Source organism: Pseudomonas sp. PA-5-4B, assembly GCF_021606215.1.
GTDB lineage: Bacteria > Pseudomonadota > Gammaproteobacteria > Pseudomonadales > Pseudomonadaceae > Aquipseudomonas > Aquipseudomonas edaphica.
Window position 1 is genome coordinate 1 of the sequence record NZ_WKDB01000023.1, and the last position, 57671, is coordinate 57671.

At 60.3% G+C, this 57671-nt stretch carries 50 protein-coding genes (1 of these 50 running past the window's edge); 20 read left to right on the forward strand and 30 right to left on the reverse strand.

Annotation, left to right across the window (positions count from 1 at the left end; all coding sequences use genetic code 11):
* Positions 1–251 precede the first annotated feature (251 nt).
* Positions 252–485 (forward strand): hypothetical protein, encoded by a 234-nt coding sequence (locus GIW28_RS13390; RefSeq protein WP_017138173.1) that lies wholly within the window; start codon positions 252–254, stop codon positions 483–485.
* A 167-nt stretch (positions 486–652) separates the two neighbouring features.
* The gene (locus tag GIW28_RS13395; protein WP_026013782.1) at positions 653–1435 is read left to right on the forward strand and encodes a transporter substrate-binding domain-containing protein; all 783 of its coding nucleotides are present in this window, start codon (positions 653–655) and stop codon (positions 1433–1435) included.
* Between the two features lie 185 nt (positions 1436–1620).
* Here GIW28_RS13395 and GIW28_RS13400 read toward each other — a convergent pair whose 3' ends face one another.
* The 5 genes from GIW28_RS13400 to GIW28_RS13420 all read right to left on the reverse strand — a co-directional run bounded on the left by GIW28_RS13400 (position 1621) and on the right by GIW28_RS13420 (position 6155).
* Entirely contained in the window at positions 1621–2364 is a 744-nt protein-coding gene (locus tag GIW28_RS13400) for a YkgJ family cysteine cluster protein (protein WP_017138171.1), read from the reverse strand.
* A gap of 108 nt (positions 2365–2472) precedes the next feature.
* Positions 2473–2955: a GNAT family N-acetyltransferase gene (locus GIW28_RS13405; protein ID WP_017138170.1), complete on the reverse strand. Its 483-nt coding sequence runs from the start codon at positions 2953–2955 to the stop codon at positions 2473–2475.
* A 3-nt stretch (positions 2956–2958) separates the two neighbouring features.
* Positions 2959–3861: a chemotaxis protein CheV gene (locus tag GIW28_RS13410; protein ID WP_017138169.1), complete on the reverse strand. Its 903-nt coding sequence runs from the start codon at positions 3859–3861 to the stop codon at positions 2959–2961.
* A gap of 208 nt (positions 3862–4069) precedes the next feature.
* Positions 4070–5044 (reverse strand): 2-hydroxyacid dehydrogenase, encoded by a 975-nt coding sequence (locus GIW28_RS13415; protein WP_017138168.1) that lies wholly within the window; start codon positions 5042–5044, stop codon positions 4070–4072.
* 142 nt (positions 5045–5186) lie between these two features.
* Positions 5187–6155 carry a LysR family transcriptional regulator gene (locus tag GIW28_RS13420; RefSeq protein WP_017138167.1) on the reverse strand — a complete coding sequence of 323 codons (969 nt, stop codon included), beginning with the start codon at positions 6153–6155 and terminating at the stop codon, positions 5187–5189.
* A gap of 182 nt (positions 6156–6337) precedes the next feature.
* On the opposite strand from GIW28_RS13420, the gene GIW28_RS13425 reads away from it, so the two are divergent.
* Genes GIW28_RS13425 through GIW28_RS13440 form a run of 4 tightly spaced genes read left to right on the forward strand, consistent with a single transcriptional unit; the run spans position 6338 to position 11098 of the window.
* Entirely contained in the window at positions 6338–7849 is a 1512-nt protein-coding gene (locus tag GIW28_RS13425) for an efflux transporter outer membrane subunit (RefSeq protein WP_236447537.1), read from the forward strand.
* Between the two features lie 10 nt (positions 7850–7859).
* On the forward strand, positions 7860–10037 hold the full coding sequence (locus GIW28_RS13430) for an FUSC family protein (protein ID WP_017138165.1): 2178 nt from the start codon (positions 7860–7862) through the stop codon (positions 10035–10037).
* Positions 10027–10227 (forward strand): DUF1656 domain-containing protein, encoded by a 201-nt coding sequence (locus GIW28_RS13435; RefSeq protein ID WP_017138164.1) that lies wholly within the window; start codon positions 10027–10029, stop codon positions 10225–10227. Before GIW28_RS13430 ends, GIW28_RS13435 begins: the two co-directional genes overlap by 11 nt.
* Positions 10228–10237: 10 nt before the next feature.
* Positions 10238–11098, forward strand: a complete 861-nt coding sequence (locus GIW28_RS13440) for an efflux RND transporter periplasmic adaptor subunit (protein WP_017138163.1) — start codon at positions 10238–10240, stop codon at positions 11096–11098.
* 103 nt (positions 11099–11201) lie between these two features.
* Here GIW28_RS13440 and GIW28_RS13445 read toward each other — a convergent pair whose 3' ends face one another.
* The gene (locus GIW28_RS13445; RefSeq protein WP_017138162.1) at positions 11202–11603 is read right to left on the reverse strand and encodes a nuclear transport factor 2 family protein; all 402 of its coding nucleotides are present in this window, start codon (positions 11601–11603) and stop codon (positions 11202–11204) included.
* Positions 11596–12789, reverse strand: a complete 1194-nt coding sequence (locus GIW28_RS13450; RefSeq protein WP_017138161.1) for an MFS transporter — start codon at positions 12787–12789, stop codon at positions 11596–11598. The genes GIW28_RS13445 and GIW28_RS13450 overlap by 8 nt, the downstream gene beginning before the upstream one ends.
* Before the next feature lie 111 nt (positions 12790–12900).
* On the opposite strand from GIW28_RS13450, the gene GIW28_RS13455 reads away from it, so the two are divergent.
* On the forward strand, positions 12901–13758 hold the full coding sequence (locus tag GIW28_RS13455; RefSeq protein ID WP_099548417.1) for a LysR family transcriptional regulator: 858 nt from the start codon (positions 12901–12903) through the stop codon (positions 13756–13758).
* Here GIW28_RS13455 and GIW28_RS13460 read toward each other — a convergent pair.
* Both GIW28_RS13460 and GIW28_RS13465 read right to left on the reverse strand, forming a co-directional pair.
* Complete coding sequence (locus tag GIW28_RS13460; protein WP_236447536.1) at positions 13755–14567, reverse strand: SDR family oxidoreductase; 813 nt, start codon at positions 14565–14567, stop codon at positions 13755–13757. The genes GIW28_RS13455 and GIW28_RS13460 overlap by 4 nt on opposite strands.
* A 14-nt stretch (positions 14568–14581) precedes the next feature.
* Positions 14582–15046 (reverse strand): multidrug transporter, encoded by a 465-nt coding sequence (locus GIW28_RS13465; protein WP_069786112.1) that lies wholly within the window; start codon positions 15044–15046, stop codon positions 14582–14584.
* A 360-nt stretch (positions 15047–15406) separates the two neighbouring features.
* Here GIW28_RS13465 and GIW28_RS13470 point away from each other — a divergent pair, with 360 nt between their 5' ends.
* Entirely contained in the window at positions 15407–18781 is a 3375-nt protein-coding gene (locus GIW28_RS13470; RefSeq protein ID WP_236447539.1) for a hypothetical protein, read from the forward strand.
* An 85-nt stretch (positions 18782–18866) separates the two neighbouring features.
* On the opposite strand, the gene GIW28_RS13475 is transcribed toward GIW28_RS13470, so the two are convergent.
* The 14 genes from GIW28_RS13475 to yaaA form a co-directional block, all read right to left on the reverse strand.
* Complete coding sequence (locus tag GIW28_RS13475; protein ID WP_017138156.1) at positions 18867–19142, reverse strand: DUF3077 domain-containing protein; 276 nt, start codon at positions 19140–19142, stop codon at positions 18867–18869.
* A 319-nt stretch (positions 19143–19461) separates the two neighbouring features.
* Positions 19462–20913: a mannose-1-phosphate guanylyltransferase/mannose-6-phosphate isomerase gene (locus GIW28_RS13480; RefSeq protein ID WP_017138155.1), complete on the reverse strand. Its 1452-nt coding sequence runs from the start codon at positions 20911–20913 to the stop codon at positions 19462–19464.
* 187 nt (positions 20914–21100) lie between these two features.
* Entirely contained in the window at positions 21101–21757 is a 657-nt protein-coding gene (locus GIW28_RS13485) for an alginate O-acetyltransferase AlgF (RefSeq protein WP_017135222.1), read from the reverse strand.
* Positions 21758–21773: 16 nt separating this feature from the next.
* Entirely contained in the window at positions 21774–22946 is a 1173-nt protein-coding gene (locus GIW28_RS13490; protein WP_138452514.1) for an alginate O-acetyltransferase, read from the reverse strand.
* Between the two features lie 11 nt (positions 22947–22957).
* Positions 22958–24490 carry an MBOAT family O-acyltransferase gene (locus GIW28_RS13495; protein WP_170036295.1) on the reverse strand — a complete coding sequence of 511 codons (1533 nt, stop codon included), beginning with the start codon at positions 24488–24490 and terminating at the stop codon, positions 22958–22960.
* A gap of 100 nt (positions 24491–24590) precedes the next feature.
* Positions 24591–25700 carry a mannuronate-specific alginate lyase gene (locus tag GIW28_RS13500; RefSeq protein WP_056858951.1) on the reverse strand — a complete coding sequence of 370 codons (1110 nt, stop codon included), beginning with the start codon at positions 25698–25700 and terminating at the stop codon, positions 24591–24593.
* Between the two features lie 8 nt (positions 25701–25708).
* Complete coding sequence (locus GIW28_RS13505) at positions 25709–27157, reverse strand: alginate O-acetyltransferase (RefSeq protein ID WP_177033745.1); 1449 nt, start codon at positions 27155–27157, stop codon at positions 25709–25711.
* Between the two features lie 11 nt (positions 27158–27168).
* On the reverse strand, positions 27169–28737 hold the full coding sequence (gene algG / locus GIW28_RS13510) for a mannuronan 5-epimerase AlgG (RefSeq protein WP_236447606.1): 1569 nt from the start codon (positions 28735–28737) through the stop codon (positions 27169–27171).
* Positions 28737–30224 carry an alginate export family protein gene (locus GIW28_RS13515; RefSeq protein ID WP_236447605.1) on the reverse strand — a complete coding sequence of 496 codons (1488 nt, stop codon included), beginning with the start codon at positions 30222–30224 and terminating at the stop codon, positions 28737–28739. The genes algG and GIW28_RS13515 overlap by 1 nt, the downstream gene beginning before the upstream one ends.
* Positions 30221–31744, reverse strand: a complete 1524-nt coding sequence (gene algK, locus GIW28_RS13520) for an alginate biosynthesis TPR repeat lipoprotein AlgK (protein WP_236447604.1) — start codon at positions 31742–31744, stop codon at positions 30221–30223. Before algK ends, GIW28_RS13515 begins: the two co-directional genes overlap by 4 nt.
* A gap of 9 nt (positions 31745–31753) precedes the next feature.
* Positions 31754–32920 carry an alginate biosynthesis protein Alg44 gene (locus GIW28_RS13525; RefSeq protein WP_236447603.1) on the reverse strand — a complete coding sequence of 389 codons (1167 nt, stop codon included), beginning with the start codon at positions 32918–32920 and terminating at the stop codon, positions 31754–31756.
* Positions 32921–32956: 36 nt separating this feature from the next.
* Positions 32957–34438 (reverse strand): mannuronan synthase, encoded by a 1482-nt coding sequence (alg8, locus tag GIW28_RS13530; protein ID WP_032865428.1) that lies wholly within the window; start codon positions 34436–34438, stop codon positions 32957–32959.
* An 83-nt stretch (positions 34439–34521) separates the two neighbouring features.
* Positions 34522–35838 carry a nucleotide sugar dehydrogenase gene (locus GIW28_RS13535; protein ID WP_236458959.1) on the reverse strand — a complete coding sequence of 439 codons (1317 nt, stop codon included), beginning with the start codon at positions 35836–35838 and terminating at the stop codon, positions 34522–34524.
* 878 nt (positions 35839–36716) lie between these two features.
* Positions 36717–37496, reverse strand: coding sequence for a peroxide stress protein YaaA (gene yaaA / locus GIW28_RS13540; RefSeq protein WP_099548424.1), 780 nt, complete (start codon positions 37494–37496; stop codon positions 36717–36719).
* A gap of 120 nt (positions 37497–37616) precedes the next feature.
* Between yaaA and GIW28_RS13545 the strand changes: the two genes are divergently transcribed.
* From GIW28_RS13545 to moaE, 6 genes are all read left to right on the forward strand, one after another.
* Positions 37617–38741, forward strand: coding sequence for a polysaccharide deacetylase family protein (locus GIW28_RS13545; protein WP_099548425.1), 1125 nt, complete (start codon positions 37617–37619; stop codon positions 38739–38741).
* 339 nt (positions 38742–39080) lie between these two features.
* The gene (locus GIW28_RS13550) at positions 39081–40475 is read left to right on the forward strand and encodes a PhoH family protein (protein WP_012722339.1); all 1395 of its coding nucleotides are present in this window, start codon (positions 39081–39083) and stop codon (positions 40473–40475) included.
* 309 nt (positions 40476–40784) lie between these two features.
* Entirely contained in the window at positions 40785–44519 is a 3735-nt protein-coding gene (locus tag GIW28_RS13555) for an autotransporter domain-containing protein (RefSeq protein WP_099548427.1), read from the forward strand.
* Between the two features lie 115 nt (positions 44520–44634).
* Positions 44635–45108, forward strand: coding sequence for a cyclic pyranopterin monophosphate synthase MoaC (gene moaC, locus GIW28_RS13560; protein ID WP_017135207.1), 474 nt, complete (start codon positions 44635–44637; stop codon positions 45106–45108).
* Positions 45105–45347, forward strand: a complete 243-nt coding sequence (gene moaD, locus GIW28_RS13565; protein WP_017135206.1) for a molybdopterin converting factor subunit 1 — start codon at positions 45105–45107, stop codon at positions 45345–45347. Before moaC ends, moaD begins: the two co-directional genes overlap by 4 nt.
* Positions 45348–45349: 2 nt before the next feature.
* The gene (gene moaE, locus GIW28_RS13570; RefSeq protein WP_099548430.1) at positions 45350–45799 is read left to right on the forward strand and encodes a molybdopterin synthase catalytic subunit MoaE; all 450 of its coding nucleotides are present in this window, start codon (positions 45350–45352) and stop codon (positions 45797–45799) included.
* Between the two features lie 170 nt (positions 45800–45969).
* On the opposite strand, the gene rhlB is transcribed toward moaE, so the two are convergent.
* Complete coding sequence (gene rhlB, locus GIW28_RS13575; RefSeq protein ID WP_026013543.1) at positions 45970–47439, reverse strand: ATP-dependent RNA helicase RhlB; 1470 nt, start codon at positions 47437–47439, stop codon at positions 45970–45972.
* Between the two features lie 96 nt (positions 47440–47535).
* A complete protein-coding gene (locus tag GIW28_RS13580; RefSeq protein ID WP_017135203.1) occupies positions 47536–48192 on the reverse strand; it encodes an alpha/beta hydrolase in 657 nt (218 codons plus the stop codon).
* A gap of 345 nt (positions 48193–48537) precedes the next feature.
* On the opposite strand from GIW28_RS13580, the gene GIW28_RS13585 reads away from it, so the two are divergent.
* From GIW28_RS13585 to GIW28_RS13600, 4 genes are all read left to right on the forward strand, one after another.
* Entirely contained in the window at positions 48538–49569 is a 1032-nt protein-coding gene (locus tag GIW28_RS13585) for an amino acid ABC transporter substrate-binding protein (protein WP_017135202.1), read from the forward strand.
* 72 nt (positions 49570–49641) lie between these two features.
* On the forward strand, positions 49642–50823 hold the full coding sequence (locus GIW28_RS13590) for an amino acid ABC transporter permease (RefSeq protein WP_017135201.1): 1182 nt from the start codon (positions 49642–49644) through the stop codon (positions 50821–50823).
* Positions 50824–50833: 10 nt separating this feature from the next.
* Positions 50834–51931 (forward strand): amino acid ABC transporter permease, encoded by a 1098-nt coding sequence (locus GIW28_RS13595; RefSeq protein WP_017135200.1) that lies wholly within the window; start codon positions 50834–50836, stop codon positions 51929–51931.
* An 11-nt stretch (positions 51932–51942) separates the two neighbouring features.
* Positions 51943–52707, forward strand: a complete 765-nt coding sequence (locus GIW28_RS13600; RefSeq protein WP_003171943.1) for an amino acid ABC transporter ATP-binding protein — start codon at positions 51943–51945, stop codon at positions 52705–52707.
* Positions 52708–52926: 219 nt separating this feature from the next.
* Here GIW28_RS13600 and GIW28_RS13605 read toward each other — a convergent pair whose 3' ends face one another.
* Both GIW28_RS13605 and GIW28_RS13610 read right to left on the reverse strand, forming a co-directional pair.
* Positions 52927–53415 (reverse strand): type II toxin-antitoxin system MqsA family antitoxin, encoded by a 489-nt coding sequence (locus tag GIW28_RS13605; protein WP_099548434.1) that lies wholly within the window; start codon positions 53413–53415, stop codon positions 52927–52929.
* Positions 53412–53723 carry a type II toxin-antitoxin system MqsR family toxin gene (locus GIW28_RS13610; RefSeq protein ID WP_099548437.1) on the reverse strand — a complete coding sequence of 104 codons (312 nt, stop codon included), beginning with the start codon at positions 53721–53723 and terminating at the stop codon, positions 53412–53414. The genes GIW28_RS13605 and GIW28_RS13610 overlap by 4 nt, the downstream gene beginning before the upstream one ends.
* 159 nt (positions 53724–53882) lie before the next feature.
* On the opposite strand from GIW28_RS13610, the gene GIW28_RS13615 reads away from it, so the two are divergent.
* Entirely contained in the window at positions 53883–54542 is a 660-nt protein-coding gene (locus GIW28_RS13615; RefSeq protein WP_017135197.1) for a FadR/GntR family transcriptional regulator, read from the forward strand.
* Complete coding sequence (locus GIW28_RS13620) at positions 54532–55797, forward strand: CynX/NimT family MFS transporter (protein WP_017135196.1); 1266 nt, start codon at positions 54532–54534, stop codon at positions 55795–55797. Before GIW28_RS13615 ends, GIW28_RS13620 begins: the two co-directional genes overlap by 11 nt.
* Here GIW28_RS13620 and GIW28_RS13625 read toward each other — a convergent pair.
* The 3 genes in view from GIW28_RS13625 to GIW28_RS13635 are tightly spaced (at most 36 nt apart) and all read right to left on the reverse strand, a layout consistent with a single transcriptional unit that may run on beyond the window.
* Entirely contained in the window at positions 55794–56438 is a 645-nt protein-coding gene (locus GIW28_RS13625) for a DUF1120 domain-containing protein (protein ID WP_236446491.1), read from the reverse strand. The two genes, GIW28_RS13620 and GIW28_RS13625, sit on opposite strands and share 4 nt — an antisense overlap.
* Positions 56439–56474: 36 nt before the next feature.
* Positions 56475–57614, reverse strand: a complete 1140-nt coding sequence (locus tag GIW28_RS13630; RefSeq protein WP_236446477.1) for a DUF1120 domain-containing protein — start codon at positions 57612–57614, stop codon at positions 56475–56477.
* 11 nt (positions 57615–57625) lie between these two features.
* Positions 57626–57671 carry the 3' end of a fimbria/pilus outer membrane usher protein gene (locus GIW28_RS13635; protein WP_236446479.1) on the reverse strand. Its footprint extends 2408 nt past the window's final position, so only the last 46 of its 2454 coding nucleotides appear in the window; its start codon lies off the right edge, out of view; it ends in the stop codon at positions 57626–57628.

The following is a 57671-nucleotide window of genomic DNA, read 5'->3' on the forward strand; positions in this document are numbered from 1 at the left end:
GACACGAGGAGAGCTATGTAACTCAGCGAGACAGTGGGGGTCCAGATATAGGAAGTGCTGAAAGAAGAACTGAAAAGGTCAGAGAAGAGTGAATGGTAGTGTTTTTTTTTTCCAAGAAAAAGACGGCATACGAGTTTAATCTCGTTGTCTCGTGGGCTGGGAGATGTTTAAAAGAGACGGCAGGTATACTGCGCGCCAGCGTGGCCCGCAAGCCGGCCACCGCCTCATCTTCTGCACGCCCCGGAGCTTCCATGACTTCCCCGACACAACCCCCTGTTGACGCGGCCGACCTCGTCGATCCGGCCGACGCTCAAAGCGTTGAAAAAGCCGAGATCCCGGCGTTCAAGTTTCCGTTCAAGCCGGGTGAACTGGCTGGGGCCAAAAACGCCGCCCAGCCTTGGTACAAGAATGGCGCCAAGAACGGCCACACCAAGTCGCCAGGCATGGCGCCGCCGGGCACTCGCCGCTCGATGGGTAAACGCTGAGAATAGAACGACCAGCGTTTTATCAGGTGCGGACTACAACACCTGCTGATATTTCCGATTGAAGACCCGCGACCGTTTCTAGAAAGCTTGCACAGCCTTGATTCCATCCCGACCGTTCAGATCGGGCGGGTGGCCAAGGCTGGTCTTTCTGGAAAAGGATGTTTCCCGTGGCTCTGATACCCCTGTGTGCAGCACTTGCCCTTTTGCTGTCGATCGACGCCGTGGCCGACGATGATCAACCCCGGCGCGAAATCCGCTTCGCTGTTGCCGCGCAGTTTCCGCCCTTTCAGAGTCGTAGCCCGCAAGGTCAATTGGTGGGCTTGAACATCGACTTGGGCAACGCCTTGTGTACACAGTTGAATGTGCGCTGCACCTGGGTCGACCAGGTGTTTGTCGAAGACTTCCCGGCCCTCGAAGCCCGGCAGTTCGATGCGATCATGGGCATTGCCGCCACCTCGGGGCGGCGGCGGTGGGTGGGGTTCACCGATAATCTCTACCCTTTTACCACGCGTTTGGTGGCCCGTAAGGCGTCCGGCCTGTTACCCGACACACGCTCGCTCAAGGGTAAGCGTGTCGGTGTGCTGCTGGGCAGCAATCGCGAAGCCTTTGCGCGGTCGCAGTGGGCACCGGCGGGCGTCATCATCAAAAGTTTCTGGCTCAATGACGAACTGGCCCGCAGTCTGGTAGCCGGCAAGATTGATGCGACGCTGCAAGGCACTGTGGAAATTCGCAGTGCACTGCTCGACACCCCGGTTGGCCAGGATTTCGACTTCATGGGGCCGCCCTTGTCCGGTGAACTCTTAGGCAATGGCATTGCCATTGCTGTGCGCAAGTTTGACTCCACTTTGCGCAACGACCTCAATCACGCGCTTGAGCAACTGATGCACAACGGTGAATACCAGCGGATTCTGGCGCCTTATCACTTGGATGAGCCGCCCTCCACTCAATGATGGCCAATTAATTGCGGCACGTGAGCAGGCCCCGTGTTTTGCAAGCCATGGCCAACAGGCGGGCCTACCCGTTCAACTGTGGGAGCTGGCTTGCCTGCGATGGCATCACTTCGGTGTACCTGGTGTGCCGAGTTGCCCGCATCGCAGGCAAGCCAGCTCCCACATCCACACTGGCCGCATCGAGCCTAAGCCGCCCTCAACGAGATAAACGCATAGTTGGCCGGCACCTCAGTGGCAATCTGCGCCCCCGCATCCAGCACCTGTTCGGCGATGTCCATGCCGGAGACGTGAAACACCCACTCATTAGCCACCGATGGTTGCTCAATCGCCAACTCAATCGCCTGCGCAAAGGCAGCCATATCCGGCAAATACGCGGTAAACCCATCGCCCTTGAGCGCCGTGGTACGAATACCCAGCAAGGCGCACACGGCCTCCTTGGTCTGCACATCGTCACGGTCGGCCTGGCGTGAGCGGCGGATCAGCTCAGCCAGTTCTGCATCCATCAACTCACCGCCGACGATCAGCGCCGGCCCCTGTTCCCAGGATTCTGGCGGGCAATCCTTGGCGGCGGGGTTCAATGGGATATGCGGGTTGATTTCCATCGGGTAGATGCGACACACCAGTGGGCGACGCTCATAGATGCCACAACGGTTGTCTTCGTCAAGATTGCGGCAACGCCCGGCGTTGTAGGCGGCAAAGGTGATTGCCACAAACGCCTCGGTATTGCCGCTCGGCACTACCACTGAACGGCGTTCGGCATGCTCGCGTTGTTGCACCGGCAAGCCCAGGCCGGTGCCAAGAAAGCCCTCCACCAGCACGATGACGTTACCGCCGTCAGCCGCCCAACTGCGGGCTTCTTCGAGGGTCAGGGGAACGTGATGGTCGCTGCAGCATTTGCCGCAACCCACGCAGGAAAAGTGAGTATTCATGGAGGATCTGTCACCAGGCAAGGTCAGAGGGCACTCTTGAACGGTGACGGGTTTTTGCCTCTATTCACTGTTCAGGCTCAGTGGAAGCAAGTTATGCGCCAGTGCCGGTCAGTCCTCGGGTACCTGGTCGCGCAGCACAAACACCATGCCGGCACTTTCATACAACTGTCGGGCGCGTTGGTTGGTTTCCAGCACCTTCAGGTCCACACAGGGCTCGCCGCGTTGCTTGAACACGTGGAAGGTATGCAGCAACAAGGCACGCCCCAGCCCCTGGCCTTGGGCGCACGGATGGACCGAGAGGTTCTTGATAAACGCGCTGGTCCAGCACTGGGCCACGCCAAGAATGCCGTCTGCGTTACTGGCCACCAGGCATAGCGTGGGGTCGAACTCGGCGTCGGTGACGAACTGCCGGCGCCATTCTGCCAGGCTGGGGACACGGCCGCCGCCCTGTTCCTGGGTCATGCGCAATACGGCATGGATGGCCGGGGCCAGCTCATCGCGGTAATGATCCAGCCGGGTATTGGCCGGCCACTGCGGTGCTGGCAGGCTGGTAGTAAGGTCGCGGCGCAGCAGTTGGAAATACTCCGCCACCGCTTACAGGCCTTTTTGCGCCACAGTTTGCGCGGCAACCACCAGGCATTTGGTCAGCTCGGGCGACGAGAACTTGGTGAGCACCGCATCGGCACCGGCCAGGCGGGCCTTCTCGCTGTTCATCGCGCTGTCCAGGGAGGTGTGCAGCAGCACGTAAAGCTCCTGGAAGTCCGGGGTTTCGCGCAGGGTGCGGGTGAGGGCGTAACCGTCCATTTCGGACATCTCGATGTCCGACACCACCACGTTGATCTGCTCGACCGTGCCTTGCAGCTCCAGCAGCACATCAATGGCTTCCTTGGCACTGCGCGCGGTGTGGCACGTCAGGCCGAGGTTGCGCAGGGTGTGTACCGATTGCTGCAGAGCCACCTGGCTGTCGTCCACCACCAGGATTCGCGCGTTGCCGAGCACTTCGGCTTCTTCCATGGTCAAGTCGGTCGGCGCCGCTTCAACGGGGGCCGGGGCAATGCCGTGGATGACCTTTTCGATATCCAGCACCTGCACCAGGCCGCCTTCGACCTGAGTCACGCCGGTGATAAACGAGCGATTGCCGCCGGAGCCATAGGGCGGCGGGCGGATGTCGGTGGTCAGGCAATGCACAATCTTGCTCACCGCCTGCACATGCAGGCCCTGCTTGGAACGGCTGACATCGGTGACGATCAGGCAGCCGCCGTTCGGGTCTTGCAGCGGCATCTCACCGAGGGCGCGGCTCAGGTCGATCACCGACAGCGAGGCACCGCGCAGGGTGGCGATGCCTTTGACGTGCGGGTGCGACTCCGGCAGCTTGGTCAGCGGTGGGCAGGGGATGATTTCACTGACTTTGAGCAGGTTGATGGCCATCAGCTTGCCGCTGCGCAAGGTAAAGAGCAGAAGCGAGAGTGAATCTGCGCGGGCTTTGGTGGTGGACATAAAAACCTTCTGTGGATCAGGGATGACGATCTATGGAAGGTTATCGACTCGGGGGAGCCAGGCTTTAACCGGATTTTGTGTCGGGCTGGGCTTGTGTGGGAGCTGGCTTGCCTGCGATGCAGGCACCTCGGTCTACCAGTTGCACTGAGGTGATGCCATCGCAGGCAAGCCAGCTCCCACACAAAACCCATCCCATATGAGATCGGCGTCAGCCCTTCCAGACCTGCGGGTTCACCAGATCCTGCGGACGTTGCCCCAGCAAGGCGCTGCGCAGGTTGTCCAGGGCGCGATTGGCCATGGCTTCACGAGTTTCATGCGTAGCCGAGCCGATATGCGGCAGGGTCACCGCATTGCTCAGTTGGAACAGCGGCGATTCGGCCAGCGGCTCTTGCTCATACACATCCAGCCCGGCGCCACGGATTTTCTGGGTTTGCAGCGCCTCAATCAGCGCCGGTTCATCCACCACCGGCCCACGGGAAATATTGATCAGGATCGCACTGGACTTCATCAGCCCCAATTCGCGGGTGCTGATCAAGTGGCGGGTCTTGTCGCTCAACGGCACCACCAGGCAGACAAAATCCGCCTCGGCCAGCAACTGGTCCAGGCTGCGCAACTGCGCGCCCAGCTCCTGCTCCAGCTGGGTCTTGCGGCTGTTGCCGCTGTACAGAATCGGCATATTGAAGCCCAGGCGCCCACGCCGGGCCACGGCTGCGCCGATATTGCCCATGCCCACTATGCCGAGGGTCTTGCCGTGTACATCGCAGCCAAACAGTGGCGCGCCAACACTGGCTTTCCACTGGCCGGCCTTGGTCCAGGCATCCAGTTCGGCCACGCGGCGCGCACTGCTCATCAGCAGGGCGAAGGCCAGGTCGGCGGTGCTTTCGGTGAGTACGTCCGGGGTGTTGGTGAGCATGATCCCGCGCTCGTTGAAGTACGGCACGTCGTAGTTGTCGTAACCCACCGACACGCTGGACACCACTTCCAGCTTGCTCGCGCCTTCCAGCTGCGCACGCCCCAGCTTGCGGCCTACGCCAATCAGGCCATGGGCGTGGGGCAGGGCTTCATTGAATTGAGCATTGATGTCACCCAGCTTGGGGTTTGGCGCGATGACCTCGAAGTCCTGTTGCAGGCGTTCGATCATTTGCGGGGTGACACGGCTGAAGGCGAGGACAGTCTTTTTCATTGCAGAACTCCGCTCAAAATGTGGGAGCTGGCTTGCCTGCGATGCTGGCGCCTCGGTGTATCAGCAGTACCGAGGCGATGCTATCGCAGGCAAGCCAGCTCCCACAGTAAATGGATGGTGTTTGTGGGTCCGTATTCCAAAATCAGTTCGCCAGGCGTGTGCCGCCCAGGCTGCCACTCAACTCATACGCCACCAACTCCGCCTGATGCGCCGCCAGAATCTCCGGCAACGACCCTCTCAGGTATTCCACCCAGGTCTTGATCTTCGCATCCAGGTACTGGCGCGAGGGGTAGATGGCATACAGGTTCAGCTCCTGCGAGCGGTAGTTGGGCATCACCCGCACCAGCGTGCCGTTACGCAAACCCTCAATAGCCGCATACACCGGAAGCAGGCCGACGCCCATGCCGCTGGTGATCGCGGTTTTCATCGCATCAGCCGAGTTGACCAGGAACGGCGAAGTGTTGATCGCCACGCTTTCCTGGCCTTCGGGGCCGTTGAAGGTCCATTTGTCCAGCTGGATCACCGGGCTGACCAGGCGCAGGCAGGCGTGGTTGAGCAAATCCTGGGGCCGCTGTGCGCAACCTTTGGCCTTGACGTAATCCGGCGAGGCACACGCGATGCTGTAGGTGATGCCCAGGCGCTGGGACACAAAACCCGAATCCGGCAGTTCACTGGCCAACACGATGGACACGTCGTAACCCTCGTCGAGCAGGTCCGGCACGCGGTTGGCCAGGGTCAGGTCGAAGGTCACGTCGGGGTGGGTGCGACGGTAACGGGCAATTGCGTCAATCACGAAATGCTGGCCGATGCCGGTCATGGTATGCACTTTCAGCTGCCCGGCGGGGCGTGCGTGGGCGTCGCTGGCTTCGGCCTCGGCTTCCTCGACATAAGCCAGGATCTGCTCACAACGCAGCAAATAGCGCTTGCCGGCCTCGGTCAGCGCGATGCGGCGAGTGGTGCGGTTGAGCAAGCGGGTTTGCAGATGGGCCTCAAGGTTGGAGACCGCGCGCGAAACGTTGGCGGTGGTGGTGTCCAGTTGCACGGCGGCGGCGGTGAAGCTGCCGGCCTCGGCCACGCAACTGAAGGCGCGCATATTTTGCAAAGTGTCCATGGAGTGTTCTCAAGGGAGATAGCAAATTGTGACAGAAAGTTACGCCGTCCAGTGATCCCTACCAACGGATTATCGCCTGAACGGTAACAAAGATTCACAGGAATGCCAGCTTATCGTTCCCCATGGCGCCCCCTAGAATTGCGCCACCTTCCCCGCCTCACCACCTCAGGAATTCGTTCGCCGTGCCGCGTCGCATCAGCAGAGAGCTGAAGGCTCTCAGTGTTTTGGCCTTATCGTTAGCAATCAGCGGCTGCATCGGAACCGGAGGAATCGCCCCCCAAGGCCAAGCCTTCAACGCCAATACCCTGGCCACCGACGCCGCCATCCAGAGCGCCGCGCAGGACGCCCACTGGCCCACCACACAATGGTGGCAAGCCTATGGCGACATGCAACTCAACCGCTGGGTCGACCTCGCCACGCAAAACAGCCCGAACATGGCCATGGCCGCCGCGCGGGTGCGGGAAGCGCGGGCCATGGCCGGGATCGCCGAGTCGGCTGAGTCGTTGCAGATCAACAGTGACACCACGCTCAAACGCCACAATTGGCCGAAAGATCAGTTCTACGGGCCGGGCGAATTGAGCGGTGCCAATACCTGGGACAACACCGCGTCCCTGGGCTTGAGCTACGCCCTCGACCTGTGGGGCCGCGAAAGCAATGCCAGCGAACGCGCCGTCGACCTGGCGCATATGAGCGCTGCCGAAGCACGCCAGGCCCAGCTCGAATTGCAGAACAATGTGGTGCGCGCCTATATCCAGCTGTCGTTGCACTTCGCCAACCGCGATATCGTCGCCGCCACCCTGGCCCAGCAACAGCAGATCCTCGACCTGGCCAATAAGCGCCTGAATGCCGGCATCGGCACGCATTTCGATGTGAGCCAGGCCGAAACGCCCTTGCCCGAAACCCATCGCCAGCTCGACGCACTGGACGAAGAAATCGCCCTGAGCCGCAACCAGCTCGCGGCATTGGCCGGTAAAGGCCCAGGCGCAGGCGCGCAACTGCAACGCCCGAGTTTGTCCTTGGCCGCGCCGCTGAAGCTGCCCTCAAGCCTGCCCGCGCAATTGCTCGGCCAACGCCCGGACGTGGTTGCCAGCCGCTGGCAGGTCGCCGCCCAGGCGCGCGGCATCGATGTGGCACACGCCGGTTTCTACCCCAACGTCGATCTGGTTGGCAGCCTCGGCTATATGGCCACCGGCGGCACGATGCTGGGGTTTCTCAGCGGGCAGAAATTCAACTACACCGTCGGCCCGGCGATCAGCCTGCCGATCTTCGACGGCGGCCGTTTGCGTGGGCAGTTGGGCGAAGCCAGCGCCGGGTATGACATCGCCGTGGCCAAGTACAACCAGACGCTGGTCAACGCGCTCAAGGGCATCAGCGACCAGTTGATCCGCCGCGAATCCATGGACAAGCAAGCCACCTTTGCCGCGCAGTCGGTGGCCTCGGCGCAGAAAACCTACGACATCGCCATGATCGCCTACCAGCGCGGCCTCACCGATTACCTCAATGTGCTCAACGCTCAGACCTTGTTGTTTCGCCAGCAACAGATCGAACAACAGGTGCAGGCCGCGCGCCTGAGTGCCCATGCCGAACTGGTCACGGCCCTGGGTGGCGGGCTCGGCGCCGGTAACGACGTACCACCGGACGCCAAGACACTGCCGAGCAAAACCCCGGCGGCGCTCGCCGTGTTTGATCACTGAGTAAATTGTAATGACTCCCTTGCCTGCACCGCTGCGCTGGTTGCACTCCCTTGAGTGGCGCCGTGGTTTTTTCGACTGGGCCCGCAGCGACGGCGTGACCTGGGTGTATATCTTCAAGGTGCTGATCGCTGCGTTCCTGACGTTGTGGCTGGCCATGCGCCTGGAGTTGCCGCAACCGCGCACGGCGATGATCACCGTATTTATCGTGATGCAACCGCAGAGCGGCCAGGTGTTTGCCAAGAGTTTCTATCGCTTCCTCGGCACCTTGGCGGGCTCGGCGGTGATGGTCTTGTTGATTGCCTTGTTTGCGCAGAACACCGAATTGTTCCTGGGCGCGTTGGCGATCTGGGTGGGCATCTGCACCGCTGGCGCCACGCGTAATCGCAACTTTCGCGCCTACGGCTTTGTACTGGCCGGCTATACGGCGGCGATGGTTGGTTTGCCGGCGCTGGCAAACCCGGACGGCGCGTTTATGGCGGCGGTATGGCGCGTGCTGGAAATTTCCCTGGGGATTTTATGCTCCACCGTGGTCAGCGCCGCGATCCTGCCGCAAACCTCCAGCGCGGCGATGCGCAACGCCCTGTACCAGCGCTTTGGTGTGTTCGCGCTGTTCGTCACCGACGGCCTGCGTGGGCGCAGCCAGCGCGAAGGTTTCGAGGCCAGCAACGTGCGTTTTATCGCCGAAGCCGTGGGCCTGGAAGGGCTGCGCAGCGTCACCGTGTTTGAAGACCCGCACATGCGTCGGCGCAATGGTCGACTCAGCCGCCTCAACAGCGAATTCATGAGCATCACCACGCGCTTCAACGCCCTGCACCAGTTGCTCGAACGGTTACGTGCGCACGCGGCTGATCATGTGGTGGCTGCGATCAAGCCCGGCCTGCAAGGCCTTGCCGAAGTGCTCGACGGCTTCTCCGGTCGGGCGCTCACCAGCCCCGACGCCGCACGGCTGGTCAACCAACTCAGCGCCTACAAAGACGAGCTTCCCGCCACGGTGCGTGCCCTGCGTGCAAGCTTTCAGGAAGCCAACCCAAGCGAAGCTGAACAGCTGGATTTTCATACCGCCTACGAGCTGCTTTATCGCTTTGTCGATGACTTGCACAACTACGCGCTGACCCACGCTTCCCTGGCCGACCACAGCCATGAGCGCGAGCAGTGGAACGAGACCTTTATCCCCAAGACCAACTGGCTGGCCTGCGCGGCTTCGGGTATTCGTGCGTCGTTCATCCTTATTGTGCTCGGCAGCTACTGGGTGGCCACCGCCTGGCCCAGCGGCGCAACCATGACGCTGATTGCCGCCGCCACCGTCGGCCTGTCCGCCGCCACGCCCAACCCCAAGCGCATGGCCTTTCAAATGGCCTGCGGCACCTTGATCGGCGCACTGGTTGGCTTTGTCGAAATGTTCTTCGTGTTCCCCTGGATCGACGGCTTCCCGCTGCTGTGCCTGATGCTCGCGCCGGTGATCATCTTCGGCTCGTTCCTGGCCTCACGCCCGCAATACGCCGGGGTAGGCGTGGGCCTGTTGATCTTTTTCAGCACCGGTTCGGTGCCGGACAACCTCACGGTCTACAACCCCTACACCTTTATCAACGACTACATCGCCATGATCATCGGCATGCTGGTGTGCGCGGCGGCGGGGGCGATCATTCTGCCGCCCAACAGCCGTTGGTTGTGGCGCCGTTTGGAGCAGGACCTGCGCGAGCAGGTGGTGTATGCGATCAGCGGCAAGCTCAAGGGCCTGGCCTCGAGTTTTGAAAGCCGCACCCGCGATTTGCTGCACCAAGCCTACGGCCTCGCCGTTGGCCAGCCGCAGGTGCAGCGTGATTTGTTGCGCTGGATGTTCGTGGTGCTGGAAGTCGGCCATGCGATCATCGAACTGCGCAAGGAACAGGCGATTTTGCCGGTGCACCCGGCGTATGCCCAATCCCAGCCGTGGCGCCAGGCGATCCGCGTGATGGGGCGCTCGCTGGTGCGGCTGTTTTTGCAACCGAGCGCGAACAATCTGGAGCGTGGACTGGTGGCTGTCGACCATGCGATCAGCCGTGTGCAGGCCACCGACGAACCCTTCGCCCCGCATTTTGATACCTCGGCGCTGCGCCGGGTGAAAAGCTACCTGCACTTTATCCGCACCTCGCTGCTAGACCCGCAATCGCCATTGGCTGCTCTCAAAGGAGCCCCGCATGCCCCGTGAAATCGCCTTCCATGGCCTGTACATGCCGACCATGACCCTGTTGTTTTTTATCGCCGCAGGGTTGGCCTGGGCGTTGGACCGCTTCCTGGCCGGGTTCGACCTCTACCGTTTTTTCTGGCACCCGGCGCTGCTGCGCCTGAGCCTGTTCGTTTGCTTGTTCGGCGCGCTCGCGCTGACCGTCTACCGTTGAGAATGCCCCGATGAAAAAGTTTTTCAGCCTGCTCGCGACCTTGCTGGTATTGGCATTGGCGATCTGGATTGGCCGCACTTTGTGGGTGCACTACATGCAAACGCCGTGGACCCGCGATGGCCGCGTGCGCGCCGACATCATCAATGTGGCGGCCGACGTTACGGGCGAAGTGGTGGATGTACCGGTGCGTGACAACCAGTTGGTGAAGAAGGGCGACCTGCTGATGCAGATCGACCCCGAGCACTACCGCATTGCCGTCAAACAGGCGCAGTCGCTGGTGGCTTCGCGCAAAGCTACCTGGGAGATGCGCAAGGTCAACGCCCACCGCCGTGCCGACCTCGACGCGCTGGTGATCTCCAGGGAAAACCGCGACGACGCCAGCAACATCGCCGACTCGGCGTTGGCCGATTACCAGCATGCGTTGGCGCAACTGGAAGCCGCTGAACTTAACTTGAAACGTACGCAGGTGGTGGCGGCAGTGGACGGTTATGTCACCAACCTCAATGTGCATCGCGGCGACTACGCGCGCATTGGCGAGGCAAAAATGGCCGTGGTGGACATGAACTCGTTCTGGGTCTACGGCTTCTTCGAAGAGACCAAGCTGCCCCATGTGAAGGTGGGCGACAAAGCCGATATGCAACTGATGAGCGGCGAGACGCTCAAGGGCCACGTGGAAAGCATCTCGCGGGGTATCTATGACCGCGACAACCCCGAGAGCCGTGAGCTGATCGCCGATGTGAACCCGACCTTCAACTGGGTGCGCCTGGCCCAGCGGGTGCCGGTGCGGATACACATTGATGAAGTGCCCGACGGCGTGCTGCTGGCGGCGGGGATCACCTGCACGGTGATCGTCAACCCAACGCAACATTAAACTGTGGGAGCTGGCTTGCCTGCGATAGCGCACTGTCAGTTGACCTGTTTTCAGCTGACCCACCGCCATCGCAGGCAAGCCAGCTCCCACAGTTTTGGCTGTGTTATGCCTTGATGAAGGTTTCATGCAGATGGCGCCACAGCAGCGCGCCGCTGGCCTGTTTTTCGAATACCACGGTGGCGCGGCGGTCAGTCTGGGTGCCGCTGTCATCAATCTGGTGTTCGCGGTAAGTCACCGTGGCACCGCGCGCGTGCCGGTCGATCCCGGCCATTTCGCTCAAGGTGATCTTCAACCCCGGGCGCATACCGCCCAGGCGCGTGAACAACGCTTTAACCCCGGCTGTATTCACTCTCGTGCCGGTGGCGGGTGCGACCATGCTGAAATCGGGTGAAAAGCGCGCAAGCAAGGTTTCCAGGGTGCCTTCAGGCGCAACCCCGGCAAACCATTGCTCGATCTCGACGTGGGTCTGGATCACTTCTTCAAAAAAATCGTTGTAATCAATCATGGCTGGGCTCGCTGGCAGGGTGAAGCAGCGTGCGGACTCTGGATGTATCCAGGCGCAACACGGCAAAAAGGGGCAGCAGTGTCAGGGCTGCGGCTATCGTGAAGGTTATGACGAAGGAATCCAAGGCCGACAACAACGCACTGAGGGCGGCAGCGCCGAGGCAGAAGCTGACTTGTCGATTGATGTTCCACAGCGCACTGGCGTGGCCCATGCGCTCGGCGGGTATGTCGAGAAACGCCAAGGTCTGCGCCGTGCTGCTGCACAGGCTGCCGCCCAGGCCCATCAACGCGTAGGCTAGAATAATTACGGCCGGTTCGGGTTTTGTCAGCAGCAGGATGCCGATGCATTGCAGGGCCATGCCCGCCAGCAGCAAGGGTTTTGGGCCGTAGCGGTTGAAGCGTTTTTTGCTCAGGAAAATCGCCAGTGCCGACGCCAGCGCCCACGGCAACATCAGCGCGCCGGTGTGTGTCGCGTCGTAGCCCAGGCCTCGCAGGTAGAGAATAGCGATCAGGCTGGTGCCGATAAATATGCCGGGGATGAACAGATAGACCAACATCGCCACGCGCAGCATCGGGCTGCGGATCTGTTTGAAAATACTGCCCACATCCAGGGCCGGGCGCACTGTTACAGGTGCATCAGGTTTTATCCACAGCAGTGCCAGCAGCAACGTGAGCAACGCCAGCGGCAGGTTGGCGTAGAAGATCCAGCGCCATGACACACTGTCGACGATCAGCCCGCCCAAAGCCGGCGACAATGCCGGTACCAGCAGCGCCACCGACATCACGCTGGCTGTCAATTGGCTGCGTTCTGCCGCTGGATAGTGCCGGTAAGCCATGGCTTGGCCCACGGGGATCAGCAAGCCACCGCCCAAACCTTGCAGCGCCCGCCAGCCAATCAGCGTTTCGATGGAACCCGCCTGGCCAACCATCACCGAGGCGCCCGCGAACAACAGCAGGCTCGCCGCGATCAGCGTTCGTTCGCCCATGATCGCCGCCAGCCACACACTCAACGGAATGATCACGGTCAGCCCGAGTACGTAGGCGTTGCTGATCCACGCCAATTGCGTGACCGAGGCGTGCAGTTCGCGGGCGATGTCCGGGTAGGCAACGGTGGCGACAAACATGTTCACCAGGTCCAGGGCAAAGCCGAGTAAAAAGATCCAGGCGACTTTCGAGCGGTAGGTCATAAACGCGATCCTGCGAGTGAAGCGGGCAGGGTAGGTCGCAAGCAGCGTTTGGGATACGGTGATTTGACTGTTAGTTTGTCAAAAATATTTTGACAAAGGAGCGCGAGGCCAATGGTCAGCCTGGACCGATTCGACACCTTCAAAGCCGTGGTCGAGGCCGGCTCGCTCACCGCCGCCGCCGATCGGCTGGGCCAGACCCGCGCCGTGGTCAGCTTCAACCTCAAGCGCCTTGAGGCAGAACTGGGCGTGACCCTGTTAACTCGCAGCACCCGCCAGTTGGCACTGACGGATGCCGGTGAGCGCTTTTACCTGCGTTGCACGCGCATGCTGGAAGAAGCTCGGTTGGCGGTGGAAGAAGCCCGCTCCGAACATGCCCAGCTCAAAGGCACCTTACGCATCACCACCACGGTGGAATACGCGTTGGCAGTCGTTGCTCCTGCGGTGGAGGCTTTTCGGCGCCTGCACCCGGACTTGAACATTCACTTATCCACATCCTCCACCCATGCCGATTTGATCTCCGAACGCTTTGACGTGGCGATTCGGTTGGGGCGACTGCTCGACTCCAATCACCGGGCGGTGCAGCTGTCGACCTTTGAGGTGTTTGCTGTCGCCGCGCCTGAGTTTGCCCTGGTGCAAACCCTGGATGCGTTGGAGCGCGTGCCCAAGTTAGGCCATGGCCGTTTGACGGAACTGAGCCTGACCGACCCGGCCGGCGGCGAGCATCAATACCGTTCCGGCCCTGCGGCACTGGTGGCCGACAGTGCGTCTGTGCTCCAGGCTTTTGCCGTGCGTGGGCATGGTGTGGCGGTGCTGCCGCAATGGCTGGTGCAGGGTGATCTGGACGCGGGGCGGTTGGTGCGCTTGCTGGCGGACCATCGCTTCGCGCCGCAAGGGATTTACGCCATGTACCCGGATACACGGCATTTGCCGCTGAAGGTGCGGGCGTTTATTGATTTTATGAAGGGCTAGAGTGAGCCAGAGAGTCCGAACCGCTTCTTCAGGACTTTCTCCAGCAACCCTTTTGGCAACAACGCCGCCATCAACGGCAACGCTCGGCTGCCATTGCCCGCACGTAACATTCGTGGCGGTTTTGGGCGTTGCACAGCCTTAAGCACTTGAGCTGCAAATTGCTCGGCCGAAGTCGGGTTGCCCTGCGAGGCCTGGGAGCGCGCACGAATACCTTCGCGTAACTGCCACCAGGGCGAATGTTCGTTGATCAGCAGCTCGGCCTGGGCGCCGGCGTTTTTCGCGAAACTTGTGTCGATGGCTCCTGGCTGCACTTCCATCACCCGAATAGCAAACGGCGCCAGTTCCATACGCAATGCATCGCTCAAGGCATGCACCGCGGCTTTCGATGCGCAGTACGCACCCGCAAACGGCGTGACCAGCACACCCGAAACGCTGCCGATATTCACCACCAGCCCTTTGCTGCGCCGCAGCGCGGGAAACAGTGCCTGGGTGACGCCGACGATGGAAAACACATTGGTCTCGAACTGGCGCTGCATGGCTTTGGTGCCGCCGTCGAGCAGCGGGCCCATGGCGCCGTAGCCGGCGTTGTTGATCAACACGTCCAGTTCGCCGAGCTGTTCGGCCAGGCGCTGCAAGGCCGCGCTGTCGTTGACGTCCAGTAGCACGGCATTGAAGCCGGCAGCAGCGAGGGCGGCGACGTCCGCTTCGCGGCGGGCGCTGGCCCACACGTCGAAGCCGGCGGATTTGAAGGCGTCAGCCAGGGCGCGGCCAATGCCACTGGAACAACCGGTGATGAGTACGTTGGGCATGGATCAATCCTTTGTCAGTCCGAGAAACTGCCTTGCAGGTGCTCGGCGCGAAATTCCAGGGTTTGCGGGCGGTAGCCGGGGCGCAGCGGCGGCGTCGGTAAACAGTCGTCCCAGGTGGCGCCGGCCTGTAATTCGCCGGGGCCGCGGTAGCGCGGCGCAGCATAAACGTTATCGGCCAGGTTCACCGTGTCCCCCGGCGCATACGCTGCGAGGCGCCAGCGCAATTCAGTGAGCGGCACGTCGTTGCCGTTGATCAGCACCAGTTTCAACGGTCGGTCGGCTGGACATTCCTGTGGCGCGTAGCTGATGCGCAGTTCCAGGCGTGCCAGTTGCGACGCTTCGCGGCTGTCCAGCCACACCACCCAGATGGCGACAAAACCCAGGCCGACGGCGGCGGCCAGCGATACCGGCAAGGCTTTGGCGGGGTAGCGCAGCAGCAGGATCAGCCAGGTGATGATCAGTAGAACGCCGAAGAACATGATGATGACCTCGCGAAGGGATAGACCATCGTACCTGTGGCTGGGCCGGGTTGACTATCTACGGGCAGAGACAGGGTCTGTGCGCTGCATTGAACACATGATCAAACAAGTTTTTTTAGCGGTTTTTATACGAATCGACACTCAGGAAGTACCGAAGCCTGTCGGAACAGAGCGCCTCGACAGGTCCTACTTCAAGTCCATTTATGTGAGAAAGAGTCGATGATTTACCGCCCCCTCAGTCCAGGCAATCAGCAACCGTTTTTGGCTATAACGCCATCCTCTTCATTACCGGTTGAACCACCTCCTGCGGCGGTGGGCAATGAACCGTTGCAAGCGCCTTCGGCTCCCCAAACGCCCAGGGTGCCTAGGTTGCGCAGAGCCATACTGGAAAACGCTCCGGCCCGCGACACCTCTAAGCCTTCGGCGCTGACGCTCAGTCAGCGCCAAGAATTGGCAGGGAATATTCATACCAATTATTGCCTGACGGTGGCGTTGGAAGAGATCCAGGCGGCCATCGCCGAGGATCCGAGTCTGGATGTTGCAGCGTTGCTCGAAGTGAAGAAATTTTCCGCTCATCACGTTTCTACTTTTGGGCGCGCCTATAAAATCGCGCCGGGCGAGGATGTGCCGCTGGCGTGGTTCCTGCGGGAAAATCAATGGCTGGTCCCCAAGGATCTCGGGCAACTGGCCAACCTCATCGCCGTGTGCAAGGAGCCGTTGCCTGAGCCGGTTGAGCACGGCAATTACTGGGGGTTGTTATCCCAGCCCGCCACATTGGACAGTGGTCAGCGCACCCGGCTAAGCGAAATGGCGGCCGCCGAAATGGCCACGCTGTCGCCTGGCAAAGGCATCTTCGCTGCTTTTTTTGAGACGCATGGGGTTTCGCTTCAAGGCATGAGCGCCGCGCAGCTGCTTGAAAGCATACTGGGCAGTGCTCAGATCAGAAACTTGGGCCAAACGCTGGAAATGGCCCTCAACAGTGACGCGTCACTGACCAGCAAAGATGCAAGTTGGGCGTTGGCTGCAATGGTGCTGGAGCTGGATCCGCAGGCCGGCAGCAAGCGTGGCGTCGTGGCCGGGTATGACCTTTACCAGCCAGCCAATCGAGATGTCCATCCTTCGGTGGTCGTCTCGCGCCTGGAGAAACATCTGGTGGACCAGGGCAAGGTGCCTGTCGAGCTGGCACCGGCCGCCGCGCGCTTATTGCTTGCAGGCGCTGACCCTGCCTTCATTGCCGAAGATATGCCCAGCAACCTGGTGGTTAAGTCTGCGGCCTTTGCCAAGCTGTCGGCGGTTGTGCAGGCGCAAGAGTTTTGGACGCCGGGCATTGCGACATACACCGATTTTCAAACGTTCATGAGGCTGGCCAATCACAGTCCTGTCTCGGAGGCCGAGGGGGTTGTCGAGGCCAAGGCTCAGTCCAATGCGTTGATTCAGTGGGGCGTTGCCCAGGATGAAATGGCAGGTAAGGACGATGAAGACTATACGTCGCAAGACGTGGTCGGGTTACGCGACGCCTTCAATGAGGAACTCTCCTCATTGAAAAAAGCCCATGAGCAGATAAGCGCTGCCATGCCCACCCGCGAGAACATCGCAGTTGAAAACCTGAAAGAGGCCTATGGGGCCGATCACTCATTTGATGTGCGTAATATCAGCATTGCCAACATCGATGCCAGTGAAAGCCAGTACCACTCGTTACTGGATATCTACATGTCAGGAAAGATGGACCGTATCCCAAGAGGGCAGCGGTACGATTTTCAGTTAGGTAACCGTTTCACCCGGGTCAAGCCGCTTCCTGATGTCAACCAGGCATTCGACAGCCAGTTCGATAGCTACTTCAACAACTTGAAGGAGGGCGTGACAACCACCTCCAGACACCAACTATTGCAGCTGTCTGCGCAAGACAGACACACCATCGCGTCGGGTAAGGTCGAGTTTTTTTCTCTACGCAAAGCCGGTGTTGCGCAGGCTGAGGAGACGGAGAGCCCGGAACAGGCACAAGCGGCCAAGGCGCGTTACGGACTGTTGATGCGGGTGCTGACCAAAGTCGACAAAAACGGCAGTGACCGGGACGTTAAAAACCTGCGCCATGTGTACTACGAAGTGTTCCCCCTGCAAGGCGTCATCCGCCGTCGCGACGACCTGCCCCGGTATCTGCCTAACCCCCCTCCACGAGTGGCCAACGCTCAAACCTACGCCACGACTCAGGCTAAAGGGGTCAGTGTTCCGGTCGATTATGAGGCCTATGAAAACGGCACCCCGCCACAGGCCGGCAAGGTTTCGACGGGGCTGTTGACTCAGCAGCTCAACGCGCCTTATTTGCCTGAGCCCAGGCAAGGGCAGGACGCCAGTTCCGCGGTTTCCGTGAATGCTCGGTTCGACACGATCGCCAAGGTGATCGCCGACCACCTGTTACATGATCGCGATGCCATAAAGGCAGGCGCCAAAGGCGTGACCGAGGTGGAAAAGGAAGAGGCCGGCATCAAGGCCGCGCATGATTTTGTGACCGGATTGATTCCGTTTAAAAATGCCATCGAAAACGCAGTCAAGGGCAATACCGGCGCGGCCATCAAGGACTTTGCGCTGGATATCTTTGGTTTCATCCTGCCATTCGGCAAAGGGCTGGGGCAGGCGAGCAAAGCGTTGGGCAAGTTGAGTGAAAAGCTCGGAACACGGGCGTTCAAGGTGTCCGATACGGTTTTGCGCTCAGTTGCCAGTGGCTTGAACCCCACCGACGGTCTGGGAGACCTGGCAGTGGGGCTGGCAAGGGGCGGGAAGACAGTGTTGAAAAGTAGTTTCGGGGAGCTGAAGCAAATATTGCAGGAGCAGTCTGTCAATGTTGGCGTGTCTGGGAAGGTAGCGAACACGGTATCCGACATCGCCGGCACCGGTCGCCAACTGCCCGACTACAGTGCTCACTCACTGCCTGATAGCCTGCTTGAGGGCCGGAATATAAAAGGGGATGGCACTTACCAAGTCGGTGATCAGCACTATGTTCGTTTCACCGATGGCACAGCCACCAGCCGAGTATTTGAAATCAGCCGGAACTATAAAGTTGCGGGCGGCCAGGTTCGGGTTATTGATCCTGTCACCCAGAAAACGGTGATGTTCCTCCAGCCAACAGGCACCGGCGAATGGCGACTGAACAGCCTGCTGGGAGGCGTCAAGCCCGAAACACTGCAACGCATGAATGGGATCAGGCCTGCGCCGCAAAAACGTCCTGCCGGGCAAGGCAGCTCTGGTTCAGCCGCAGGCGTGGGGGGGGCCGGCAGTCAACCGGCCTTTAAACGACCCAAGTTGCCTGAAGTTTTCCAGGGTGAAAAGGCGCTGATGGATCCGCCCGTCAAAGGCGAGAACCGTTTCTACCATTACACCGGGGCAAAGTCTCATGCCGCAATCAACAGCGATTGGCATTTGCAGTCCTCGGTGCTTAACGTGGATGGCAAGCCGTTACCGCGTGGGAAAGGCAGGCATTACTTTACGGATCTGGCGCCTGATGATGCGGCAACCAAAGAGATCTCCACGACTATTTTTGGGCGCCGGCGACATGGCAACCAATTGGACAAGATGACGCATTACTACGAGGTCAATACCTCGGGGCTGGCGGTCATGAAAACCGATAACCCACATATTTTTTATGTGGAGACGACATACGCCCTGCCCTTGAAGTACAGCGTCGAAGGTGAGCCGGTGAGTCGAATCATTACCCACGGGCAAACGCCATTCACTGCGTAGCCTCTACGGCCCCTCCCGCATTTAACCGCGTCCCTGCTTTGAAATACGGCCAACGGCGGGAGGGGGCTTGCTCCCGATGAATTGCTTACTGAGCAGAAGAATCCGCCTGCAAGCCTTCGATGGAAGCCTCAACCAATGCCAAACCGGTTTCGGCTAATTGCAGGCTGGCCCAGTTCAGGTAGCTCTGGTGTTCGGTGCATAAGTCTTGAGCTGCCAAGGTGAGCACGCGCGCGGTGCCTAAAACATAGCTGGCATGTTCCAGTGCATGTTCGATGGGAATGCCGGGTTGTACGCAAAAAAGAGGTTCTTCACTGCGGTCGCTGGGGCCGAAGGGGGTGGGGCGGGTGGTTTGTTTGGACATGGTGGATCTCCTGATGAAAATGGGATCCTATGAGTTCGCGAGGCCGTCAAACCTCATCACGAATGAGTCGTGACAGGCGCGAGGATAGGCAGGATGGGGGCAAGGGTCAATGCTGGCGGGATGCTTTCGGACGCCATCGCAGGCAAGCCAGCTCCCACATTCGACTGCATTCCAAGAGCATACCCGGTCCAACTGTGGGAGCTGGCTTGCCTGCGATGAGGCCCTTACGGTCACTGCAAAACCCAAGAAAAAGCCCCCACCCAGCCCACTGCGGATAGGGGACGCAACGGGCTGGATGAGGGCTTCTTGTACGACCGTGTTACTGCGCGATAGTTTTCACCGAAACGCCACGTTCAACCGGCGTCGAGCGACCGTAGATATCTTCAAAGCGCTCGATATCGTCTTCGCCCAGGTAGCTGCCCGATTGCACTTCGATGATCTCCAACGGGATCTTGCCCGGGTTACGCAGGCGGTGCACCGAGGCGATCGGGATGTAGGTGGACTGGTTCTCGCAGAGCAGGAACACGTTGTCGTCACAGGTGACTTCGGCCGTGCCGCTGACCACGATCCAGTGTTCGGCGCGGTGGTGGTGCATCTGCAGCGACAGGCACGCGCCCGGCTTGACCGAGATGTGCTTGACCTGGAAGCGCCCGCCCATGTCCACCGAGTCGTAGGAACCCCACGGGCGGTAGACTTCGCAGTGGTTCTGGGTTTCGCTGCGGCCCTGGTCGTTGAGGGTGGAGACCATCTGCTTGACGCCCTGGACCTTGTCCTTGTGGGCAATCATCATCGCGTCCTTGGTTTCCACCACCACGATATTGTCCAGGCCGATCACCGACACCAGCTTGCCGTTGCCGTGGATCATGCAGTTGCGGCTGTCCTGGATGACCACGTCGCCTTTGCTGACGTTGCCATTGACGTCTTTGTCATTGACCGCCCACAACGAGGCCCAGCAACCCACGTCGCTCCAGCCGGCACTCAACGGCACCACGCAGGCGCGTTGGGTTTTTTCCATCACGGCGTAGTCGATGGAGTTGTCCGGGCAGCAGGCGAAGGTAGATTCGTCGAAGGTCACGGTGTCGGCATCCTGCTCGCTGCGCTCCAGGGTCAGCACGCAGGTGTCGTAGATGTCCGGGTCGTGTTTTTTCAGCTCTTCAAGAAAACGGCTGGCGCGGAACAGGAACATGCCGCTGTTCCAGAAGTAGCCACCGCTTTTGACGAACTCGACGGCGCGTTTTTCATCGGGTTTTTCCACGAACTGTTGCACGCGGCTGACGCCTTCGGGCAGCAGCGAATCGTTGCTGGACTTGATGTAGCCGTAACCGGTTTCCGGGCGGGTTGCCGGCACGCCGAACAGCACCATCTCGCCACGCTCGGCCGCCACGGTGGCCAGGGCCAGGGCGCGTTGCAGGGCTTTCTGGTCGTCGATCACGTGGTCGGCGGGCAGCACCAGCATCAGTTCGTCGCGGCCTTCGTTGACCAGCATCATCGCAGTCAGGGCCACGGCCGGCGCGGTGTTGCGGCCGAACGGCTCCATCAGGATGCGTTGGCATTCGAGCTTACGCGTGCTCAGTTGCTCGTTGACGATGAAGCGGTGGTCCTTGTTGCAGACCACGATCGGGGCGTCCATGCCTTCGAACACCAGGCGCTCCAGGGTTTGCTGGAACAGTGTGTGTTCGCCGGTCAAGGCCAGGAATTGCTTGGGGAACTGTTTGCGGGAAAGCGGCCAAAGACGTGAGCCGCTACCACCGGAAAGGATTACTGGGATCATGGGTGTTTCTCCTTGAATCGATTTGGGTCAGAGCTACGAAGGTTTGTCGTTTCACTCTTGTTTTTGTCTCGGTCCTGAGTCGAAACGCGCACAGTGTGGGAGCTGGCTTGCCTGCGATGGCGCCTTCAAGACCGCCATCGCAGGCAAGCCAGCTCCCACAAGGGGCCGTGTCAACTCAGGGAAATCATCAGCGGGTCGACACGGGGCGCTTGACCCACACTGGCGAAATGCTCGAACCCGAGCCGGTCACATACAGCACCGCCGCTTCACCCCGTTCCAAAGCCACCGGCTTCACATCGCCGACTTTCTTGTCACCGTCATACAACGCCAGGCTGACTTTCACCGGGTTGATTTCGCGCTCGCCACGGCCCTTGGCAGCCACCGACTTGACTACGTCGGTCTTGCCGTCGGCGGTTTTCAGGGTCAGGGCCTTGTCGCTGAGGTTCTGCACACGCACCAGGGATTTCTGCTTGTTCTTGAACGGCGGCTCTTCGATCAGCTGTGGCTGGCCGCTGCCGCTGTTAACCAGGGTGTAGTAGTGGTCAGCGGCAAGTTTGACCGGCACGGTCTGGCTGCCGACCTTGGCGCTGTAGTCGCCGCCGGGCATGAAGCTGAAATCACTGCTGGCCAGCGGCGCAACGTCGCTCAGGTTGGTGGCGCCGACGGTGGCGCTGACTTCCTGGTTCGATGCGTTGTAGATCCGCACGAAGCTGGAGCCTTTTGGTGCCGTCGGGCCGTACAGGGCGGCGTCGCCCCCGGCGAAGGCAGACATCGATACGAAGCTCAAGCCGGCAGCGATGGCCAGGGTCTTGGCGAGACGACGCGGAGTAGTAGTGAAAGTCATGTGAGTTACCTCTCTTTCAGTTTTGCGCCCGGTCGGGCGTCTCGGATTTTTGAGTGTTCAAAGCCATGTTCTGTTGGCGCGAACCGGCTTGTTTAAGCTGCGCAACCCACTGCGGGTCGGCATCACCGATTTCGTTGTTGACGGGCAGATAACGTTCCGGAAACTCCCAGATCAGCACTTGGGGCGGGCTGTTCTTGAAATCATCGCTTTTCAGGTAGCTGAGCATCGGCAGGATCGGGCCGTGGCCGTCTTCGGAGTAGTTGATGACGTCGCTGTGCAAGGCTTGCTTGAGCGCGCCGACGAAGTTCCAGTTGGGGTTGGCGCTGTAGCTGGTGCCCACCAGTGCCACTGGGGTTTCACTGTCGGCAAACAGGGCGTCGTCGCCTTTGTTTTCCGCCAGGTGCGTGACGCGTTTTTGCAGCGGCTCTTTAGGCGGCATCAGGTTTTCAAACAGTGGGTCCAGCGGCAGGAACAGGCGCAGGTCGCCTTTGTGCGGTTCGGTTTTTTCGGCTTCGGTGACAAAGCGCTGTGGCTCACCGCTCAGCGGCGTCTTGTCGGCAATGGTCTTGGCCAACTGTTTGGCAGCGATCTCCGCACCGTCCGGGGTCCAGTGGGTATCGGTGCGCAGGAACACTTGCGTGCCGCCCAGCTTGGCCTGTTGCAGTGGGCCAAGCAGGTCAGGGGCGATGATCTTGTCGGCCGCGACACGGGCGTGGAAGTCCTCGTACAGGTTGGCGTGGATGCTCGCCGGTTTCACTTTACCCAGGTGTTCCGGGTACAAGCGCACCTTGGCCGGCACGATCGCCATCACCAGTTGGATGCCCTGGGCCTTGAGTTTTTGGCGCACGCCTTCGACCAGCGCGTAGTTGCCTTGCAGGTTCTGGTCCTCGTTGACGATGGGGTTGAATTCCTCGTCGCTGTACAACCAGTGGTCGCGGCCCAGCACCACGCCGGGGCGGCCCTCATTGAACAGCTTGTAGTCCAGCGCCGCCCAGAGGTTGGTGCCCAGGCGCTTGATCGGGAACTCATCGTCGTAGTGGGTCTCGACGGCCTTGGTCCAGCGGCCGTTGAGCACGGTGGCGTCGGCGTTGGTGCTGAAGCCGAAGAAGCTGCGCAGCGACCAGGCGCCCAAGGCCAGCAGCACCAGCAGGAACAGCGTGATATAGAGGACGCGAAATGAACGGGTCATGGTCGGCTCCCTCAAAATTGGAAGTAAAGGAACGGCGAGAAACTCTGCGCCGACAGTTTCAGAATCGAGGCCACGAACAGCAGCAGCACGGTGGCGCGCATGGCGTAGCGTGGCCAGTCAGCGGTCCAGTAGGCCGGTTGCACGGCGGCGTCCTGGCCCACGCTGAAACCGGGCTGGTGGATGCTGCCTGGGTTGTCGCCAGGCACTGCCTTGATCAGGCTCGGGTCGGCGGGTTTGGCTTTTTCGGCAGGGCGATTGTTGTAGAAATCGCGCAGGCCAAAGAACGCCAGTGTTGCGTAGGCCACCACCAGGGTTGCCACTTGCAGGCCAGTGAGGCTGGCGCGGTTGAGTTCTGACAGCGACCACTCGCCAAAGCTGAACATCGCACCGTACATACGGCCTGCGACGTGCAGGTTTTCGGCGCGGAAGATCACCCAGCCCATCACCACCAGCAGGAAGGTAAAGGCCCATCGAACCACGTTGAAACTGCGTGGCGCGGTATTCAGGCCGATGGCTTTTTCAATCGCCAGCCACATGCCGTGCCACGCGCCCCACACGATGTAGGTGATGTTTGCGCCGTGCCACAGACCACCGAGCAGCATGGTCAGGAACAGGTTGCGATAGGTGATCAGCGTGCCTTTACGGTTGCCGCCCAGGGTGATGTACAGGTAGTCACGCAGCCAGGTGGACAGGCTGATGTGCCAGCGCCGCCAGAACTCGGTGATCGACTGGCTGATGTACGGCTGCTTGAAGTTTTCCATGAAGCGGAAACCCATCATCAAACCCAGGCCGATGGCCATGTCGCTGTAGCCGGAGAAGTCGAAGTACAGCTGCGCGGTGTAAGCCAGCGCGCCGAGCCAGGCGTCGCCCGTGGTCGGGTTTTGCAGGGCGAAGCAATGGTCGGCCACCACCGCCAGGGTGTCGGCGATGAAGACCTTCTTGATGAACCCCTGCATGAACCGCGTGCAGCCCTCGGAGAACTTGTCGAGGGTGTGGGTGCGGTTGTTGAACTGGTCGGCCAGGTCACGGAAGCGCAACACGGGACCTGCAATCAGGTGCGGGAAGATCGCCACGAACGCCGCGAAGTCGATCAGGTTGCGGGTTGCCGGGGTATCGCCTCGGTACACGTCGATGATGTAGCTGATGGACTCGAAGATGTAGAACGAGATGCCAATCGGCAACAGCACGTGGGTGAGGATAAACGGCTCCAGGCCCGCCGACTTCATCATCACATTGATGCTGTCGACGCCGAAGTTGGCGTACTTGAAGTAGCCGAGGATGCACAGGTCGACAGCCACGCCGAGCAACAGCCAGCGCTGCGCTGGTTTGGTGCGCACGCCGGCGGCACCGACCTTGAGGCCGATCCAGTAATTCCACAGCGTCACGGCGGCGAACAGCGCCAGGAAGTCCACTCGCCACCAGGCGTAGAACACGTAGCTGGCAATCAGCAGCAGCAGATTGCGATAGCGTTGCCCGCTCAAGTAGTACAAGCCGAGAAAGATCGGCAAGAACAGAAACAGGAACACATTGGACGAGAAAACCATCCCGATCTCTCCATGTTTAACCAACAGTCAAGGGCCAACGGCCCCCCCAAACCCCCCACGAATCTGGGAGGGTGTACGCGTTCAGTGTGGGAGCTGTGTATCAGCTGCCTTTGTTGCCTTTTTCGTGCGTCGGGTCGTAGACCTTGGTCAGGTCACCGCCGAGGCGGAAGGTCTTGAACGGCTGCATGCCGTGCTTGCGCTCGATCACCTCCGGCGCGCAGGTGTAGAGGGTGCAGAAGGGCTCAAGCCAGGCAAATTTCATGTCTTCCTTGAGGTCCTTCATGTCCTGCTCTTTGCCGTTCTTCTGCTCGAAGATGTCCGGGTCTTTCACCCCGGCCAGCACCTTGTCGCCCAGGCGTTTGAGCGCGCCGTTATTTTCCTGGCGCAGGTCCACACCGTTGACCAGGGCAAAGCTGGCGATCATCGACAGCGGCGGCAGCGCGTAGTTGTGGTACGCCAGGGCGCGTTGCTGGCGCTTCAGTTCGTTGGGCAAGAACCCTTGGGCGTCCACCTGATTGGCGCCGACCTTGTATTCCTTCACCGCCCAATCAAACAGGTCGCGACGGTTGGTGGCGATGGACGTGGCCATCACCGACCAAGCGGCCCAGTAGGAGTGGTTGTTGGTTTTATCCAGGGGCAGGTTGTCCCAGTCGCTGACCACTTGATCGGCGAGTTTGTTGAACCAGGCCTCGATCAATTGCGATTCCTGCTGATGATTGGCCAGCGGGTGCGAGTCGGAGAACTTCAGGCGTACATAGGCCGAGGCCATGCTGCCCAGCGCCCATTTGCGCATGGACTTGCCGGTGTGGTTGAAGTCCTTGGACATCAACGCATCCGCTTTGGCCCAGCTCGTAAGCCAGTTGAGTGTGCATTCCAGCTGCTCCGGGCGGCCGTCGCGCATAAACTGCATCACGCGTTTGCTGGTGTCTTTTTCCAGCTTGGTGATGTCGGCAGTGCTGTCACGAAAGGCTTTTTCCGATTGCACATTCAGGGTGGCGCGGGCCTTGTCCGAGCCTTCGTACTTGCTGCGAAATTGCAGCGAGCCGGTGTACGGCGCCGGCATGGCGTCGCAGTCATTCTTGAAGTCGCCGGTCTTGAATGCTTCCACCGGGGCGAAATAGCCCTGGGGTGGACGCAGTGGTGCGGCGGCGTTGACTGTACCTGCGAACATCGCCAGGCCCAGCAGCGTTGGAATCAATAATTTCTGCATAAGTAACCTCACTTCCCAAGCTGGGCGGTCTGTTGACCGCTCGCCGGGAACACGTTGCGTGTGCAAATTTTCGCTTCGACTTTCTGCGCGGCAGTGCCCGCTTCGGGGCCTTGCACTTCCACGGCCAGCAAGTTCTGCGAGGCCCAGTCTTCATCGGTGCGCAGTTCAAAGGCGAAACGCCCGTCTGTATCGGATGTTTCGGGTTTCTCGATCTTGATGTCCTCGTGGCGCCCGTTCATGTACCAGAGGGTGGCTTGCAGGGTTTTCACCGACGGGTCGGCGAAGCGGATATCGACCTGATGGTTGGCGTTGCGCAGGTCTTTGTTCGAGCTGTTGACCATCAACTCGTTCTTGCCGGGTTTGAGCGTAGTGCTGGCGCTCATTTGCGCAGGCTTGCCTTCGCAGCCGTTGTCGAGCAGCGCCATCATCTGGCGGTAGATGGTTTCCTGGTCGAGGCGGTACAGCGGCGAGAATTCCCAGATAAGGATTTTCGGCGGGGTTTTCTGGAACTCGTCGCTGCCCAGGTACTGGATCATCGAACCTTCCAGGCCGCCGCCAGGGAAGGCGACGTTAAGGATGTCGGCACCGATTTCCTGCTCCAGAAAGCCGGCGAAGTTGTAGTTCTTGCCGCTGTGGCTGGTGCCCACCAGGGTGATCTGCGGGTTGCCCGAATCGCCGAACAGGTCGCCATCACCGGCTTCGCCTTTGGGCTCGGTGGTGAATTGGTCCATGTACTGGATCGCGTAGCTGGTGCCGCACAGTTGCCCGGCCATGTTGTGCAGGGTGCCGGTCTTGCCCATGCGCCCGGAGCGTTTGGTTTCGAATTCGCGCTTGGGAATATCGGCAAACTCGGGCATGGCCCGCACTTTGGCGCCGACGATTTTTGCCGTGCGCTGAGCGCCGTACGGGGTCCAGTGCTGGTCACCACGGAAGTAGAAATCGTGGGCCGGCAGTTCATCCGGCAGTTGCTCGTTGGTCAACGGCGACAGGTCCGGCACCACATAACCCATCTTGGCGAAACGGCCGAGCATGCTTTTGTAGTTGCCCAGCGCCTTGTCAAAATTGAACGCGGCTTTTTCCTCGGGGTTGAGCTTGTTGCGGTTCACCAGGCCTCGGGTCGGCTGGTACACCACCACCAGTTCCACGCCCTTGGCCTTGAACGCATCGTGCAGTTGCTGCATGCGTTTGTAGCCAGCGGGGCTGGTGTCGAATTCGGTGCGCAAATCTTCCTGGGTACGGAACAGCCAGTCGCCCTGGGCTTGCACCAGGGTGGTGAAGTTCTGCTGGTAGCGCGTGGTGTAGTTCTTCGCGTCATGGGCGGCCGGGCACAGGCTGCAGCACGGTTCGGCGGTAAAGGTCGGCGCCTTGATTTCGTCGGCGCGCACGCCCTGGCTGGCCGCCAGCAGGCCGAGGGTCAGACCCGAGAGGCTCAGCAGTTTGATCATGTGTGGGTGCATAAGGGTCATCCTCAGTCCTGCATTTGGGTCTGGCGTTCGACAGGGTCGATCAGCACGGCTTTCTGCTGGCGCACCAGCAGGTCGAGAATCTCTTCCTGGCGATCGCCCAGCACACCGGCAAAGCTGATGCCGCTGGATTTGGTCGGCGCCAGCATCGACACGCGGTACAGCTCGATGCTCAACGGCGAATCAATCGACAGCGGCCCGCTGCCGTTGCCGGCCAGCTCGCCGCCGACCACGATCAGCGAGACTTTCGCGTCAAACGGGTCGAGGGCGATGTCGCGGTCTGTGTCGGTCAAATCCTTGATGTGCCCGTACACGCCGGTCAGCCCGTTGGCCATGGCGGAGTTCTCGTACAGGCGAATGTTCACGCTGTTACGCACGCGGATGCCGTGGCGACGGTTGGCGATGACCTTGTTGCCCCACAACAGGTTGTCGCCGCTCTCATAGAGGGTGATGCCGTCGGTGTGGTTGCGGTAGATCTCGTTGTCGGCGATCAGGTTGTTGACGCTGTTACGGTCGATCACCAGGCCCGAGAGCTTGTTGTCGTAGCTGCGGTTGTTGAAGATGAAGCTGTCGTTGACCTCACGGGAAATGATGATCCCGTGCTTCTTCTTGGTGCCGTAGACGGTGTTGTCAGCAATGATCAGGCCGTGGGAACGGTCGTGCGGGTCGATGCCGTAGACGATGTTGTCTTTGTAGGTGTTGCCCTTGATCACAAAGCCCGTGGTCTCGTAGCAATAGAAGCCGTACCACATGTCCGAGAACTCGGAATCGATGATCCAGCCGGTCGGTTCCGCGCGCTTGAGCACCTTGGCCATGTTCGGCGTGTACTGGGAAATACTCACGCCGTAAGACTTACTGTTGGCGTAGCCGAAGCTGGCCATCTTGGTCTTGGAGATGTAGGTTTCGGTGCCGCCCCAGGCCAGCAGGAACGGGCGGAACTCCTTGGGCGACTTGAACAGCGCCGGGCCGTTGGTCTTTTCGTCCCAGCCGGTGATTTTGGTGTCACGCACAAACAGCTGGCCGTCGTTGATCAGGAACGAACCGGCTTGCTGGGACAGGCGCAGCTCCTGGGTCTGCTTGTCGATGTCGAGGATGCCTTTGCGCCCGACCACAATCGGCAGCTTGGCCAGAAACACGCCCGGCGAGGTTTCACTGAGGTACTGCTTGGGCACTTTGCCGAGCAGGTCCTTGAGGTTCAGGTAGCCGTCGTCGACAAAGATCGCCTGGGGAATGCCGTGCTGGCGTACCACCCATTCGGCCATCTTGTTATCGCCGCCGATAAAGTCCTTGAGCGCGTCTTCCTGCATCATGCGGCGGATGCTGACTTTGCCCGGTTTGCTGCGCACGATCTTCTTTTCCATAGCCGCTGCGGTGTAGCCAGTCAGGTCGGGCAGCGCAGGCTTGGGCAGTTCCAGCGGCGCGGTGGGCGGGCTGGAAATGGTGTAGGTCTTGGCCTGTTGCAGTTCCTTGGCGATGGTCGGCGCCTTGGCCGCCGTATCGGCAAACGCTGTGGCGCTGGCCATCAGCATTGCCGCGACGAGTAGGCTTTGAGCATTCATTGCGCAGGCTCCCATCAGAATTTCCAGATCACGTCGACAAACGCGCGGTGCATGTACGAGTCGACCTGGCTGCCGTAGGCGTCACCCGGCTTGAACACGCCTGCACGAAAGCGCACCAGTGCCGACGGCTCGTCGATCGACTGGCTGAGCGCGGCCGGCAGCAGGCCTTTCTTGAAGTATTTGGTGACCACCAGGTCCATCTCCTGACCCAGGTCTTTTTTGCCGTCTTCCAGCGGTAACGAGGTGCTGGACAGGATCGCGCCGGTCACGTCGTCGGTGTTGTTCTGCACCGCATCGATGCCGTTGCTGCCCACCGGCTTGTTGCCGTCCACGCGCCAGAATTTGTGATAGACCAGGCTGGCGTCGTAATCCTCGCGCAGCTGCCAGGAACCGAACAGGCTCATGGACTGCATGTTGTTCATCTCGCCGCGAAACGCTTCCCCAAAGCGATGCACGCGGGACTGGGTGCCGGTCCAGTTCGAACGGTTGCTTTGCAGGCCGTTCTGCTCGTACTCGGCGCTGGCACGGGAATAAGCCGCACCGACTTGCCACTGCGGGTCGAGGCGCAGGCGCACGCCGATGTCAGTGGCCCAGCCATTCACGTCGTCGCTGCGTTTGGCCTGGGTTGGGCGAGTGCCGTCGGCGTTCAGGGCGTTGACCGTGTCGCGGTTGCCTTTCATGCCGGTGACGCTGGCCCAGTAGTTGACCGTGTTTCTGTTGTTCAAGCTATAGGCGTCGCTGTTGGCTTCGATGCCGAGCCAGGTCAGGTCGCCGTTTTCGCGCTTGTCCAACGAGTCGGTCGCCACGCCCGGTTCCGGGTAGTCGAGCTTACCGTTGTCATGGGTGTGGTGGGCGCGCAAGCCGATCCACTGGCCTGGGGTCCACTGGTAGGCGGCGTCGGCGTAGAGGTGCTGGCGGTCCTTGTCCTTGGGCGACAGTTCCTTGAGGTCGGTGCGGTATTCGCTGAAGCGTTCGGCGACGCCGACATTGGCCTTGAGCAGGGTGGTATCGAAGGTCCAGTTCAGCGCTTCGATATTGGTGTCGCGCCATTGGCCGTCGTCATTGCGCAGGCGTTGGCGACCCAGCTTGAGCAGCTCGCCCGGGTAAGGCGTGAAACCGCTGTAGCCGACCCAGAACTCGCGCATGGCCAGGTAGTTTTTCTTGGACTTGCGGTCGTTGTTGGTGGTTTGCTGATTTTCGTCATCGGCCGATTGTTGCAAGGGGTCGGTCTCGATGATGTCACTCGACACGACCGCCTGACCCATGGCGTAGGCGCTCCACGCGCCGCTTTCGCCGTAGACCCACGGGCGCAGGTCGAGGCCGATGCCGTTCACATCGCCACCTTTTTGCGTGCCAAGGTCGCGGTCATCTTCGGACTGTGCGGTGGCTTTGACTTCCAGGCCGAAGTTCTTGGCTTCGGTCAGCGCGGCCAGGGTCGGGCACGACCACAGCAGGGCGAAGGTCAGGCCGATACCGGCCTTGACGAATGGGTTGAGCTTCATAGGGATTCCTCGCCGTCTTCTTCTTGCAGGGCGTGCAGTTGCAGCGTGCTCTGGGCCAGGGTGCCGCGCGTGGCCAGTTCCTGTTGCACCAGGCGTTGGCCTTCGGCGCGTTGTTCTGGCGTGAGCGGGGCTTCGAGCTGCGTGGCCAGGTCATTGGCCTCTGGCGTGTCCTGGGCTTTGGCCAATTGGCTGAAGACATAGGCGTTCAATGGGTCGGGCTTGGTGCCCTTGCCCTGGGAGAACAATTGCGCGATGGCGAAGTCGGCGCTGTTCTGGCCGTTGCGTGCAGCGGTCAGCAGGTGGTCGAGGGCTTTTTGCGAGTAGACCTTGCCCAGGTAGCCACGGCGGTAGATCTGGCCGAGGTAGTAATCGGCGGCGACTTCACGGCCCACGGCTTTCTCGAAATGCGCTTCGGCAGCCTTGGCGTCTGCCGGCACCCATTTGCCTTCGTAGTAGAGCTTGCCCAGCAACAGCTCGGCGCGCGGCTGGTCGGCGGCGCGGCCGTTGTCCAGGTACTTCATCATCTGGTCGACGTCGCCCAGTTCGGGGAAGTCGTAGAGCAGTTGCGCCAGGCTGACCCAGGAGGCCGGGTAGCCGGGGGCGATTTTTTCCAGCAGCGCCTGGGCGGTTTTTTCATCCGGCTGGCCGAGGGTCGCGTCACCCAATACGCGGGCTACGCTGTCGACACGCTGGGCGGTGACGGTGCCACGGGCGTAGCCGGCTTCGAGCTGCTTGAGCAGTTCGGCCTGTTTTTCCGGCTCGGCTTTTTTCTGGTAGACCGTGGCCAGTTCGACGTAGCAGATATCGGTGGTGTTCAGCGCCGCCTTGCAGATGCGCTCCACATCATCCAGGTGCTGTTCGTAGGTGCCCTGGGTGCGGTACAGCAGCACTTGGGCCAGGCCGGCTTCCGGATAACCCGCCGCTTGCCATTTGCTGATCTGCTGCTGGGCGTTCACGTTGGGGAAGCTGTGCGGGTATTGCAGGTACAGCATCGCCAGTGGGATCAGGGTGTTGCCTTCGCCATTGGCAAAGGCCTTTTTCAACAGGCCTTCGGCTTCGTGCTGTTCGGCTTCGGTAGCGCCGGGTTTGGCCACCAGCAGGCGGCCCAGACGTGCCTGGGCACGCGGCGACGTATCGGCGGCCGCGCGGTAAGTGGCCTCGGCCTGGCGGATCTGCTCGGGATCGCGGGTGGTGACCTGGATGTCAGCGAGGCCGACTTGGGCTTCGCTGTAGCCCAGGTCTGCCAACTGCTGGTAGTTCTGTTGGGCGGTGACCGTGTCGCCACGTTTGAGGGCTTCGTTGGCCAGGCGCTGGTCGGGCAGGCCGGCGCAACCGGCGAGGCTGACCGCCAGTGCCAATGTGCAGAATGCAGAGGCGAAGTGCGACCCGCTCTGTGTGGGAGCTGGCTTGCCTGCGATGCGGGCAACTCGGTCTTTCAGGTGCACCGAGTCGATCCCATCGCGGGCAAGCCCGACTCCCACAGTGCTCTGTGTTGTGCTTGAAATAGGGTTCACAGGCATGTCCTCCGCTTACAGACCGTGAGCCATGGCTTTATCGATCAGCCAGTTCAGCGAAGGGCCGCGGTCGCTGGTGACTTCCACTGGGCGCCCGGCATAGGTGCTGTCCAGCGGCGCGTCCGGCTTGATCTGCACGCGAATGTCGGAAGACAAGTCGGCGCTGTTCAGGCTGGTGCTGCTGACGATGGTGCCGGTACGGATCTGTTCTTCGTCGGCGACCTGGAAGTTCACCTGGGTACCTGGGCGCACGTCACCGAACTGGCGATAGGTAAAGCGCGCTTCCACATTGGCCTGGCTGCCGCGTGGCACCAGCTGGAAGATCACATCGCCCTTGCTGGCGTACTGGCCGTCAGCGACCAATTGCTGGGCGACCACGCAATCGCACGGCGAGGTCAGGGTGCCGGTCATTTGCTTGCCGAACAGCTCTTCAACCTTGGCCGGTTGCAGCTGGTCTTCGTCCAGATGGCCCTTGAGCACATCGAGCATGCTGGTGCTGAACGTCGCCAGTGGCGCACCTTTGGCTGCAACCGCGTCGCCTTTGAGCAGGCTCTGCACGGTGCCGTCGCGCGGCATGGTCACGTTCATGCCGGGCACGCTGACGAGGCCGGCCTGGGCGTGGCTGACGAAGTACATGCCGTACACCGACTTGAAGACAAAACCGAACGCGGCGAGGCCGACAATGAAGATCCCGGCGCTGAACACCACCGCGCGCAGGCGGCCGAACGCGGTCATGCCGCTACCGCCGTCCTTGACCTTGCGCGCCTTGGTGAAGTTGTCGCGTTGCAGGGTGGCCAGCACGTCGCCCATGGTCACGATGTCGCCGGACAGGTGCGAAGTGATCAGGTGGCGCAGGGTGGAAATATCCTGGGCGTCGAGGTTCTGGAACTGGCAACCGGTGCGGCCGCTCTGGCGGTCGTAGGAGCGAATCTGCAGCTCTACATCCATCGCCAAACCGAGGTTATCGATCACGAACTGCAGGCGGCCCTTGTGCACTTCACCGACGGTCAGCGGCTGGGTGGCGGTGAACGCCAGGCCACCGGCGGACAGGTCGATCACCCGTGCTTCGGTCTGGGTACGGTCGGTGTTGAAGAAGCGCAGCTTGGCCGGGATTTTGACCCGGGCATGTTGGCGCTGGGCTTCGGATTCGTGGACAACGTTGGCGTTTACTGGGCTGTTCATATGTTCGATTTCCTAGTTAATTCAGGCTTGGCTGGGTCAGACCATCATCAGCAACACGGCGACGAAAATGCTGCCGGCGGAGAAGGTCATGGTCCGAGACGACCAGGTGTTGAACCAACGTTGAAAGCTGGCCAAATCGCGGGTCAGTTTGGTGTCCTGGCGGGTCCAGGACTGTTGATCAAGGCGGAAGAACACGTAGATCTTCACCAGCGCGCCCATGATCTGGTTGTAATAGAGAATCACCGGGTAGGCCGGGCCGATCTTGTGGCCGGAGCACGACAGCAGCAGGGTCAGGATCAGGCGGGTGATACCGATCCACAGCAGGTACGCGAGGATGAACGCGCCGCCGTATTTGAAGGTGGCGATGATCGCCACGGTCAGGCCGAGCAGGGAGGTCCACATCGATACGCGTTGGTCGAACAACACGATGCTGGTGAACAGGCCCAACCGACGCATACCCAGGCCCAGGGCGCGGGAGTTCTGGCGCAGGTTGTTGCCGTACCAGCGGAACATCAGCTTGCGGCTGGCCTTGATAAAGCTCTTTTCCGGCGGGTGTTCCACGGTGTGGATCGCGGCGTCCGGCACGTAGAAGGTGTCGTAGCCCAGGCGCATCAGGCTGAACCAGCTCGACTTGTCGTCACCGGTCAAAAACTTGAAGCGGCCCAGGCGCCAGTGTTGCAGCGAGTCGCTTTCCACGTCGGCGATAAAGCCGGGGTCGGTCACCACGTTGGCGCGGAACACCGACATACGACCGGTCATGGTCAGTACGCGCTTGGACAGGGCCATGGAGCACATGTTGATGTGGCGTTGGGCGAAGCGCAGCTTGTGCCATTCGCTCATGATGTAGCCGCCGCGTACTTCGCAGAATTCGTTAGTGGTCAGGCCACCGACATTGCCAAACAGCTGGAACCACGGCACGGTCTTGCGCACTACGCCTTCGGCGAGCACGGTGTCGCCGTCGATCACCGCTACCACGGCGCGGTCGTCCGGCAAGTGGCGCGAAATGGCGCGGAAACCAAAGGCCAGGCCGTCGCGTTTGCCGGTGCCGGCGATGCGCACGAAGTCGAGCTTTACGCGCTCCGGCGGGTTCATGCGTTCCCACAGGCTTTTCACCAGCAGCTCATCGGACATCTCCACCAGCGAGCACACCACGGTGGTTGGGAAGCCGCACTCGATGGCTTCGCGAATCACCGAGCTGTAGACCTGCGCGGTGGTCAGCGCGTCGATACGGAAACTGGTGACCATCAGGAATACGTGGGACGGGTCGGCCGCCTTGCCCAGCTTGCGCACCTTGCGGCGCAAGTGCGGGTAGACCACGTACAGGAACAGCATGCCGCGAAAGAAATGCGTAGCACCCATCGAGTAGCGCCAGATACCGACGGCGCCAATCAGGAAAATAAAATTCTTCGACTGCGAGTCGAACGTACTGGCCGGCAACAGCAGGGCGAGACCCATCAGCAGGCTGAGGAAGAACAACCAGCCGGCCGATTGCAGTAATACATGTTTTAACTTGGACATAAGCGTCATCCGGAAGGGAAGGAGGCTTCAGGCTGCACGCGCTGGGGATAAAGACACGTGCAACCCGAAACTTGCCGTCGCTGTTACCAGCAAATGCCTTCGGTACGGCTGCTGACACTGGTGGCCTGGGACATGAAGCCCACCAAGTCGATCACCTGTTTGCCGTGAGGTGCGTTGTGCGCCAGGGCACGGAATTTCTCGTCACGGTTGCCGAGGATGATCACGTCGGAGTTGTTGATCACGTTGTCGAAGTCGGAATTGAGCAGGGACGACACATGCGGGATCTTGCCTTCGATGTAGTCCTTGTTCGCGCCGTGGACACGGGCGTATTCGACGTTGCTGTCGTAGATGCTCAGGTCAAAACCCTTGCCGATCAGCATTTCCGCCAGTTCGACCAGCGGGCTTTCGCGCAGGTCGTCGGTGCCGGCCTTGAAGCTCAGGCCCAGCAGGGCGACTTTGCGTTTGTCATGGCCGGCGACGATGTCGAAGGCGTTCTGTACCTGGGACTCGTTGCTGCGCATCAGCGAGTTGAGCAGCGGCGCTTCCACATCCAGCGAGCTGGCGCGGTAGGTGAGGGCGCGCACGTCTTTGGGCAGGCACGAGCCGCCGAACGCGAAGCCTGGGCGCATGTAGTACTGGGACAGGTTGAGCGTCTTGTCCTGGCACACCACTTCCATCACTTCACGGCCATCGACGCCGACGGCCTTGGCGATGTTGCCAATCTCGTTGGCGAAAGTGACCTTGGTGGCGTGCCACACGTTGCAGGTGTACTTGATCATCTCGGCGACGGCGATGTCCTTGCGGATGATCGGTGCATCGAGTTCTTCGTACAGCGACTGCAGGACATCGCCGGAGGCTTTGTCGAACTCACCGATGACGGTCATTGGCGGCAGGTCATAGTCGGCGATGGCGGTGGATTCACGCAGGAACTCAGGGTTCACCGCCACGCCGAAGTCGACACCGGCTTTTTTGCCGGAGCAGTCTTCCAGAATCGGGATCACTACGTTGGCCACGGTGCCTGGCAGTACGGTACTGCGCACTACGATGGTGTGACGGGTGGTTTTGTCACGCAGGACAAAACCGATCTCGCGGCATACCGCTTCGATGTAGTTGAGTTCCAGGTCGCCGTTTTTCTTGCTCGGCGTGCCCACGCAAATCATCGACAGGTCGGTATCGCGGATGGCGTCGGCGAAGTTGGTAGTGCCGCGCAGTCGACCGTTTGCGATGCCTTGGCTCAACAGTTCGCCCAGACCCGGTTCAACGATCGGCGATTTACCCGCATTGATCAGGTCGATCTTATCCTTGGAGATGTCTACGCCGACCACTTCATGGCCACGGGCAGACAGGCAACCGGCACAGACTGCGCCAACGTAACCCAAACCAAATATGCTGATGCGCATCGCAATTACCTCTTTGTTTAATACAGGCCATTAGATGGCTGGAGTTCATGTTTGCAAGCGTCACTGATGCCGCGAAAGTTGGGCGAATAGACGCCGACTTACCGCGTGCAGGCATGTTTAATGACGAGTGACTAATAAGTGCACCCAAGGTGTGCGCAACGTGGCCTTGTTATTGGAGCTTGCCCTCAAATGCAGCCGGCCTTCCTGGGAGAAGGGCCTGGCGTCAGTGCCGCAGGGCCTTGATAGAGGCTGATAGCCTTTAAATATCAATGTCTTGGGTTGTATCACTGACCCATTAGGGGAAGCTTGGCCTTGGCCTTACAGTGCGTGGCGATTCATCCTTGTCGCCGCTATCAACTAATCAATTGGCAATATGACTCCTGAGTCAAAGTTGAAATATGACAACTTTGCTACTTCCGTGGGTTGGTCATGTAAGTCATCTCTTACAGCAACAGAGAATTTCGTTACCGGTGGTATGAGCGGTGCTTTAGGGTGAAGTTCCTGGCCGCTCATCCTGTTTCCGGAAATTTCTTGAAATATTAGAAAAGATGGCACTGGTACTATATTGATAGCACTTGCTATTTGGGCGAGTGGATATGGGGAGTTGAAGAGAGGGGATAGTTTTGTGCCACTAGTGTTTGAAAAAAGTGGTGCCACTACGAAAAAAAATGACGAATGTCGAGTGAAAGATTCGTTAGGAATCTGCTTGAGGTTTTTTTGACGTCAAACAAATGACTTTTTCGACGTGGAATGCAGACAAAAATGTGGGAGCTGGCTTGCCTGCGATAGCGGAGTGTCAGGTAAAGAAATACTGACTGACCCACAGCTATCGCAGGCAAGCCAGCTCCCACAGTTGAACTACAGCGTGAGAGCGGGCGCTATTCCGGTGCGTGATCGCGCAGGAACACCAAATTATCCGGCTTGGACTGCTCCGCATTGAAGCGATAACCCTGCACATCAAACTGCTTCAGTTTGGCAGGATCATTGATGCGTTCTTCAATCACAAAACGGCTCATCATGCCCCGCGCCTTTTTGGCGTAGAAGCTGATGATCTTGTACTGGCCGTTCTTCAGGTCCTTGAACTCGGTGTTGATGATCCGTGCGTTCAGAGCCGTGCGCTTGACCGCCGAGAAGTACTCGTTGGAGGCCAGGTTGAGCAGCACGTCGTCGCCTTGTTCGGCCAGCGCTTCATTGAGCCATTCGCTGATGCGCGTGCCCCAGAATGCGTAGAGGTCTTTGCCGCGGGCGTTGGGCAGTTTGGTGCCCATCTCCAGGCGGTACGGCATCATCAGGTCCAGCGGGCGCAGCAGGCCGTAGAGGCCCGAGAGCATGCGCAGGTGGTCCTGGGCGTAGCTGAAGTCGGCATCGCTGAAGGTTTCGGCATTCAGGCCGGTGTAGACGTCGCCCTTGAACGCCAGCAGCGCCTGCTTGGCATTGGCCGGTGTGAAGGCCGGGGTCCAGCTGCCGAAACGGGCGGCATTGAGGCCGCCGATTTTGTCGGAGACGTGCATCAACTCGCTGATTTGCGCCGGGCTCAATTCGCGCAATTGTTCGATCAGCTCCTGGGAGTGGTCGAGGTATTGCGGTTGAGTGAAGCGTGGGGTTGCCGGCTTTGACTCGAAGTCGAGGGTTTTGGCGGGGGAAATCACCATCAGCATGAAGTTGGCTCCTGTAATCGTGGCAGGGATTCTAGGGGGTTGAGTGGTTTGACTCCACCTATGATGGCGATAGGCACGATCCGCTATGATGGGCGGTAACTCTGGAGAGGGAGACCCTGCGTGCGCCTAGCACTATTATTGTCAGCCTGCTTACTGTGCCTGAACGCCAGCGCCGCGCCGGTGGATGTCGCCAGCCTGGACCGTGGCATCTGGCCCGAAAAGCTCAGCAGCCCGGCGCTGTTCGATGTCGCTTCGCGCGCTGAAATCCTGATGTTCGCCCATAGCCTGCTGGCCAGCGAAAACCAGGATGAGGCCGCCCTCAAGCAGCGTCTTGGTCTGAAAAACATCAACCTCGCCGCCATCGACGACCTGCGTCGCCAGCTCTGGCAGCGCCTGCTGGAAAACTACACGGCGGCCCAGCAGAGCTGCGAAGAGGACGCCTCGTTCTGCTACCTGGTGGAAAACATGGACGATCTGCGCGAGCAGGCCGGCAAGTTCCAGGTCAGCGATAACTCCTTCTATATAGGCTGGGCCGGGCCTAGCCATAACTTCCATGAACGCTACCTGGAGGAGCTGTTGCGCAAAGCCGCGCTGTTCCCGCAGATCAGCAGCGAAGTGCTGCGCTTTGGTGACCACGAACGCAATGGCGACGAGTTCAACGACCGTCTGTTCCTGCTGACCTTCGACGGCGGCCCGGCGCCGGTCAGCGGCAATACCGACTGGCTCACCGACTACCTGCGCAAGCAGAAGATGAACGCCATGTTCTTTGCCCTTGGCAGCAGTTTGCAAACCCGTGTGGAGCGCAGTTCCAGCAGTGACGTGCAGGCCTTGTACCAAGGCCAGTGCGTGGGCACCCAGGGTTGGCAATACCGCTCCCACAGCCATTGGGTCGAGTGGCAAAGCTCGATTACGCGCAGCGCTGCGCTGGTGCAGAACCTGATGCCGGAAAACTACGTTCCGCTGTTTCGCCCGCCCTATGGCCAGCGCCGTGCCGACAGCCAGGGTTTCTTCCAATCCCAGGGTTTGCAGGTGGCGTTGTGGGACATCGACTCCCAGGACGAACCGGGCAAACTCAAGGCCGATGAGTCGGCGCAACGGGTGCTGACGTTGATGCTGCTGTGGCGCAAAGGCGTGATCGTGTTTCACGACACCCAGGACAAGGCGCGGGTGGCATTGCCGATGTTATTGCAGGCAACGGCGCAAAGTGGCTTGGGGTGGCAGGACTGCCGGGAGGCATTTCGCTGAAGTGCCCGGCCCTGTTAGGGATGGGGGAATTCAGGGGTGATTTTGTGCGACATTTCGATGCAGGCGGACTTCCGACTTTAACGGGGTCACTGGCACTCGGCTAGTGCTATTCGTCATCCTGAAAAATAAATTTAAAAAAAGCGTCAAAGTGCTTTTTCCTGTCATGGGTTTTGCGGTATTACGAAGTCAGATCGCCGAACCCTGCAACACAGGTGGCGTCTTCCAAGACTCCTCATGTGGGCACTGCACTTGACGTCACTCAGGTGCAGTCGGTGGTCGAATCGAGGCGCAGCACCGCCCAGGTATTGCGTCGAATGGCTCCCACAAAGGTGACCGAGTATGGATGATCATGGACGTAACCCTTCTTCCGACCAGCCAATCCTTTATGTGCTTGATACCAACGTATTGATCCACGATCCAAACGCACTGCTTAACTTCGAAGAACACCACGTCGCCATCCCGATGATCGTGCTTGAGGAGCTCGACAAACTCAAAAGCGGGCACCACAGCGTGGCTGCCGAATGCCGCCAGGCGATCCGCCTGATCGACAAGACCCTGGGCGAAGCCTCACCCGAGGACGTTGAAGTCGGCGTGCCGATCCAGCGTGGCAAAAGCGGGCCGAAGGGCTTGCTGTCGATTCTGATGAGCAAGCGCAGCGAGCCCAACAGCCTGCTGCCGGAAAACCTCAACGACAACAAAATCATCAACCAATTGATCGACCTGCACGCGCGCGACAAGGACCTGCGCCTGGTGCTGGTGACCAAAGACATCAATATGCGCCTCAAGGCACGAGCGTGTGGGATCGCTGCCGAGGACTACAGTACCGACCAACTCGTCGACGACGTGTCGATGCTGTCGCGGGGTTATCACACCGTGACCGGCTCTTTCTGGGATCTTGTCAGCAAGGTCGAAACCCGTCAGGACCATGGCCGTACCTGGCACCAGGTGCAGTTGATCGACAACCTGCCGGCCGTGCACATCAATGAATTCATCATCGACGAACAGGGTTTTGTGGGCTGGATCAAAGAGATCCAGGTCGACAAACTGCTGATCCTCGACCTGCATCAGGAACCCCTGTTGCATCAGGAAGCCTGGGGCCTGAAACCGCGTGACATCTACCAGAGCCTGGCGCTCTATGCGCTGCTCGACCCGGACATTCACCTGGTCAACCTGACCGGCGCTGCAGGCTCGGGGAAAACCATCCTCGCCCTGGCGGCCGCCATTGAGCAAACCATGGTGACCAAGCGTTATCGCCGCATCATCGCCACCCGCAGCGTGCAGGGCCTGGACCAGGAGATCGGCTTTCTACCCGGCACCGAAGCGGAAAAAATGGAGCCGTGGCTGGGGGCGATCACCGACAACCTCGAAGCCTTGCACATGGATGACGAAAACACCCATGGCAGCGTCGACTACATCCTCAGCAAAGTGCCGTTGCAGTTCAAATCCCTCAATTACATCCGAGGTCGCAGCTTCCAGCAGAGCCTGATTTTGATCGATGAATGCCAGAACCTCACGCCGCACCAGATGAAAACCATCATCACCCGTGCTGGCGCCGGTTCCAAAGTGGTGTGCCTGGGCAACCTGGCACAGATCGACACCCCTTACCTGTCCGCGACCAGCTCCGGGCTGACCTACCTGACGGAACGCTTTAAAGACTTCCCGAACGGCGTGCATATCGCGCTGCAAGGGGTACCTCGTTCGATCCTGGCCGAGTACGCCGAATCCCATCTGTAATCGCCCATGCTGTAGTTAGTGGCTAAATGCCACAAAATACCCCGGATTTCTCGCGAAGTTCGGGGTTTTTGTTATGGGCGACATTTGTCTTCGTTAATGCGTCCTGGGTGCTTGTAGGCTTTGTAATTATTTTGTTACATTTTTTATCGCCGAAAACTCTAAGAAAACAGCGTAACCCCGTCGAAACGCGATCGCTTTGATTCGACGATTTATTCAAGACCCGGCGTTGGTCTTGCGCGTGATCCTGCCTATTACAAAAAGCCCGATACATCGCTCATTGACGAAGCACATATCCAAAGGGAAAGGAAAATGGACGCAGCAGGTAATGGCTTCACTTTGTCGCAAAAACGCAAGCGCGCCACAGGCTCAAAATCGATACCCCTTACACCCATCGCACTCGGCTTGGCCTTATGGCTGGGCCAGGGCTCCATGGCCTGGGCCGATGACGCCAACCCCTACACGTCGCCAGTGCTGGAGTCGGCCTTCAGAAAAGCCGTTGCCTCGTTTGGCCCCAACACCGATGTGTATAAAAACCTGCGGTTCGCCTACGCCGATATCGTCGACCTTGCGGCCAAGGATTTTGCCGCACAGTCCGGCAAGTTCGATTCGGCCCTCAAGCAAAACTACGAACTGCAACCGGAAAACCTCACCATCGGCGCCATGCTCGGCGATACCAAGCGTCCGCTGGACTACGCCTCGCGCCTGGATTACTACCGCAGCCGGCTGTTCAGCAACAGCGGGCGCTATACCACCAATATTCTCGACTTCTCCAAGGCCATTATCGCCAACCTGCCGGCGGCCAAGCCCTACACCTACGTAGAGCCTGGCGTGAGCAGCAACCTCAACGCGCAACTGAATGCCGGCCAATCCTGGGCGGGCGCCACCCGTGACTGGAGCGCCAACGCGCAAACCTGGAAAACCCCCGAAGCCCAGGTCAACTCCGGCCTGGACCGCACCAACGCGTATTACGCGTATGCCTTGGGCATGACCGGCAAGGGCGTGAACGTCGGCGTGCTCGACTCAGGCATCCTCACTGAACACTTCGAGTTCCAGGGCAAGAATGCCCAGGGCCAGGACCGAGTGCAGGCAGTGACCTCCACCGGCGAGTACTACGCCACCCACCCGCGTTACATTCATGACACGCCGGACGGCCAGTTCCAAAAAGGCGAGCACTTCAGTATTTCCGGCGAGTACGACCCGAAGATCAATGACGGTCACGGCACGGAGATGTCCGGCGTACTGGGCGCCAGCCGCAACGGCACCGGCATGCATGGCATTGCGTTTGACGCGAATATTTTTGTCGCCAATACCGGCGGCACCGATGACAACCGTTTCCAGGGCTCCAATGACCTGGACTACAACGCGTTCATGGCCAGCTACAACGCGCTGGCGGCGAAGAACGTCTCGATCGTCAACCAGAGCTGGGGCCAGAATTCGCGCAATGATGTGGAAAACCACTTCGGCAACGTAGGCGACAGCGCGGCCGATAATTTGCGCGACATGACCGCTGCCTATCGCCCGTTCTGGGACAAGGCCCACGCCGGGCAAAAGACCTGGATGGACGCGATGGCTGACGCCGCGCGGCAAAACACCTTTATCCAGATTATCTCGGCGGGCAACGACAGCCACGGCGCCAACCCGGACACCAACGCCAACCTGCCGTTTTTCAAGCCCGATATCGAGAGCAAATTCCTCTCGATCACCGGCTACGACGAGACCAGCGCCCAGGTCTACAACCGCTGTGGCACGTCGAAGTGGTGGTGCGTGATGGGCGTTTCAGGCATCCCGTCCACCGGACCCGAAGGGGAAATTATCCCCAACGCCAACGGCACCTCTGCGGCTGCGCCGAGCGTCTCCGGGGCGCTGGCGCTGGTGATTCAACGCTTCCCTTACATGACCGCCAGCCAGGCGCGGGATGTGTTGCTGACTACCTCCAGCCTGCAAGCGCCGGACGGTCCCGATACGCCGGTGGGCGACCTGACCGGTGGCCGCACCTACGACAACCTGCAACCGGTGCACGACGCCGCGCCAGGCACGCCGCAAGTGCCGGGCGTGGTCAGCGGTTGGGGCTTGCCCAACCTGCAAAAAGCCATGCAAGGGCCGGGGCAGTTCCTCGGCTCGGTGGCGGTGGCCTTGCCGGGTGGTACGCGCGATATCTGGGCCAACCCGATTTCCGATGAGGCAATCCGCGCCCGCCGTGTAGAAGACACCGCCGAACAAGCCACCTGGGCGGCCACCAAGCAACAGAAAGGCTGGGTCAACGGCTTACCCGCCAATGCCTCTGACGATGACCAGTTTGAATATGAAATCGGCCACGCCCGGGAACAGGCGACGCTGGCACGCGGCAAGGATTTGCTCACCGGCACGACCTACGTCGGCAGCCTGGCCAAGTCCGGCGACGGCGAACTGGTGCTCGAGGGCCAGAACACCTATTCGGGCAGCACCTGGGTACGCGGCGGCAAGCTGTCGGTAGACGGCTCGTTGACCTCCGCGGTGACCGTGGATGGCAGCGCGGTAGGCACCCGCAATGCGGATAACGGCGTGATGACCACGTTGGGCGGCACACTGGCCGGTAACGGCACGGTGGGTGCCTTGACCGTGAACACAGGCGGGCGCGTGGCGCCGGGCCACTCGATCGGCACGCTGCACACCGGCGACGTGACCTTCAACCCTGGTTCGGTGTATGCCGTGGAGGTCGGCCCGAACGGGCAAAGTGATCAAATCCAAAGCAGCGGCGTCGCCACCCTTAACGGAGGTGTGGTGACCGTATCCCTGGAAAACAGCCCGAACCTGCTGTCTGCCACTGAGGCCCGTAGCCTGGTGGGCCAGCAGTTCAACATCCTGACGGCCAGCCAGGGCATCAACGGCCAGTTTGCAGCGATCACGCCCAACTACCTGTTTATCGGCACGCAGTTGAGCTATCAGCCGAACCAACTGAGCCTGGCCGTGGCGCGTAACCAGACGACGTTTGCCAGCATCGCGCAAACCCGCAACGAACGCGCCGTAGCGACGGCGGCCGAAGCCTTGGGCGCGGGCAGCCCGGTGTATGAAAGCCTGCTGGCCTCAGACTCGGCGGCGCAGGCGCAGGCTGCATTCAAGCAACTCTCGGGGCAACTGCACTCGGACGTGGCCGCAGCGCAAATGGCGGACAGCCGTTACATTCGTGAAGCGGTCAACGGCCGTCTGCAACAGGCTCAGGCGCTGGACTCCAGCGCGCAGATCGACACTCACGACAACGGCGGCTGGGTTCAGCTGCTGGGCGGGCGCAATAACGTCAGCGGTGACAACAACGCCAGCGGCTACTCCTCGTCTACCAGTGGCGTGCTGCTGGGCCTGGACACCGAGGTCGGCGACGGCTGGCGTGTGGGCGCCGCCACCGGCTACACCCAAAGCCATCTCAATGGCGAGTCGGCATCGGCGGACAGTGACAACTATCACCTGTCGGTCTACGGCGGTAAACGCTTCGACGCCATTGCCCTGCGCATGGGCGGTGCCACCACTTGGCACCGTATCGACAGCTCGCGCCGTGTGGCGTACGCCAACCAGTCGGACTACGACAAAGCTGACTACAACGCGCGCACCGACCAAGTGTTTGCCGAGATCGGTTACACCCAATGGAACCAGTTCGAACCCTTCGCCAACCTGACCTACCTGAACTACCAGAGCGATTCGTTCAAGGAAAAAGGCGGCGCCGCAGCCTTGCATGCCAGCAAGCAAAGCCAGGACGCCACGCTTTCCACCTTGGGCCTGCGCGCGCATACCCAACTGCCGGTCAGCTCGACCTCGGCGGTGACGTTGCGCGGTGAGTTGGGCTGGGAGCATCAGTTTGGCGACACCGATCGCGACGCCTCGCTGAAGTTTGCCGGCAGCGACAACGCGTTTGCGGTCAATAGTGTGCCGGTGGCCCGCGATGGCGCGGTGATCAAGGCCAGTGCGGAAATGGCCCTGACCAAGGACACGCTGGTGTCGTTGAACTACAGCGGTTTGCTGTCCAATCGGGGTAACAACAACGGAATCAATGCCGGGTTTACTTTCCGGTTCTAACGCAAGTGTTGGTATTTGAAGGGGCGCTTTGCGCCCCTTTTTTCATGGGATAAACAGCCCTGCGCAAAATTGACTCACAGGTTTACAATTGCCGCTCCTGATCAGGAGTATCCCTGTGCTGACTCATCTCGATTCCCAAGGTCGCGCCCACATGGTCGACGTCACTGACAAAGCCGTGACGTTCCGTGAAGCCGTGGCCGAAGCGCGGGTGCGCATGCTGCCCGAAACCCTGAAAATGATTGTCGACGGCGCCCACCCCAAGGGCGACGTGTTTGCCGTGGCTCGCATCGCCGGGATCCAGGCGGCGAAAAAAACCAGTGACCTGATCCCGTTGTGCCATCCGCTGATGCTGACCGGCGTCAAGGTTGAACTGCGCGCCGACGGTGTGGATGCTGTGCATATCCTCGCGCGCTGCAAACTCAGCGGCCAGACTGGCGTGGAGATGGAAGCGCTCACCGCCGCCAGTGTCGCCGCGCTGACGATCTACGACATGTGCAAGGCGGTGGACCGTGGCATGACCATCGAAAGTATTCGCCTGCTGGAAAAGCTTGGCGGCAAAAGCGGGCATTTCAAGGCGGACCAGGCATGAGCATCAACGTATTGTTTTTTGCGCGTTACGCCGAAGCGACAGGCTTCGATTCGCTGGAGATGGAAGGCGAGTTCGCTACCGTCGATGCGGTGCGACTGGCGTTGGCGGCAGACCCTGAGTTTGCGGTGCTCAACGAGAGCAGCCTGATGTGTGCGCGCAACGAGGAGCTGTGCAGCCTCGACGAACCGGTGCAGGCCGGTGATGAAGTGGCATTTTTCCCGCCCGTGACCGGAGGCTGAGCATGGCCATTCGCGTACAGGCCGAGGCATTTGACCCCGGCGCAGAGGTCAACGCCATGCACGCCGCCAATGTCGGCGTGGGCGCGGTGGTGAGTTTTGTCGGTTATGTACGCGACTTCAATGACGGTCGCGATGTGTCCGGGATGTTCCTGGAGCACTACCCCGGCATGACCGAAAAAGCCCTGGCCAAGATCACCGTGGAAGCCGGGCAGCGCTGGCCGTTGCTCAAGTTGGAAGTGCTGCACCGGATCGGCGCGTTGGAGCCGGGCGAGCCGATTGTGTTTGTTGCGGCGGCCAGCGCGCATCGCCAGGCGGCGTTTGATGCCTGTGCGTTTGTGATGGATTACTTGAAGACGCGGGCGCCGTTCTGGAAGAAGGAAAACACGCCTGAAGGCCCGCGCTGGGTGGAAGGGCGGGGCAGTGATCACGCGGCGGCGGAGCGCTGGAAGTGAGCATCTGCTGAAGATCGATGGAGATCCAAATGTGGGAGCTGGCTTGTGTGGGAGCTGGCTTGCCTGCGATAGCATCTCCTCGGTGCAACGGAAAAACCGAGGTGCCTGTATCGCAGGCAAGCCAGCTCCCACACAAGCCAGCCCCCACATTTCCTACTGCATTTCAGCTATTAAGGGCGTTTGCGTTCCACAGCCCGCAGCAAATGCGTCGGCGGCGTTTCGCAGCTGATCTTGCGACCCAGAAGCGTCTCAATCGACGGCAGCTGGTACGAGTCATCTTCCCCTGCAAAGCTGATCGAAACACCCGCCGCCCCGGCACGGCCAGTACGGCCAATGCGGTGCACGTAGTCGTCCGGCACTTCCGGCAGGGTGAAGTTGATCACGTGGCTGATGCCGTCGATGTGAATACCGCGCCCGGCCACGTCGGTGGCCACCAGCACGCGGATCTTGCCTTCGCGGAAACCTTCCAGGGTCTTGATACGCTTGTGCTGCGGCACATCGCCGGACAGTTGCGCGGCATTGACGCCATCACGCACCAGGCGTTCTTCGATGCGGCGTACTTCGTCCTTGCGGTTGGCGAACACCATCACGCGCTCCCAACCGTTGTCGTTGACCAGGTTGTAGAGCAGCTTGTACTTGTCGGCCCCGGCCACGGCATAGATGTGTTGCTCAACGTTTTCGCTGGCAACGTTCAGCGCTTCGATCTCGACGATGGACGGGTCGGTGGTCCACTGCTTGGCGAGGTTCATCACGTCTTCGGTGAAGGTCGCAGAGAACAGCAGGGTCTGGCGCTCGTTTTTCGGCGGGGTCTGGCGAATGATCTGGCGCACTTGCGGGATAAAGCCCATGTCGAGCATGCGGTCGGCTTCGTCCAGCACCATCACTTCAACCATGTCCAAATGCACGTCACCGCGCTGGTTGAAGTCGAGCAGGCGGCCTGGCGTGGCCACCAGGATGTCGCAGTGACGGGCTTCGAGGTGCTTGAGCTGCTTGTCGAAGTCCATGCCGCCCACGAACGTCATGACGTTGAGGCCGGTGTACTTGGTCAGGTCGGCGGCGTCCTTGGCGATCTGTACCACCAGCTCGCGGGTCGGGGCGATGATCAGTGCACGCGGCTCACCCATGTAGCGTTCTTTGGGCGGTGGCGTTTGCAGCAGCTGGGTGATGATCGAGATCAGGAACGCGGCGGTCTTGCCGGTGCCGGTCTGCGCGCGGCCGATGGCGTCTTTGCCGGCGAGGGTGAAGCCCAGCACCTGCGCCTGGATCGGCGTGCAGTACGGGAAGCCCAGGTCCTGGATGGCATGCATCAGTTCCGGGGCCAGTTTGAAGTCATGGAAGCGGGTCTTGCCTTCCTGGGGTTCAACCACGAAGTCTTCGAGTTTCCACGGGGTCACGGGCGGCTTCGGTGCGCGTTCACGACGGGGCGCTTTCGGCGCCGGCGCGGGGGCTGCCTCGACAGGTTGGGCCTGTTCGGGCGCGGTCACCTTTGGCTTCTGCGGCTGTGCGGCAGGTGCGGTCCGGCCGGGCTGTTGGCCGTCATTGCGGCTGCCGGAGGAGGGCACAGGAGCACTGGGAACTGGCGCGAGCGGCTCAGCCTCGCTTTTGCCGAACATCTTCTTAAGTGCTTTGAGCACGGTGATCTCATTAATTGGTTAAGGAATGTACGCCGGCCAGTGTAATGCAAGAAACGGGCGCGGCGTAGTGCGTCTGTCATACGGCTACATAAACTGTGGTTTTCAGCCCAGCCGGGCGGTCAACCAGGCACCGATATCGGCGATCTCTTGAGGTAACACTTCGTGACCCATTGGGTATTCCTGCCATGTCACGGTGACACCACGGCTGTTTAAATGCTCGTAGGCGCTGCGGCCCATGGCGTTCTGCACCACGTCGTCGTATTGGCCGTGCAGGCACAGCGTTGGAATGCGCTGCTGGCTGGCGGACAACTCCAGCTCATCCCCGAAGGTCGGTGCATAAGTCGAGAGGGCGATTACGCCACCCAACGGTCCCTGCCATTTAAGGAAGGCGGTGTGGAAAACCACGGCGCCGCCCTGGGAAAAACCGGCGAGGAAAATTCGCGAAGCGTCTATTCCGGTTCTCTTCTGTTCTTCGATCAAATCCGTGACCATTTTGGCCGAGGCTTCCAGCTCTTCCAGGCTGATCGAGCGAGCCGGGCTCATGGCCTTGATGTCGTACCAACTCGGCATCTCGTAACCGCCATTTATGGTTACCGGACGTGTCGGTGCCTGGGGCAAAACGAAGCGGGTGCTCAGCAGGCTTTCCTGCAACGCTTCCGCCACCGGCAAAAAGTCGTAGCGATCAGCACCCAGGCCATGCAACCAGATAACGCAGGCGTCTGCGGGCTTGGCGGGCTGAAGAATCAAGGGTTCGGTCATGTCTGCTCCATATATGTGCGTGCGCTCCGATTGGGTGCGTCGGAACGGTGCGCGACGGGTTGATCTGTTAAGAGAATGTCGCAACGTTGAATGTTTTTCTATTGACCAAGGGCTGAAACGACTCAGCCACCACTCTGGTACGCGCCTTGCTATGTGTAGGTCGATGTCAGAACTATCTTGTGACGGTAACACTATCAGTGACTGCCGCTTGTGGGATAGCAACTGGAATTACCGCGAAAACCTCATGCCGCTTGACCCCAAAAAAAGCCAACACGGGTCGATATCGCCTCATAAGGGTGCGCTGGGGTTTTAGCTCCGACACAACAAGAGCAACTGGAGGTTTGAATGAAGGTATTGAAATCCACCCTGGCCATCGTTTCCGCGGCCGCTGTATTGGGTGTCAGTGGTTTTGCCCAAGCTGGCGCCACCCTGGACGCCGTGCAGAAGAAAGGCTTTGTGCAATGTGGCGTGAGTGATGGCTTGCCGGGTTTCTCGGTGCCGGATGCCAGCGGCAAGATCCTCGGGATCGACGCTGACGTTTGCCGCGCTGTGGCCGCTGCCGTGTTCGGTGACGCAACCAAGGTCAAATTCAGCCAGTTGAACGCCAAGGAGCGTTTCACCGCGCTGCAGTCCGGCGAAGTCGACGTACTGTCGCGCAACACCACCATGACCAGTTCGCGCGATGCGGGCATGGGCCTGAAATTCCCAGGCTTCATCACCTACTACGACGGTGTTGGCTTCCTGGTGAACAACAAGCTGGGCGTTAAAAGCGCCAAGGAACTGGACGGTGCAACCATCTGCATCCAGGCCGGTACCACCACTGAGCTGAACGTTTCCGACTACTTCCGCGCCAACAACCTCAAGTACACCCCGATCACCTTCGACACCTCCGATGAAAGCGCCAAGTCGCTGGAATCCGGTCGTTGCGACGTGCTGACCTCGGACAAATCCCAGCTCTACGCACAGCGCAGCAAACTGGCTTCGCCGAAGGACTACGTAGTTCTGCCGGAAACCATCTCCAAAGAACCACTGGGCCCAGTCGTGCGTAACGGCGACGACGAGTGGCTGGCCATCGTGCGCTGGGTTGGCTACGCCATGCTCAACGCTGAAGAAGCCGGCATCACCTCGAAAAACGTTGAAGCTGAAGCCAAGTCCACCAAGAACCCGGACGTTGCTCGTCTGCTCGGTTCTGACGGCGAATACGGCAAAGACCTGAAAGTGAAAAAAGATTGGGTTGTACAGATCGTCAAGCAGGTCGGTAACTACGGTGAAGTGTTCGAGCGCAACCTGGGCAAGAGCACCCCACTGGAAATCGACCGTGGCCTGAACGCACTGTGGACTAACGGTGGCATTCAATACGCACCCCCTGTGCGCTGATCGCTGATGGTTCTATCACCCGGTGGGCCAACCACCGGGTGATGTTCTGTTCCATTCTTTCCGGGGCACTTCATGCAAAATCAAATCGGCGCACCCAAGCAGAAGCTCAGCTTCAGCGACCCTAAAGTGCGTGCGTGGCTCTTCCAGATCATCACGATTGTGGCGGTGGTCGCGCTGGGCTGGTACTTGTTCAATAACACCCAGACCAACCTGCAACACCGGGGTATCACCTCGGGTTTCGACTTTCTTGAGCGCAGTGCCGGCTTCGGCATCGCTCAGCATCTGATCGACTACACCGAATCGGACAGCTATGCCCGCGTCTTCGTGATCGGGCTGCTTAATACCTTGCTGGTGACTGTGATCGGTGTGGTCCTGGCGACTATCCTTGGCTTCATCATTGGCGTGGCGCGCTTGTCGCCCAACTGGATGATCAACAAGCTGGCGACGGTGTATGTGGAAGTGTTCCGCAACATTCCGCCGCTGCTGCAAATCCTGTTCTGGTACTTCGCGGTATTCCTGACCATGCCGGGGCCGCGCAACAGCCATAATTTCGGTGACACTTTCTTCGTCAGCAGCCGTGGCTTGAACATGCCGGCGGCGATTGCTGCCGATGGGTTCTGGCCGTTTGTGGCCAGTGTGGTGGTTGCTATTGTGGCAATCGTGCTGATGGCGCGCTGGGCCAACAAACGCTTTGAGGCCACCGGCGTACCGTTCCATAAGTTCTGGGCGGGCCTGGCGTTGTTTATTGTGATCCCGACATTGTGTGCCTTGGTCTTCGGGGCGCCGCTGCACTGGGAAATGCCAAAGCTTTCAGGTTTCAACTTCGTCGGCGGCTGGGTATTGATCCCTGAACTGCTGGCGTTGACCCTGGCGCTGACCGTGTACACGGCGGCGTTTATTGCCGAGATCGTGCGTTCGGGCATCAAGTCCGTCAGCCACGGCCAGACCGAAGCCGCGCGCTCCCTGGGCCTGCGCCCTGGGCCGACGTTGCGCAAGGTCATCATCCCGCAAGCCTTGCGGGTGATCATTCCGCCGCTGACCAGCCAATACCTGAACCTGGCGAAAAACTCCTCGCTGGCCGCCGGTATCGGTTACCCGGAAATGGTTTCGCTGTTTGCCGGCACGGTGCTCAACCAGACCGGCCAGGCCATCGAAGTCATTGCCATCACCATGAGCGTGTACCTGGCGATCAGCATCAGCATTTCCCTGCTGATGAACTGGTACAACAAGCGCATTGCGCTGATCGAGCGGTGAGGAAACGCACATGAGTTCGCATACTTTCAAACCCGATATGCCGCCGCCGAACAAAGTCTTCGGACCGATGGCCTGGATGCGCGCCAACCTGTTTTCCAGCTGGCTCAACACCTTGCTGACGCTGTTGGCGTTCTATCTGATTTACCTGATCGTGCCGCCCATCCTGCACTGGGCCATCCTGGATGCCAACTGGGTCGGGACCACGCGCGCCGATTGCACCAAAGAGGGCGCCTGCTGGGTGTTTATCCAACAGCGCTTCGGGCAGTTCATGTATGGCTACTACCCCGGCGACCTGCGCTGGCGCGTGGACCTGACCGTGTGGCTGGCTATCGTGGGCGTGGCGCCGTTGTTCATCTCGCGGTTTCAACGCAAGGCTGTGTATGGCCTGGGTTTCCTGGTGCTGTACCCGATCATCGCCTACTGCCTGCTGCACGGTGGGGTTCTGGGCCTGACCAACGTGGCCACCAGCCAATGGGGCGGCTTGATGCTGACCCTGGTGATTGCCACTGTCGGTATCGCTGGCGCCTTGCCGTTGGGCATTGTGCTGGCGCTGGGGCGACGCTCGAACATGCCGGCGATTCGGGTGGTCTGCGTGACCTTCATCGAGTTCTGGCGCGGCGTGCCGTTGATCACCGTGCTGTTCATGTCCTCGGTGATGCTGCCGCTGTTCCTGCCTGAAGGCATGGGCATCGACAAGCTGTTGCGCGCATTGATCGGCGTGATCCTGTTCCAGTCGGCCTACGTGGCTGAAGTAGTGCGCGGTGGCTTGCAGGCGATTCCCAAGGGTCAGTACGAAGCGGCTGCGGCGATGGGCCTGGGTTACTGGCGCAGCATGGGCCTGGTGATTCTGCCGCAAGCCCTGAAGCTGGTGATCCCTGGCATCGTCAACACGTTTATCGCGTTGTTCAAGGACACCAGCCTTGTGATCATCATCGGCCTGTTCGACCTGCTCAACAGCGTCAAGCAAGCCGCTGCCGACCCTAAATGGTTGGGCATGGCCACTGAAGGCTACGTGTTCGCCGCCCTGGTGTTCTGGATTTTCTGTTTTGGTATGTCGCGCTATTCCATTCATTTGGAACACAAGCTCGACACTGGCCACAAGCGTTAGGAGTTGTTGTTATGAGCGAAGCGATCAAACAGCCTGTGAGCCCTGAAGGCATTATCCAGATGCAGGGCGTCAACAAGTGGTACGGCCAGTTCCACGTGTTGAAAGACATCAACCTCAACGTCAAGCAGGGCGAGCGTATCGTGCTGTGCGGCCCGTCGGGTTCGGGCAAGTCCACCACCATCCGCTGCCTCAACCGCCTGGAAGAGCACCAGCAGGGCCGCATCGTGGTCGATGGCGTGGAACTGACCAACGACCTCAAGCAGATCGAAGCGATCCGCCGTGAAGTCGGCATGGTGTTCCAGCACTTCAACCTGTTCCCACACCTGACCATCTTGCAGAACTGCACGCTGGCGCCGATGTGGGTGCGCAAGATGCCCAAGCGCAAGGCCGAAGAAATTGCCATGCATTACCTTGAGCGCGTGCGCATTCCGGAGCAGGCGCACAAGTTTCCGGGGCAACTGTCCGGCGGCCAGCAACAGCGCGTGGCCATCGCCCGTGCCCTGTGCATGAAACCGAAAATCATGCTGTTCGACGAGCCGACTTCGGCACTCGACCCGGAAATGGTCAAGGAGGTGCTCGACACCATGATCGGCCTGGCCGAAGACGGCATGACCATGTTGTGCGTCACCCACGAAATGGGCTTTGCGCGCACCGTGGCCAACCGCGTGATCTTCATGGACAAGGGCGAGATCGTTGAACAGGCGGCGCCCAATGACTTCTTCGACAACCCGCAGAATGACCGGACCAAGTTGTTCTTGAGCCAGATTCTGCATTGATCGAAGCTTGAACCCATAAACCCAGCCTGCAGGCTGCATAACCTTTGGCGAACACAAACCAATGTGGGAGCTGGCTTGCCTGCGATAGCGGTACAGCAGTGCGTACAACTGCTGCTGACCCACCGCCATCGCGGGCAAGCCCGGCTCCCACATTTGATCGCCATTGCTCTGCAGAACACCCATAAAAAGCCTGCTGGTGCCGGGTTTATTTTTGCCTGTTCAAGACGCTTTGAGGGCTTCTTGTGTTTGGTTATGGGGCGTGCAAGTAAAGGCGTTGCGCAGGTCTGCGCCTTCGGCCAGCTCTTTGGCGTCGGCGAGCAAATGCGGGTAACGGTCCAGCAGGCGCATCAACACCATCAACGGTTTGGGCGGCGTTATTTCTCCGCGTTCGTAACGTGAGAATGCGTTGTGCCCGCCACCGGACAACAACTGCACGGTTTCTTTTTGCGTGAGGTGCAGCTTGCGGCGGATACGCTTGAGTTCGGCGCCCATCATCCGTCGCGCGGCGTGCAGCATGTCATCACTGGCCTTGACATGGCGTTCGCTGCTGTCGGGGTCATACATGCCGTCTTCGCACAGTTGGCACTCCCAGCCGGACAGGTCCTCAATGTGCTGTTCCATGCCTTTGATGCGCAGGGTCTCACTGCGGCCCTCAAAGCGCACCATGGCGTCGGGTGCGCCGCAGATAAAGCAGTGTTGGGTTTTCATAGGTTCATCCCTTTGAAGGAGATCACCGGTGGGTTGCTGCCGGAGCAGTAAGTGACCTTGATGTAAATCTCCAGACCGTGTGAATGGATGTGGTAGACGTCTTGCCAGACGCGGTGATCCGCATAGGTGGTCATCGACTTGTACAGCATCCTGTTTTGTAGTTTGAAAACGACCGCCTGCATCTCGCTGATGTCGAGGTCGAGTTGCTTTCCCGCCTCCTTGGCTGCACGGGTGAATGCCCTGGCACCCAGTCGCCTGACATCCGCCTTGATCACGGCCAGATCGTAGTGAGGTGTGTACTTTTCCATAAGACACCTGAGTCCAATAATTACCCTTAAAGGGTAATTTTACCAATCGAAAATACTGCTCCTTTTGCTGCCTATGAACCCTAGTGCGTTGCCTTTGTGGGCAAGTCTGAATAGGCTGTAGGAAAATTCATCCTATGATTGGACGAAAGTGCAAAACTCATGACAGACATCGCCCCCCTGATCAAACGCTCCCTGGTCGATCAAGCGTTGGAGCAACTGCGCTGGCGTATAACCGAAGGCAAATGGGCCATCGGTGAGCGCCTGCCCACCGAGCCGGAGTTGTCCGCCGAGCTGGGCATCAGCCGCAATACCGTGCGTGAGGCCATGCGTGTGTTGGCGTTCTCGGGTCTGATCGAAATCCGCCAGGGCGACGGCAGTTACTTGCGCTCGATGACCGACCCGTTGGGGACGATGCGCGCACTGTCCCACTGCACGTTGGCGCAGGCGCAGGAGACGCGGCAGATTCTCGAAGTGGAGGCTATCGGCCTGGCGGCGTTGCGTCGTACCGAGGACGATCTCGAAGGGTTGCGTGAAGCCCTTGAGCGCAGCGGCGAGTTGTACCACGGTGACCTGGAGGCCTATATCAGCGCCGACCTGGTGTTCCACAAGCGCCTGGTGGATGCAGCGCACAACCCGGCGCTGAGCGAGCTGTACCAGTATTTCTCCAGCATCGTCGGCGCCCAGTTGCGTCAGACCCTGAACATCTCACCACGTCGCCAGGCGGTATTCGACCTGCATATCGCCTTGCTCGACGCGGTGGAAAACCAAGACCCCGAACGTGCCAAATCCCTCTGCCGGCAGTTGATCAATGAACCTTGAAGCCAAACGTACGACTGAACTCGAAGAACTGTTGATTGACGCCGAAGCCGATGACGAAGCCGTCCAGCAGGCCCCTCCGTTGGTGGCTCGCCCGTGGCTCTTGCTGCTGGGCCTGGTGCTGGTGGCATTGAACCTGCGCCCGGCGCTGTCGAGCATGGCGCCATTGCTGGCAGAAGTGTCCAGCAGCCTGGGGTTGTCCGCTGCCAAGGCGGGCTTGCTGACTACCTTGCCGGTGTTGTGCCTGGGCCTGTTCGCGCCCACTGCGCCGATCCTGGCCAGGCGTTTTGGCGCTGAGCGCGTGGTGCTGGGGATTCTGCTCACCCTGGCTGGCGGCATCATCCTGCGCAGTTCGTTCGGTGAAGTGGGGTTGTTCGCGGGCAGCCTGATCGCTGGCGCGAGCATCGGCATCATCGGTGTATTGCTACCGGGTATCGTCAAGCGTGATTTTGCCAGGCAGGCGGGCGCCATGACTGGCGTCTACACCATGGCATTGTGTCTGGGCGCCGCGTTGGCAGCCGGGGCCACGGTGCCCCTGAGTCAGTACTTCGCAGACAGCTGGGCCGTCGGACTGGGGTTCTGGGTTATCCCGGCGTTGCTGGCGGCGTTGTTCTGGTTGCCGCAAGTCGGACCAAAGCACGGCGCCCATCAGGTGGCTTACCGGGTCAAGGGCTTGCTGCGTGACCCACTGGCTTGGCAGGTGACTTTGTACATGGGCCTGCAATCGTCCCTGGCTTACATTGTGTTTGGCTGGTTGCCGTCAATCCTCATTGGCCGGGGGCTCAGCGCCACCGAGGCGGGGTTGGCGTTGTCCGGTTCCATCATCGTGCAACTGCTCAGTTCCCTGGCCGCACCGTGGCTGGCCACCCGCGGCAAGGACCAGCGCCTGGCGATTGTGGTGGTGATGCTGCTGACCCTTGGCGGCCTGTTCGGTTGCCTGTATGCGCCGCTGGACGGCTTGTGGGGTTGGGCGATTCTGCTCGGCCTGGGGCAGGGCGGCACCTTCAGCCTGGCGCTGACCCTGATCGTGCTGCGCTCGCGTGATTCCCATGTCGCCGCCAACCTGTCGAGCATGGCCCAGGGTATTGGCTACACCCTGGCGTCGATGGGGCCGTTTGCGGTCGGCCTGGTGCATGACTGGACCGGCGGCTGGACGGCCATCGGCTGGATCTTCGCCGTGATCGGCCTCGGTGCGATTGTCGCGGGTCTCGGCGCCGGGCGGGCGCGTTATGTACAAGTGACCAGCGAGAAACTCTAGAGATACACCACCTCAAGCGTTGCCCAGCCATCCAGTGGAGTTTCCACGCTCAAGTCCAGGTTCTGCCGGGCATTGATCACGGTCTGCACTGTGACTGTACCCGTCAGCGTGCCGATGGCCGTAGGCCCGCTGACGCTGCCCTCCACCTCGGTAAAACCCAGGTAGCTCCTGGAGCCGATGTCGATGGGGTTGAGGTTGGACGTGCGCCACGCCACGCCGCCGGTGGTGGACTCGGTGCCGTAGATCTGCGCGGTGGTGTTGGCCTGGGTCTGGCGCGGGTCGAAGGTCATGGAGTAAACCCCCAGGCGATTACCGCTGATATCGAACCCCAACCCATAGTAAATCTCGCTGTTGACCATGGCCGAGCCCTCGCGGTTATCGCGCATGCGCAGGGCATAGCGGGTGGGACCGCTGCAGGCGATGGCGAAAAGCAGGGGCTTGGCCGGCAGGCGTGTCGCAGTGCTCAGGTTCAAGTCTTGTTGGGCGATTTTGCCGTAGTCGATCAGTGCCCCGCCGGGGAACTGCGGCAAGCAAGCGGCGGGAACGATCAGGCCTTTGACGGTCAGGTCCACCGCCGATGCGGCCAGCACCGAGGGCGTGCAGGCCAGTAACAGCAGGCTGGAAAAAATGCGGGTTTTCATAGGGCGTTTCATGGGACGGACTCCTTGCAGTGACGGTTACGGGTACACGATCTCGAGGGTGCCGGAACCATTGATCAGCACCACCTCACGCAGGTCCAGGCTTTGCATGGGTGCCAGGTAAGTCTTTATACGTACCGTGCCGGTCAGGGCCTGGATGGCGACAGGGCCTGTGGTGACGCCGGTTTTGTCGGTAAAGCCCAGCAGGCTGTTGGCGGCCATGGGGATTTGCCGGGCTGTGGAACTGCTCCACGCCACGCCGTTGCTGGTGGAGTCGGTGCGGTACAACGTGGGCCAGGTATCGGCGCTGAATTCCGCCGGGTCGACAGTCAGGTAAAAACGCCCGATTTTGTTGCGGCTGGCATCCAGGTCCAGGCCATAGGCGGTTTCATCGGTGCCACCGGTGGCCGACCCGTCGCGGTTATCAAACATGCGCAGGGCAAAGCGTGCCGGCGCGTCGCAGGTCACGCTCAGGCGCAGGGAGCGGGTCGGCAACGGTGTCTCGTTGGTGGCGCTCAAGTCCTTGGCGTACAAGGTGCCGTAGTCCACCACGCCGTGGTCGGACAGCGTCGGCAGGCAGGCGATGGGCGCAAAGTGCGCGCGCAGTGTCAGTTCCCGGTAACGCCCGTGCTTTGCGCCGTACAACGTCCCGGTGGTTTCCCAGGTGGTGGCATCGCGCACCTGCGTGGCGGCGAGGTCGGCCCAGGCGCGCAGGGTCAGTTGCAGCGACAGGGTTTTACCCATGAGCACTGCGCCTTGTTCGACCGGTGCTATGCCGTGGCCGGGGCGCCACTCCAGCACGTTGCCATTGGTAACGGGCGCCTGGCCGTCGGCGGGCAGCAAACCCAGTTCAACGCTGCGGCCGTCGAGCACGGCGTTGCCGACTTCGATGGCATAACTGCCGTGCTCGGTAAATTGCAGGCGTTGCGGGTCTGTGGCCAGGGCGCGGTAGAACAGGCTGAGGTCTTCAGCTTGTGGGCAATTGACGATCACGCTCAGGCGCCGTTCGCCGAGCAGGCGTTGCGCCGCGCTGTCGTTTTGAGCCAGGCGGCTCATCACGCCGAAATCCACCAGTGCTTCGCTGACGTTGAGTTGGCATTCCTCCAAGGCCTGGGCAGTGCCGGCTACGCCGATCAGCAGCCACAGGCACAGTTGACGCATATAAGGTGTGATGGGCATGGCGGTCATCCTCAAGGCAGGTTGCAACGTGCGGGAGCGGTTTCGAAGTACACCGCC

Excerpts from the sequence above, each read along its gene's own strand:
- GIW28_RS13390 (WP_017138173.1), top strand. The coding sequence starts at position 252 with ATGACTTCCCCGACACAACCCCCTGTTGACGCGGCCGACCTCGTCGAT.
- GIW28_RS13400 (WP_017138171.1), bottom strand. The coding sequence starts at position 2,364 with ATGAATACTCACTTTTCCTGCGTGGGTTGCGGCAAATGCTGCAGCGAC.
- GIW28_RS13410 (WP_017138169.1), bottom strand. The coding sequence starts at position 3,861 with ATGTCCACCACCAAAGCCCGCGCAGATTCACTCTCGCTTCTGCTCTTT.
- GIW28_RS13415 (WP_017138168.1), bottom strand. The coding sequence starts at position 5,044 with ATGAAAAAGACTGTCCTCGCCTTCAGCCGTGTCACCCCGCAAATGATC.
- GIW28_RS13420 (WP_017138167.1), bottom strand. The coding sequence starts at position 6,155 with ATGGACACTTTGCAAAATATGCGCGCCTTCAGTTGCGTGGCCGAGGCC.
- GIW28_RS13430 (WP_017138165.1), top strand. The coding sequence starts at position 7,860 with ATGACTCCCTTGCCTGCACCGCTGCGCTGGTTGCACTCCCTTGAGTGG.
- GIW28_RS13435 (WP_017138164.1), top strand. The coding sequence starts at position 10,027 with ATGCCCCGTGAAATCGCCTTCCATGGCCTGTACATGCCGACCATGACC.
- GIW28_RS13440 (WP_017138163.1), top strand. The coding sequence starts at position 10,238 with ATGAAAAAGTTTTTCAGCCTGCTCGCGACCTTGCTGGTATTGGCATTG.
- GIW28_RS13445 (WP_017138162.1), bottom strand. The coding sequence starts at position 11,603 with ATGATTGATTACAACGATTTTTTTGAAGAAGTGATCCAGACCCACGTC.
- GIW28_RS13450 (WP_017138161.1), bottom strand. The coding sequence starts at position 12,789 with ATGACCTACCGCTCGAAAGTCGCCTGGATCTTTTTACTCGGCTTTGCC.
- GIW28_RS13455 (WP_099548417.1), top strand. The coding sequence starts at position 12,901 with ATGGTCAGCCTGGACCGATTCGACACCTTCAAAGCCGTGGTCGAGGCC.
- GIW28_RS13460 (WP_236447536.1), bottom strand. The coding sequence starts at position 14,567 with ATGCCCAACGTACTCATCACCGGTTGTTCCAGTGGCATTGGCCGCGCC.
- GIW28_RS13465 (WP_069786112.1), bottom strand. The coding sequence starts at position 15,046 with ATGTTCTTCGGCGTTCTACTGATCATCACCTGGCTGATCCTGCTGCTG.
- GIW28_RS13475 (WP_017138156.1), bottom strand. The coding sequence starts at position 19,142 with ATGTCCAAACAAACCACCCGCCCCACCCCCTTCGGCCCCAGCGACCGC.
- GIW28_RS13480 (WP_017138155.1), bottom strand. The coding sequence starts at position 20,913 with ATGATCCCAGTAATCCTTTCCGGTGGTAGCGGCTCACGTCTTTGGCCG.
- GIW28_RS13485 (WP_017135222.1), bottom strand. The coding sequence starts at position 21,757 with ATGACTTTCACTACTACTCCGCGTCGTCTCGCCAAGACCCTGGCCATC.
- GIW28_RS13490 (WP_138452514.1), bottom strand. The coding sequence starts at position 22,946 with ATGACCCGTTCATTTCGCGTCCTCTATATCACGCTGTTCCTGCTGGTG.
- GIW28_RS13495 (WP_170036295.1), bottom strand. The coding sequence starts at position 24,490 with ATGGTTTTCTCGTCCAATGTGTTCCTGTTTCTGTTCTTGCCGATCTTT.
- GIW28_RS13500 (WP_056858951.1), bottom strand. The coding sequence starts at position 25,700 with ATGCAGAAATTATTGATTCCAACGCTGCTGGGCCTGGCGATGTTCGCA.
- GIW28_RS13505 (WP_177033745.1), bottom strand. The coding sequence starts at position 27,157 with ATGCACCCACACATGATCAAACTGCTGAGCCTCTCGGGTCTGACCCTC.
- algG (WP_236447606.1), bottom strand. The coding sequence starts at position 28,737 with ATGGGAGCCTGCGCAATGAATGCTCAAAGCCTACTCGTCGCGGCAATG.
- GIW28_RS13515 (WP_236447605.1), bottom strand. The coding sequence starts at position 30,224 with ATGAAGCTCAACCCATTCGTCAAGGCCGGTATCGGCCTGACCTTCGCC.
- algK (WP_236447604.1), bottom strand. The coding sequence starts at position 31,744 with ATGCCTGTGAACCCTATTTCAAGCACAACACAGAGCACTGTGGGAGTC.
- GIW28_RS13525 (WP_236447603.1), bottom strand. The coding sequence starts at position 32,920 with ATGAACAGCCCAGTAAACGCCAACGTTGTCCACGAATCCGAAGCCCAG.
- alg8 (WP_032865428.1), bottom strand. The coding sequence starts at position 34,438 with ATGTCCAAGTTAAAACATGTATTACTGCAATCGGCCGGCTGGTTGTTC.
- GIW28_RS13535 (WP_236458959.1), bottom strand. The coding sequence starts at position 35,838 with ATGCGCATCAGCATATTTGGTTTGGGTTACGTTGGCGCAGTCTGTGCC.
- yaaA (WP_099548424.1), bottom strand. The coding sequence starts at position 37,496 with ATGCTGATGGTGATTTCCCCCGCCAAAACCCTCGACTTCGAGTCAAAG.
- GIW28_RS13550 (WP_012722339.1), top strand. The coding sequence starts at position 39,081 with ATGGATGATCATGGACGTAACCCTTCTTCCGACCAGCCAATCCTTTAT.
- GIW28_RS13555 (WP_099548427.1), top strand. The coding sequence starts at position 40,785 with ATGGACGCAGCAGGTAATGGCTTCACTTTGTCGCAAAAACGCAAGCGC.
- moaD (WP_017135206.1), top strand. The coding sequence starts at position 45,105 with ATGAGCATCAACGTATTGTTTTTTGCGCGTTACGCCGAAGCGACAGGC.
- moaE (WP_099548430.1), top strand. The coding sequence starts at position 45,350 with ATGGCCATTCGCGTACAGGCCGAGGCATTTGACCCCGGCGCAGAGGTC.
- GIW28_RS13580 (WP_017135203.1), bottom strand. The coding sequence starts at position 48,192 with ATGACCGAACCCTTGATTCTTCAGCCCGCCAAGCCCGCAGACGCCTGC.
- GIW28_RS13585 (WP_017135202.1), top strand. The coding sequence starts at position 48,538 with ATGAAGGTATTGAAATCCACCCTGGCCATCGTTTCCGCGGCCGCTGTA.
- GIW28_RS13590 (WP_017135201.1), top strand. The coding sequence starts at position 49,642 with ATGCAAAATCAAATCGGCGCACCCAAGCAGAAGCTCAGCTTCAGCGAC.
- GIW28_RS13595 (WP_017135200.1), top strand. The coding sequence starts at position 50,834 with ATGAGTTCGCATACTTTCAAACCCGATATGCCGCCGCCGAACAAAGTC.
- GIW28_RS13600 (WP_003171943.1), top strand. The coding sequence starts at position 51,943 with ATGAGCGAAGCGATCAAACAGCCTGTGAGCCCTGAAGGCATTATCCAG.
- GIW28_RS13605 (WP_099548434.1), bottom strand. The coding sequence starts at position 53,415 with ATGAAAACCCAACACTGCTTTATCTGCGGCGCACCCGACGCCATGGTG.
- GIW28_RS13610 (WP_099548437.1), bottom strand. The coding sequence starts at position 53,723 with ATGGAAAAGTACACACCTCACTACGATCTGGCCGTGATCAAGGCGGAT.
- GIW28_RS13615 (WP_017135197.1), top strand. The coding sequence starts at position 53,883 with ATGACAGACATCGCCCCCCTGATCAAACGCTCCCTGGTCGATCAAGCG.
- GIW28_RS13620 (WP_017135196.1), top strand. The coding sequence starts at position 54,532 with ATGAACCTTGAAGCCAAACGTACGACTGAACTCGAAGAACTGTTGATT.
- GIW28_RS13625 (WP_236446491.1), bottom strand. The coding sequence starts at position 56,438 with ATGAAAACCCGCATTTTTTCCAGCCTGCTGTTACTGGCCTGCACGCCC.
- GIW28_RS13630 (WP_236446477.1), bottom strand. The coding sequence starts at position 57,614 with ATGCCCATCACACCTTATATGCGTCAACTGTGCCTGTGGCTGCTGATC.